This window comes from Pseudomonas nitroreducens (assembly GCF_024170165.1).
Classification (GTDB): domain Bacteria; phylum Pseudomonadota; class Gammaproteobacteria; order Pseudomonadales; family Pseudomonadaceae; genus Pseudomonas; species Pseudomonas nitroreducens_C.
In genome coordinates, this window is record NZ_JALJXP010000012.1 from 114,807 (window position 1) to 171,092 (window position 56,286).

Annotated in this window: 52 protein-coding genes and 1 pseudogene (2 of these 53 running past the window's edge); 22 read left to right on the top strand and 31 right to left on the bottom strand. The window is 64.6% G+C overall.

Annotation, left to right across the window (positions count from 1 at the left end):
* Nucleotides 1-371 carry the 3' portion of a uroporphyrinogen-III C-methyltransferase gene (gene cobA, locus J2T47_RS22335; protein WP_253451713.1) on the top strand. It extends 367 nt beyond the left edge of the window, so the window shows 371 of its 738 coding nt (coding positions 368-738); the start codon falls outside the window, past its left edge; its stop codon occupies nt 369-371.
* A gap of 67 nt (nt 372-438) precedes the next feature.
* Here the strand turns inward: cobA and J2T47_RS22340 are convergent, their stop codons facing one another.
* The 8 genes from J2T47_RS22340 to ppsA all read right to left on the bottom strand — a co-directional run bounded on the left by J2T47_RS22340 (nt 439) and on the right by ppsA (nt 8,498).
* The gene (locus J2T47_RS22340) at nt 439-1,500 is read right to left on the bottom strand and encodes an OmpA family protein (RefSeq protein ID WP_253451715.1); all 1,062 of its coding nucleotides are present in this window, start codon (nt 1,498-1,500) and stop codon (nt 439-441) included.
* A 109-nt stretch (nt 1,501-1,609) separates the two neighbouring features.
* Nucleotides 1,610-2,200 carry an RNA polymerase sigma factor SigX gene (gene sigX / locus J2T47_RS22345; protein WP_045208526.1) on the bottom strand — a complete coding sequence of 197 codons (591 nt, stop codon included), beginning with the start codon at nt 2,198-2,200 and terminating at the stop codon, nt 1,610-1,612.
* 73 nt (nt 2,201-2,273) lie between these two features.
* Nucleotides 2,274-3,098 carry a mechanosensitive ion channel family protein gene (locus J2T47_RS22350; RefSeq protein WP_045208529.1) on the bottom strand — a complete coding sequence of 275 codons (825 nt, stop codon included), beginning with the start codon at nt 3,096-3,098 and terminating at the stop codon, nt 2,274-2,276.
* A gap of 2 nt (nt 3,099-3,100) precedes the next feature.
* Nucleotides 3,101-3,349, bottom strand: a complete 249-nt coding sequence (locus J2T47_RS22355) for a hypothetical protein (RefSeq protein WP_017516812.1) — start codon at nt 3,347-3,349, stop codon at nt 3,101-3,103.
* A gap of 54 nt (nt 3,350-3,403) precedes the next feature.
* A complete protein-coding gene (locus tag J2T47_RS22360) occupies nt 3,404-4,402 on the bottom strand; it encodes a zinc transporter ZntB (protein ID WP_081516451.1) in 999 nt (332 codons plus the stop codon).
* A 101-nt stretch (nt 4,403-4,503) separates the two neighbouring features.
* The gene (gene rraA / locus J2T47_RS22365; protein ID WP_024765711.1) at nt 4,504-4,992 is read right to left on the bottom strand and encodes a ribonuclease E activity regulator RraA; all 489 of its coding nucleotides are present in this window, start codon (nt 4,990-4,992) and stop codon (nt 4,504-4,506) included.
* Between the two features lie 96 nt (nt 4,993-5,088).
* On the bottom strand, nt 5,089-6,063 hold the full coding sequence (locus tag J2T47_RS22370) for an alpha/beta fold hydrolase (protein ID WP_253451717.1): 975 nt from the start codon (nt 6,061-6,063) through the stop codon (nt 5,089-5,091).
* A gap of 65 nt (nt 6,064-6,128) precedes the next feature.
* Nucleotides 6,129-8,498 (bottom strand): phosphoenolpyruvate synthase, encoded by a 2,370-nt coding sequence (ppsA, locus tag J2T47_RS22375; protein ID WP_253451719.1) that lies wholly within the window; start codon nt 8,496-8,498, stop codon nt 6,129-6,131.
* 165 nt (nt 8,499-8,663) lie between these two features.
* Between ppsA and ppsR the strand changes: the two genes are divergently transcribed.
* The 6 genes from ppsR to J2T47_RS22405 all read left to right on the top strand — a co-directional run bounded on the left by ppsR (nt 8,664) and on the right by J2T47_RS22405 (nt 15,525).
* Complete coding sequence (gene ppsR / locus J2T47_RS22380; protein WP_017516884.1) at nt 8,664-9,482, top strand: posphoenolpyruvate synthetase regulatory kinase/phosphorylase PpsR; 819 nt, start codon at nt 8,664-8,666, stop codon at nt 9,480-9,482.
* A 154-nt stretch (nt 9,483-9,636) separates the two neighbouring features.
* Complete coding sequence (locus tag J2T47_RS22385) at nt 9,637-11,268, top strand: DUF3300 domain-containing protein (RefSeq protein WP_253451722.1); 1,632 nt, start codon at nt 9,637-9,639, stop codon at nt 11,266-11,268.
* Nucleotides 11,269-11,278: 10 nt separating this feature from the next.
* The gene (locus J2T47_RS22390) at nt 11,279-12,172 is read left to right on the top strand and encodes a DUF2950 domain-containing protein (RefSeq protein ID WP_253451725.1); all 894 of its coding nucleotides are present in this window, start codon (nt 11,279-11,281) and stop codon (nt 12,170-12,172) included.
* Between the two features lie 283 nt (nt 12,173-12,455).
* Nucleotides 12,456-12,998 (top strand): ATP-dependent zinc protease family protein, encoded by a 543-nt coding sequence (locus J2T47_RS22395; RefSeq protein WP_253451727.1) that lies wholly within the window; start codon nt 12,456-12,458, stop codon nt 12,996-12,998.
* Between the two features lie 4 nt (nt 12,999-13,002).
* Nucleotides 13,003-14,535 carry an inactive transglutaminase family protein gene (locus tag J2T47_RS22400; RefSeq protein WP_253451730.1) on the top strand — a complete coding sequence of 511 codons (1,533 nt, stop codon included), beginning with the start codon at nt 13,003-13,005 and terminating at the stop codon, nt 14,533-14,535.
* Between the two features lie 3 nt (nt 14,536-14,538).
* A complete protein-coding gene (locus J2T47_RS22405; RefSeq protein WP_024765708.1) occupies nt 14,539-15,525 on the top strand; it encodes an alpha-L-glutamate ligase-like protein in 987 nt (328 codons plus the stop codon).
* A gap of 282 nt (nt 15,526-15,807) precedes the next feature.
* On the opposite strand, the gene J2T47_RS22410 is transcribed toward J2T47_RS22405, so the two are convergent.
* The 7 genes from J2T47_RS22410 to J2T47_RS22440 all read right to left on the bottom strand — a co-directional run bounded on the left by J2T47_RS22410 (nt 15,808) and on the right by J2T47_RS22440 (nt 26,645).
* Complete coding sequence (locus tag J2T47_RS22410; protein WP_253451733.1) at nt 15,808-16,992, bottom strand: MalM family protein; 1,185 nt, start codon at nt 16,990-16,992, stop codon at nt 15,808-15,810.
* A gap of 10 nt (nt 16,993-17,002) precedes the next feature.
* On the bottom strand, nt 17,003-18,601 hold the full coding sequence (locus J2T47_RS22415; RefSeq protein WP_253451736.1) for an outer membrane protein transport protein: 1,599 nt from the start codon (nt 18,599-18,601) through the stop codon (nt 17,003-17,005).
* Nucleotides 18,602-18,619: 18 nt separating this feature from the next.
* Nucleotides 18,620-19,624: a transporter gene (locus J2T47_RS22420; protein ID WP_253451739.1), complete on the bottom strand. Its 1,005-nt coding sequence runs from the start codon at nt 19,622-19,624 to the stop codon at nt 18,620-18,622.
* Between the two features lie 48 nt (nt 19,625-19,672).
* Nucleotides 19,673-20,434, bottom strand: a complete 762-nt coding sequence (locus tag J2T47_RS22425; RefSeq protein ID WP_253451742.1) for a C39 family peptidase — start codon at nt 20,432-20,434, stop codon at nt 19,673-19,675.
* A gap of 90 nt (nt 20,435-20,524) precedes the next feature.
* Nucleotides 20,525-20,980 carry a DUF6160 family protein gene (locus J2T47_RS22430; RefSeq protein WP_017516894.1) on the bottom strand — a complete coding sequence of 152 codons (456 nt, stop codon included), beginning with the start codon at nt 20,978-20,980 and terminating at the stop codon, nt 20,525-20,527.
* 231 nt (nt 20,981-21,211) lie between these two features.
* Nucleotides 21,212-23,935 carry a LuxR C-terminal-related transcriptional regulator gene (locus tag J2T47_RS22435; RefSeq protein ID WP_253451745.1) on the bottom strand — a complete coding sequence of 908 codons (2,724 nt, stop codon included), beginning with the start codon at nt 23,933-23,935 and terminating at the stop codon, nt 21,212-21,214.
* 1 nt (nt 23,936) lies between these two features.
* Nucleotides 23,937-26,645, bottom strand: a complete 2,709-nt coding sequence (locus J2T47_RS22440) for a LuxR C-terminal-related transcriptional regulator (RefSeq protein ID WP_253451748.1) — start codon at nt 26,643-26,645, stop codon at nt 23,937-23,939.
* 162 nt (nt 26,646-26,807) lie between these two features.
* Between J2T47_RS22440 and pabB the strand changes: the two genes are divergently transcribed.
* Nucleotides 26,808-28,151, top strand: a complete 1,344-nt coding sequence (gene pabB / locus J2T47_RS22445; protein ID WP_253451751.1) for an aminodeoxychorismate synthase component I — start codon at nt 26,808-26,810, stop codon at nt 28,149-28,151.
* A 160-nt stretch (nt 28,152-28,311) separates the two neighbouring features.
* Here pabB and thrH read toward each other — a convergent pair whose 3' ends face one another.
* On the bottom strand, nt 28,312-28,929 hold the full coding sequence (thrH, locus tag J2T47_RS22450; protein WP_253451754.1) for a bifunctional phosphoserine phosphatase/homoserine phosphotransferase ThrH: 618 nt from the start codon (nt 28,927-28,929) through the stop codon (nt 28,312-28,314).
* A gap of 189 nt (nt 28,930-29,118) precedes the next feature.
* Here thrH and J2T47_RS22455 point away from each other — a divergent pair, with 189 nt between their 5' ends.
* The 3 genes from J2T47_RS22455 (at nt 29,119) to J2T47_RS22465 (ending at nt 31,043) form a co-directional block, all read left to right on the top strand.
* Nucleotides 29,119-29,853: a phosphoadenylyl-sulfate reductase gene (locus J2T47_RS22455; RefSeq protein ID WP_253451757.1), complete on the top strand. Its 735-nt coding sequence runs from the start codon at nt 29,119-29,121 to the stop codon at nt 29,851-29,853.
* A gap of 81 nt (nt 29,854-29,934) precedes the next feature.
* Nucleotides 29,935-30,279 carry a hypothetical protein gene (locus J2T47_RS22460; RefSeq protein WP_253451760.1) on the top strand — a complete coding sequence of 115 codons (345 nt, stop codon included), beginning with the start codon at nt 29,935-29,937 and terminating at the stop codon, nt 30,277-30,279.
* A 134-nt stretch (nt 30,280-30,413) separates the two neighbouring features.
* The gene (locus J2T47_RS22465; RefSeq protein ID WP_253451763.1) at nt 30,414-31,043 is read left to right on the top strand and encodes a phosphatase PAP2 family protein; all 630 of its coding nucleotides are present in this window, start codon (nt 30,414-30,416) and stop codon (nt 31,041-31,043) included.
* Nucleotides 31,044-31,098: 55 nt separating this feature from the next.
* Here the strand turns inward: J2T47_RS22465 and cysB are convergent, their stop codons facing one another.
* From cysB to J2T47_RS22490, 5 genes and pseudogenes are all read right to left on the bottom strand, one after another.
* Nucleotides 31,099-32,073, bottom strand: a complete 975-nt coding sequence (gene cysB, locus J2T47_RS22470; RefSeq protein ID WP_024765699.1) for an HTH-type transcriptional regulator CysB — start codon at nt 32,071-32,073, stop codon at nt 31,099-31,101.
* A gap of 167 nt (nt 32,074-32,240) precedes the next feature.
* Nucleotides 32,241-32,726, bottom strand: a complete 486-nt coding sequence (locus J2T47_RS22475; protein ID WP_253451766.1) for a universal stress protein — start codon at nt 32,724-32,726, stop codon at nt 32,241-32,243.
* Between the two features lie 96 nt (nt 32,727-32,822).
* Nucleotides 32,823-33,733 (bottom strand): annotated as a pseudogene (locus tag J2T47_RS22480) (5'-nucleotidase).
* Nucleotides 33,734-33,750: 17 nt separating this feature from the next.
* Nucleotides 33,751-34,698 (bottom strand): putative 2-dehydropantoate 2-reductase, encoded by a 948-nt coding sequence (locus tag J2T47_RS22485; protein WP_253451769.1) that lies wholly within the window; start codon nt 34,696-34,698, stop codon nt 33,751-33,753.
* A complete protein-coding gene (locus J2T47_RS22490) occupies nt 34,698-35,084 on the bottom strand; it encodes a thioredoxin (protein WP_253451772.1) in 387 nt (128 codons plus the stop codon). The genes J2T47_RS22485 and J2T47_RS22490 overlap by 1 nt, the downstream gene beginning before the upstream one ends.
* Between J2T47_RS22490 and J2T47_RS22495 the strand changes: the two genes are divergently transcribed.
* The gene (locus tag J2T47_RS22495; protein ID WP_253451775.1) at nt 35,083-35,502 is read left to right on the top strand and encodes a PilZ domain-containing protein; all 420 of its coding nucleotides are present in this window, start codon (nt 35,083-35,085) and stop codon (nt 35,500-35,502) included. The genes J2T47_RS22490 and J2T47_RS22495 overlap by 2 nt on opposite strands.
* A 180-nt stretch (nt 35,503-35,682) precedes the next feature.
* On the top strand, nt 35,683-36,759 hold the full coding sequence (locus J2T47_RS22500; RefSeq protein WP_045208585.1) for a 3-deoxy-7-phosphoheptulonate synthase: 1,077 nt from the start codon (nt 35,683-35,685) through the stop codon (nt 36,757-36,759).
* Between the two features lie 206 nt (nt 36,760-36,965).
* Here J2T47_RS22500 and J2T47_RS22505 read toward each other — a convergent pair whose 3' ends face one another.
* On the bottom strand, nt 36,966-37,250 hold the full coding sequence (locus J2T47_RS22505) for a GNAT family N-acetyltransferase (protein WP_024765462.1): 285 nt from the start codon (nt 37,248-37,250) through the stop codon (nt 36,966-36,968).
* Between the two features lie 22 nt (nt 37,251-37,272).
* Nucleotides 37,273-38,547: a hypothetical protein gene (locus J2T47_RS22510; protein ID WP_253451779.1), complete on the bottom strand. Its 1,275-nt coding sequence runs from the start codon at nt 38,545-38,547 to the stop codon at nt 37,273-37,275.
* A 237-nt stretch (nt 38,548-38,784) separates the two neighbouring features.
* Here J2T47_RS22510 and J2T47_RS22515 point away from each other — a divergent pair, with 237 nt between their 5' ends.
* From J2T47_RS22515 to J2T47_RS22530, 4 genes are all read left to right on the top strand, one after another.
* Nucleotides 38,785-39,474 (top strand): crotonase/enoyl-CoA hydratase family protein, encoded by a 690-nt coding sequence (locus tag J2T47_RS22515; protein ID WP_045208591.1) that lies wholly within the window; start codon nt 38,785-38,787, stop codon nt 39,472-39,474.
* Between the two features lie 160 nt (nt 39,475-39,634).
* Entirely contained in the window at nt 39,635-39,826 is a 192-nt protein-coding gene (locus J2T47_RS22520; protein ID WP_253451782.1) for a hypothetical protein, read from the top strand.
* A 384-nt stretch (nt 39,827-40,210) separates the two neighbouring features.
* Nucleotides 40,211-40,432, top strand: a complete 222-nt coding sequence (locus J2T47_RS22525) for a hypothetical protein (RefSeq protein WP_253451785.1) — start codon at nt 40,211-40,213, stop codon at nt 40,430-40,432.
* Nucleotides 40,433-40,524: 92 nt separating this feature from the next.
* Complete coding sequence (locus tag J2T47_RS22530; RefSeq protein WP_253451787.1) at nt 40,525-41,496, top strand: magnesium and cobalt transport protein CorA; 972 nt, start codon at nt 40,525-40,527, stop codon at nt 41,494-41,496.
* Between the two features lie 151 nt (nt 41,497-41,647).
* Here the strand turns inward: J2T47_RS22530 and J2T47_RS22535 are convergent, their stop codons facing one another.
* The 4 genes from J2T47_RS22535 to J2T47_RS22550 form a co-directional block, all read right to left on the bottom strand.
* Nucleotides 41,648-42,385 (bottom strand): amidotransferase, encoded by a 738-nt coding sequence (locus tag J2T47_RS22535; RefSeq protein ID WP_081520599.1) that lies wholly within the window; start codon nt 42,383-42,385, stop codon nt 41,648-41,650.
* Nucleotides 42,386-42,589: 204 nt separating this feature from the next.
* Nucleotides 42,590-43,144, bottom strand: a complete 555-nt coding sequence (locus J2T47_RS22540; RefSeq protein ID WP_253451790.1) for a cysteine hydrolase family protein — start codon at nt 43,142-43,144, stop codon at nt 42,590-42,592.
* A 99-nt stretch (nt 43,145-43,243) separates the two neighbouring features.
* Complete coding sequence (locus J2T47_RS22545; RefSeq protein ID WP_253451793.1) at nt 43,244-45,388, bottom strand: 3-hydroxyacyl-CoA dehydrogenase NAD-binding domain-containing protein; 2,145 nt, start codon at nt 45,386-45,388, stop codon at nt 43,244-43,246.
* Between the two features lie 161 nt (nt 45,389-45,549).
* Nucleotides 45,550-46,755 carry an acetyl-CoA C-acetyltransferase gene (locus tag J2T47_RS22550; RefSeq protein WP_138216379.1) on the bottom strand — a complete coding sequence of 402 codons (1,206 nt, stop codon included), beginning with the start codon at nt 46,753-46,755 and terminating at the stop codon, nt 45,550-45,552.
* Between the two features lie 672 nt (nt 46,756-47,427).
* On the opposite strand from J2T47_RS22550, the gene J2T47_RS22555 reads away from it, so the two are divergent.
* Nucleotides 47,428-48,231, top strand: a complete 804-nt coding sequence (locus J2T47_RS22555; protein ID WP_253451796.1) for a cytochrome c — start codon at nt 47,428-47,430, stop codon at nt 48,229-48,231.
* A gap of 302 nt (nt 48,232-48,533) precedes the next feature.
* Here the strand turns inward: J2T47_RS22555 and J2T47_RS22560 are convergent, their stop codons facing one another.
* From J2T47_RS22560 to J2T47_RS22575, 4 genes are all read right to left on the bottom strand, one after another.
* Nucleotides 48,534-49,268, bottom strand: coding sequence for a proteasome-type protease (locus J2T47_RS22560; protein WP_253451799.1), 735 nt, complete (start codon nt 49,266-49,268; stop codon nt 48,534-48,536).
* 67 nt (nt 49,269-49,335) lie between these two features.
* Nucleotides 49,336-50,145, bottom strand: a complete 810-nt coding sequence (locus tag J2T47_RS22565) for a transglutaminase family protein (protein WP_253451803.1) — start codon at nt 50,143-50,145, stop codon at nt 49,336-49,338.
* Complete coding sequence (locus J2T47_RS22570; protein ID WP_253451808.1) at nt 50,142-51,092, bottom strand: alpha-E domain-containing protein; 951 nt, start codon at nt 51,090-51,092, stop codon at nt 50,142-50,144. The genes J2T47_RS22565 and J2T47_RS22570 overlap by 4 nt, the downstream gene beginning before the upstream one ends.
* 2 nt (nt 51,093-51,094) lie before the next feature.
* Entirely contained in the window at nt 51,095-52,507 is a 1,413-nt protein-coding gene (locus J2T47_RS22575) for a circularly permuted type 2 ATP-grasp protein (protein WP_081520606.1), read from the bottom strand.
* 327 nt (nt 52,508-52,834) lie between these two features.
* On the opposite strand from J2T47_RS22575, the gene ydcS reads away from it, so the two are divergent.
* The 4 genes from ydcS to J2T47_RS22595 form a co-directional block, all read left to right on the top strand.
* On the top strand, nt 52,835-54,001 hold the full coding sequence (gene ydcS / locus J2T47_RS22580) for a putative ABC transporter substrate-binding protein YdcS (RefSeq protein ID WP_253451812.1): 1,167 nt from the start codon (nt 52,835-52,837) through the stop codon (nt 53,999-54,001).
* Between the two features lie 266 nt (nt 54,002-54,267).
* Nucleotides 54,268-55,287: an ABC transporter ATP-binding protein gene (locus J2T47_RS22585; RefSeq protein ID WP_253451815.1), complete on the top strand. Its 1,020-nt coding sequence runs from the start codon at nt 54,268-54,270 to the stop codon at nt 55,285-55,287.
* Nucleotides 55,288-55,334: 47 nt separating this feature from the next.
* Nucleotides 55,335-56,186, top strand: coding sequence for an ABC transporter permease (locus tag J2T47_RS22590; protein ID WP_253452033.1), 852 nt, complete (start codon nt 55,335-55,337; stop codon nt 56,184-56,186).
* Nucleotides 56,176-56,286: the 5' portion of an ABC transporter permease gene (locus J2T47_RS22595; RefSeq protein ID WP_253451817.1), read on the top strand. It continues 711 nt past the right edge of the window; only the first 111 of its 822 coding nucleotides appear in the window; its start codon is at nt 56,176-56,178; its stop codon lies beyond the right edge, outside the window. Before J2T47_RS22590 ends, J2T47_RS22595 begins: the two co-directional genes overlap by 11 nt.

Genomic DNA, 56,286 nt, shown 5'->3' on the forward strand with positions numbered 1-56,286 from the left:
CGACCCAGTGCGGCATCTCCGTTACCCTGCGCGGCGTCAGCCGGGGCGTAACCCTGGTGACCGCGCACACCCAGGATGACAGCCCGCTGAACTGGCGCGGCCTGGCAGAAGGCGGAACAACGCTGGTGGTGTACATGGGCGTGGCAAAACTGGCGGAAATCCGCGACGGCCTGCTCGAAGGCGGCATGGCAGCCGGCACGCCGGTGGCGATGATCGAGAACGCCTCCCTGCCCGCTCAGCGCGAGTTCCGCAGCCACTTGGCCGGCATGCTCGAAGACGCCCAACGCCTTGCCCTGAAGAGTCCGGCGATCCTGGTGATCGGCGAGGTTGCCGCTGCCGCGCAGCAGGCGATCCTGGCCCAGAGCGCCTGACTTTCACTTTCCTGCAGGCAAAGAAAAACCCGGCCTAGGCCGGGTTTTTCTCAGGAGCTCAGACCAATTACTGCTTGGACTGGGCTTCTACTTCGGCTTCTACGCGGCGGTTAACAGCGCGGCCTTCGGCAGTTGCGTTGTCAGCAACCGGACGGGACTCACCGTAACCAACAGCGTTTACGCGGCCGCCTTCAACACCGTACTCGTTGACCAGTACGTCACGAACGGCGTTGGCACGACGCTCGGACAGCTTCTGGTTGTAGGCGTCGGTGCCGACGGAGTCGGTGTGGCCTTCAACGGTGGTGGAGGTGGACGGGTACTGCTTCATGAAGTCAGCCAGGTTCTTGATGTCAGCGTAGCTGTTCTCTTTAACCTTGGACTTGTCGAAGTCGAACTTCACGTCCAGCTGAACGCGAACGACTTCGGCAACAGCCGGGCAGCCATTGGCGTCAACGGTGACGTTGGCCGGGGTGTTCGGGCACTTGTCGACGTTGTCGCAGACGCCGTCGTTGTCGGAGTCGGAGCAGACTTCAGCAACCGGCTCGGGAGCCGGGGCCGGCTTGGCGCCGCCGCCGAAGTTCATGCCGACGCCCAGGCCAGCCATCCACTCGCCCTGGTGACCGTTGTCACGCTTCTCCAGGCCGTACTGGCCGTCGAGGCTGGCTTTGGCGTAGAAGTTTTCGGTGAAGTAGTACTTCAGACCGGTACCGACCATGGCCATGGTCAGGTTCTGACGGCTGCCGTTGTCGGAGTTGATGTTGGTCAGGCTCTGGTGGCCAACGCCGGCGGAAACGTACGGACGCAGGTTGCCAGCACCCGGAGTGCCGAAGTGGTAGATGGCGTCCAGAGTGCTCAGGTTGCCATGGACCTTCTTGTTGCCGGTCTCGTAGGTGCCACGTACGTCGTGGTACTCACCGTAGGACAGAGCCAGCTCGACGTCGTCGGTCAGGAAGTAACCAACGGAGCCGCCGTACAGGTCCGCGTTCTTCATGTTGCGGGTGCTGTCGGTGAAGTAGCGCTTGCCGAATGCTTCGACTTCGACGGCGCCCTGGCCTTGAGCGAAGGCATTGACAGCGGCGGTGGCGATCAGCGAGCCAACTACGACGCCTAAGGTGTTCTTCAGTTTCATCCGTTAAATCCCCATCTTGGTGGTCAATAAGTTGTCCTAACCATAGGCCGTACAACTTGGGTGGCAAGTTTATCAGAACTTGCCAAACAGAGAGACAATATTTCCCGGACTAAGATTCCGTCACATTCGAAAACTTTTCTCTCATTCGATCGAGTGCACGTTTGTAGCGCATCTTCGTGGCGCTAAGCCCCATGTGCATGATGTCGGCAATCTCCTGGAACTCCAGTTCCGCCACAAATCGAAGCACGAGGATTTCCCGATCAATGGGATTGACATGAACTAGCCAGCGGTCTAGCCCACCCCGTTCTTCGACTTTCGGAGCCTTCTCTTCAGAGGCTTCCTCGACTGGATCCAGACTCAGCGCATCAAGCAATCTGCGTTTACGCCGTTCCTTCCGATACTGGGTAATGCACTCGTTGTAAGTGATGCTGTACAGCCAGGTCTTGAACTTCGATTTTCCCTCGAAGTTCTTCAGACCATACAGCACCTTGAGCATGACCTCTTGACACACATCATCGGCGTCCCGGTCGTTGCCCAGATAGCGCGCGCAGACGTTGAAGAGCGTGCGCTGGTAGCGGCGCATCAGCTCTTCATAGGCCCGCGTCACGTGGTAGAGCTCCTCGTGGGAACGCTCCACCAGCTCCTCGTCGGTGAGCTGGCGCGGGTCATAGCGCAAGGACAGTGATTGCGGCTTGTTCAAGTCGGGTCGGGCCAGGTCAAGTCAGCGTCCGGCGCGGCTTTGCAGAAGCCGTACCGGTAATCGGTCATCATCTTCAGCGACTGGTTACACGCTGATCGAGCAGGATGCGGTTGGCGATCGACACCAGCTCACCCTCGTCTGTCAGCAGGATAGTCTTGATGGTACCAATTTCCTCGATGATGCCTTCGACATCAGCCACTTTCACCTGTTGTCCGACCTGATACAGCTCGCGCACGTAAATGCCCGCGATGATCTGCCCTGCCACCTCGCGGCTGCCCAGGCCCAGGGCCAGCGCGGCAGCCAGGCCGATGGTGATCAGCACGATGGCAATGATGTAGTTCAGCAGGTCGGTCTTGACCTCGAGCTGGCCGATGGCGACCGAGATGCTGATGATGATGACCAGCCACTGGGCGACGCGGCCCAGGCCGTTGGCGTACTCCAGTCCGACGCCGTCGGCAGCGCCGCGCACCAGGCTGTTGGCCAGCTGAGCGAGCAGGATACCGACAATCAGCACCAGCGCCGCGCCGAATACCTTGGGCAGGTACAGCGCGAGCATGTCCAGGGTTGCCGAGACGCGCTGCAGGCCGAGGGATTCCGCCGCGGAGACGAGGAATACCAGCAGCACGAACCAGTAGATGATCTTGCCGATCAGGGTCGAGACCGGCACCTGGATGCCGGCACGGGCCAGCAGCTTGGTCAGGCCGGTACCCGCCATCAGGCGGTCGAGGCCGAGCTTGGCCAGCAGCTTGGAGAGCAGCGCATCGAGCAGTTTGGCGACGACGAAGCCCAGCAGCACGATCACCAGCGCAGCCAGCAGGTTCGGGATGAACCCGGCCAGCTTGCCCCACAGGGTGTTCATGGCGGTCAGCAGACTTTGCGTCCAGATGTCGAATTGCATGTTCAGTCGGCCTTGTCAGCGGAAGGGGCGGAATTCTGCGCGTGGCGCGAGACGGGTGCAAGGTGCGCGGCGCCACGGCTCACGCCAATGGACAGGGCCTGGAACCAGTGCCCCATCAGGCTGAACAGATCGCCCGCGCCTACCTGGCGGTTGGCGGTCTTCAGGACGCGATCCAGGCGCGAATCGTCTCCCGGCTGTTCCGGGGGCATTCGCAGCAGATCGCGCAAGGATTCTTCAAATGGGTCGTGCATACGCACCTCGCCTGTGTGAGGTGCTTGACGCCCTCACCACCTCAAAAGTCACACCTAGAGCCAACGCATGCGGCGGAAGATCCACCATTGGAACGCCACTATCCCGAGGATTACCAGGCAGGCCACGGCGAAGCCGTAGGGTGCACTGGAGCCGGGAATGCCGCCGACGTTGATGCCCAGGAGACCGGTCACGAAGCTCATGGGCAGGAAAAAGCCGGTAATGATACCAAGCAGGTACATGGTGCGGTTCATCCGCTCGGTAATTCGACGATGTTCGGCTTCCTGGATCAGGCTGATGCGCTCGCGCACCAGTTCCAGTTCTTCCAGGTTGCGGGTCAGGCGGTTGTAGAGCTCGTTCCAGTAGTCAGCGTCGTCGGCCACTGTCCAGGACGCTTTGAAGCGGACCATCTGCGAGTAGATTTCCCGCTGTGGCGCCAGGTAGCGACGCAACCCCGCGGCACGTCGTCGCAGGGTACGCAGCTGGTGCTGATCGGGAATGCTGCGCTCGTCTTCCTCGATGGCCTCTTCCATCGCGTCGAGCTGGTCGGCGAGGCCGCCGATCAGGGTGTCGACGCGGTCGGTGAGGTAGTGGGCGAGGTACAGCACCACCTCCGAGGCGGTCTTCGGCCCCGTGCCGGCATCCAGGTCGGCGCGCAGGTCGGCCACCGCCTTGAGCGGACGCAGACGCAGGGAAATCACTCGCTGCGACTCGGCGTAGACCCGCAGCGAAACCATGTCCTCCGGCACCGCACCGGGGTTCAGGTTGACCCCGCGCAGGAACAGCAGCAGGCGTTCGCCGCCCAGGTCGACCAGGCGCGGACGGGTCGCCTCTTCCAGCAGCAGGTCGCAGGCGAATTCATTCAGGCCGCTGGACTCGCGCAGCCAGGACTGGGCTTCGGGCACACCGCGATCCCAGTGCACCCAGAGGCTTTCCTCGGGCTTGAGATCCAGCAGCGGCAACTCGCTACGGGTGATCCGCCGACCACCACCGTGGCCGTCCAGCACGAAGCCGTCGATCAGTCCGCGCTCCGTGCCGCTTTCGTACTGCTGCATGCCCTTTTCCTTCGCTCAAGGTCGCTTGCGCGAGGCCCCATGAAAAATGCCGGAAGCTTGCGCTCCCGGCATTGACCCGAACTTTAGCTGGAAGGTTCGAATTATTCCGGCATTTTCAACGCTTTAGGCGAGACGATGATGCCGTTGTTGTCGGCATAGACAAACTCGCCCGGACGGAAAGTGATGCCACCGAAGGTCACGGCCACGTTGAGGTCGCCAATGCCACGCTTGTCGGTCTTCATCGGATGGCTGGCCAGCGCCTGTACGCCCAGGTCGGTCTGCGCAATCACGTCGACGTCACGGATGCAGCCGTACACCACGATGCCTTCCCAGCCGCTCTTGGCGGCCTTCTCGGCCAGCATGTCACCCAGCAGCGCGCGGCGCAGCGAACCACCACCGTCCACCACCAGCACCTTGCCCTTGCCGTCCTTCTCGACCTGCTCCTTGACCAGCGAGTTGTCTTCGAAGCACTTGATGGTGACGATCTCGCCACCGAAGGAGTCCCGTCCACCGAAGTTGCTGAACATCGGCTCGACGACCTGGACCAGCTCCGGGTAGGCATCGCACAGATCGGGGGTGACGTAATGCATGGAGAAGCTCCTCTTGATGAAATCCGGCAGGGTTTCAGGCCTGGATGTGACCGAAAGCCGCAATGGCGTCACAGTCTACTCCCTGCCACGCCAAGCTCAAGCCTGCGCCAGAGCGCCCTGCCGTTCCGGCAGGCCACTGTGTTCCAGCCAGTATTGCAGCAGCGGCCAGACTTCACGCTGGGCCCCCTTGCTGATCAGCATCTCGACGTGGCCGAAATCCTCGGAGAAGCCCTGGCGCCTTCCCAGGTGCAGGAACTGCCGTGTCGCGGAGCCGAACTGCTCCAGCAACTTGCGGCAGGCCCAGGCAGGGTCCTGGCTATCGCCGTCGGAGCCGATGGCCAGCACCGGCAGGGAAACCTGCTGCAAACCGCCCCACCAGTCGTTGTCCTTCTCGCCGAAGCGGCCGAACAGGCTGTACCAGTGCAGGGCTTCCAGGGCCAGCCCCAACGGCTCGTCCTCCGGACCGCGCTTGAGCCGGGAACCCGACAACCCACCCATGCGCTTGAGCAGGAAGCGTCCGCCCCAGGCCACCGGAGGCAGCTTCAGCGGCCAGTAGGTGCGGCTGATCTGGCTGCCGCACAGCGCCGCGCTGGCCGCCTGCTGCTCGCCCAGGTAGCCGCCACCCAGCGCGGCAGCCAGGGTGACACCGCCGAGGGAGTGACCGATCCAGTGCGGTGCCTGACCGCTCTGTTCAACGACGAAGCTGGCAATGGCCGGCAGGTCGAAGCGCGCGTAATCGGCCACGCGATTGCGATCGTAGTCCTCGTTACGCGGCGACAGGCCATGGCCGCGCATCTCGGCGATCCACACATCGAAGCCGGCACGCGCCAGGTGCGCGCCCAGGCCGATACCCTTGGGCGAGAACCAGAAGCGGCGGTTGGAGAAGCTGCCGTGCAACAGGATCACCGGCACGCCACGCCGCCCCTCGGGACGGCCGAGACGCGTGACGGCCAGCTCGACGCTGGAGTCCGGACTGTTGTTCGGCTTGAGGCGGTAGACGTCCTCGGTGAGGTCACCGCGCAATTCCGCGCTGACTAGCGCGACGGGGAAGAGTTGACTGCTGCTTTGCATGGAATCGCTTGCATAAAAAAGGGCGGGTGAAATCACCCGCCCCTCTCAGGATGGAGAAGGAACCGTCAGGACTGGCCTTCGGCGAGGAAGAACCAGGTGTCGAGGACCGAGTCGGGGTTCAGCGACACGCTCTCGATGCCCTGTTCCATCAGCCACTTGGCGAGGTCCGGGTGGTCCGACGGGCCCTGGCCGCAGATGCCGATGTACTTGCCGGCGCGGTTGCACGCCTGGATGGCATTGGACAGCAGCTTCTTCACCGCCGGGTTACGTTCGTCGAACAGGTGCGCGACGATGCCCGAGTCACGATCCAGGCCCAGGGTCAGCTGGGTCAGGTCGTTGGAGCCGATGGAGAAGCCGTCGAAGAACTCGAGGAACTCATCAGCCAGCAGGGCGTTGGACGGCAGCTCGCACATCATGATGACGCGCAGGCCGTTCTCGCCACGCTTGAGACCATTGGTGGCCAGCAGGTCGACGACCTGGGAGGCTTCGCCCAGGGTACGGACGAACGGCACCATCAGCTCGACGTTGGTCAGGCCCATCTCGTTGCGGACCTTCTTCATCGCGCGGCATTCGAGCTCGAAGCAGTCGCGGAAGGATTCGCTGATGTAGCGCGAGGCGCCACGGAAGCCGAGCATCGGGTTCTCTTCTTCCGGCTCGTAGAGCTTGCCGCCGATCAGGTTGGCGTATTCGTTGGACTTGAAGTCCGACAGACGCACGATGACCTTCTTCGGCCAGAAGGCCGCAGCCAGGGTGCTGACGCCCTCGACCAGCTTCTCGACGTAGAAGCCGACCGGATCGTCGTAGCCGGCGATGCGCTTCTCGACGCTTTCCTTGATGTCCGCCGGCAGGCTGGAGAAGTTCAGCAGCGCCTTGGGATGCACGCCGATCATGCGGTTGATGATGAATTCCAGGCGGGCCAGGCCCACACCTTCGTTCGGCAGCTGGGCGAAATCGAAGGCACGATCCGGGTTGCCGACGTTCATCATGATCTTGAACGGCAGGTCGGGCATGGCGTCGACCGAGTTCTGGCGGACGTCGAAGCCCAGCTCACCTTCGTAGATCAGGCCGGTATCGCCTTCGGCGCAGGAGACGGTCACGCGCTGGCCATCCTTCAGCGCCGCGGTGGCATTGCCACAGCCGACGACTGCCGGGATACCCAGTTCACGGGCGATGATCGCGGCGTGGCAGGTACGGCCGCCACGGTTGGTGACGATGGCGCTGGCGCGCTTCATCACGGGTTCCCAGTCCGGATCGGTCATGTCGGAGACCAGGACGTCGCCCGGCTGGACCTTGTCCATCTCGGAAACGTCGTGGATCACCTTCACCGGGCCGGCGCCGATGCGCTGGCCGATGGCGCGACCTTCGACCAGGACCTTGCCTTTTTCCTTGAGCAGGTAGCGTTCCATCACATTGGCGCTGGAACGGCTCTTAACGGTTTCCGGACGGGCCTGCACGATGTACAGCTTGCCGTCGTCACCGTCCTTGGCCCACTCGATGTCCATCGGACGCTCGTAGTGCTTCTCGATGATCAGGGCCTGCTTGGCCAGCTCGGTCACTTCGGCGTCGGACAGGGCAAATCGGGCGCGATCGGCCTTCTCCACGTCGACCACCTTGACCGATTTGCCGGCCTTGGCTTCTTCGCCGTAGATCATCTTGATGGCCTTGCTGCCCAGGTTGCGACGCAGGATGGCCGGGCGGCCGGCTTCCAGGGTCGGCTTGTGGACGTAGAACTCGTCGGGGTTCACCGCGCCCTGCACCACGGTCTCGCCGAGGCCGTAGGCGCCGGTGATGAACACCACGTCACGGAAACCGGATTCGGTGTCCAGGGTGAACATCACGCCGGCGGTGCCGGTTTCCGAGCGGACCATGCGCTGCACGCCGGCGGACAGGGCGACCAGTTTGTGGTCGAAGCCCTGGTGCACACGGTAGGCGATGGCACGGTCGTTGAAGAGGGAGGCGAAGACCTCCTTGGCCGCGCGGATCACGTTGTCCACGCCGCGGATGTTCAGGAAGGTCTCCTGCTGGCCGGCGAAGGAAGCGTCCGGCAGGTCCTCGGCAGTGGCGGAGGAACGCACGGCCACGGCCATGTTGTCGTTGCTGCCGGCCATCTCGGCGAAGGCCTTGCGAATCTCGGCATCCAGACGCTCGGGGAACTCGGCGTCCATCACCCATTGGCGGATCTGCGCGCCGGTCTTGGCCAGGGCGTTGACGTCGTCCACGTCCAGGGCGTCGAGCGCCGCGTGGATGCGATCGTTCAGGCCGCTCTGATCGAGGAAGTCACGGTAGGCCTGGGCGGTAGTGGCGAAGCCACCCGGTACGGAAACGCCGGCACCGGCGAGGTTGCTGATCATTTCGCCCAGGGATGCGTTCTTGCCCCCCACATGTTCGACATCGTGGACGCCGAGCTTATCGAGGGAAACTACGTACTCTACCAAGGTGATCTCTCCACTATGTGTTGGAAAAGCTCATACAAGTCGGAGCGGCCCCACCCTTCTGGCCGGGGCCGGAAAAATGGGTGAGAATGCCCCGGCAAAGGGCCTTGCAAACGTGGGGCCTATCATAACCAGGATTCGATCCTACCTATAAGGCCCGCAGCGCACATGAAACGAACTGCATTCTTCATTTCCGACGGCACCGGCATCACTGCCGAAACCCTCGGCCAGAGCCTCCTGGCGCAGTTCGAGAACATCAACTTCACCAAACTGACGCGACCTTACATCGATACCGAGGAAAAGGCGCGCGTCATGGTACAGCAAATCAATCGGGCTGCGGAGGCGGACGGGGCAAGACCGATCATCTTCGATACCATCGTCAATCGTGAGATCCGTTCGGTCCTTGCGCAATCCAACGGTTTCATGATTGACATCTTCTCGACCTTTTTGTCCCCGCTCGAGCAAGAATTATCCTCAGACTCGTCGTATTCCGTCGGGAAATCCCACAGCATCGGCCATAACCCGCACTACATGGAGCGGATCGATGCGGTGAACTTCGCCCTCGACAACGACGACGGCGCCCGCACCCATTACTACGACAAGGCCGACCTGATCCTGGTCGGCGTCTCGCGCTGCGGCAAGACGCCCACCTGCCTCTATATGGCCCTGCAATACGGCATCCGCGCGGCGAACTACCCGCTGACCGAAGAGGACATGGAGCGCCTGCAGCTGCCCAACGCGCTCAAGCCCTACAAGCACAAGCTGTTCGGCCTGACCATCGACCCCGACCGGCTCACCGCCATCCGTCACGAGCGCAAGCCCAACAGCCGCTACGCCAGCTTCGCCCAGTGCGAGTTCGAGGTTCGCGAGGTGGAAAACCTGTTCCGCCGCGAGAACATCGCCTACATCAACTCGACGCATTTCTCGGTGGAAGAGATCTCCGCCAAGATCCTCGTCGAGAAGGGCGTGGAGCGCCGGCTAAAGTAACCGGCCACCGCGAAAAATCCCCCCAACCGACGGCCGGCATTACCGGCCGTTCGACTTTCTGCAGCCTTTCATTCGGACGCCTATCATTCTCTGAACCCGCGTTTTACCCGTGGCAGTTTTCACGGATCGGGCATTCCCGGCACAGGAGAGCGCCATGCGAGAATGTCAGTACCTGATTCTGGTCGCCTTGTTGGCATTGACGGGTTGCGACTCGGGCGACAAGCCCGTCGCCAAGACCGCCGCTGCCGCCACCCCACCGGCCAGCCCGCCTGCCGCAGCAGCCCCTCCCCCTCCTGCACCGCCCGCGCCGCCTCCGGTCGCGGCTCCCGCGCCAGCCACGCCGGCACCTGCCACTCCCTCGCAGGCGGTTTTCAGCGTCGAGCAACTGGACCAGATGCTCGCGCCGCTGGCGCTGTATCCCGATTCGCTGCTGGCGCAGGTACTGATGGCGACCACCTACCCGGGCAATGTCGCGGATGCCGCGGCCTGGTCGAAGGCCCATCCCAAGGCCGAGGGAGACGACGCGGTGAAACAGGTCGCCGACCAGCCTTGGGACCCGAGCGTCCAGTCGCTGGTCGCCTTTCCGCTGGTGCTCGCCACACTGGGCCAGGACCCGGCCTGGGTGCAGCGCGTCGGCGATGCCTTCCTCGCCCAGCCCGATGCGGTGATGGATTCCATCCAGCGACTGCGCCGCCAGGCCCAGGCCGCCGGCAACCTGCAGTCGAACGAGCAACAGAAGGTGACCATCAAGCCGGCGGCCCAGCCGGCCCCGGCGCAATCCGCCTCCGGCGGTGACACCGTGGTGGTGCAGCAACCGGCGCCAGCACAGACGATCGTCATCGAGCCCACCGACCCGCAGGTGGTCTACGTGCCCAGCTACAACCCCACGCAGGTTTATGGCTCCTGGCCCTACCCCGCCAGCCCGCCGACCTACTACCCGCCGCCACCCGAGTACCCCGTCGCCACGGCGCTGGCCACCGGCCTGGCGTTCGGCGCCGGCGTCGCCATCGTCGGCTCGCTCTGGGGCGACTGTGACTGGGATGACCACGATATCGACGTCGATGTGGAGCATTACAACAACTTCAACAGCAACCGGAACGTGAACCGCAATGTGAATCGCGACTTCACCGGCAACGTCAACGGCAACCGGGCGAAGTGGCAGCACAACCCGGCCTACCGCAATGGCGTGCCCTACCGCGACTCCGCCAGCCGTGCGCAATACAACCGCCGACTGGCCGGTGGTGAACAACGCGATGCCCTGCGCGGATTCGACTCCGCGCGCACCCAGGAGCGCGCCCGAGCCAGGGAAAGCCTGACCCAGCGCGGCATCACCGCGCCTGCGGCGAACAATGCCCAGGCCCGCGAGCGCGCCCAGGCTGCGACCCGCGACCTGCGCGACAACCCGCAAGCCCAGCAGCGTCTGCAGCAAGGCAACCGCGACAACGCCCGTGATCGGGCACAGGCCGCGACCCGCGAGCTGAACCGCACGCCGGAAAACCGCCAGCGCGCGCAGAACCAGGTGCAGAACCGCAGCAACCAGGCACAGCAACGGCCGCGGACGCAGAACAACCAGCAGATCCGCGAACAGGCGCGCCAGCAGCATGCCCGCACCCAGGCCCCACGCAACAATGCCTTCGCCGGTGCCAACAACCCCAGACAGTCCCGCGAAGTTGCCAACCGCGGCCAAGCCAGCCGCGCCGCTGCCAGCCGCCCACAGGCAGCCCGCGCCGGCCACACCGTCCAACGCCCTGCCCGCGCGCCCTCCGGCGGCGGCCGGCGTCGCTAGGAGACGAGCCATGCCCATCGCATCGCGCCTGCTGGCGCTCGCCCTCCTCGCCGCCCTGCCCGCCAGCCTGCTGGCCCAGGACAGCTTCCCCACTCCCGACGCAGCCGCCGACGCCTTCATCGCCGCGCTTGGCACCGAAAAGGCCGACCCCGAGCGCCTGGCCGCCCTGCTGGGCAAGGACTGGCAGAGCTATATACCGACTGCCGGCATCGACCGGGACGAAGTGGACGCCTTCCTCGCCCACTACAAGGACAAGCACCAGATCGAGAAGGACAACCCCCGTCTCGCCCACCTGGTCGTCGGCAACGATCCCTGGACCCTGCCCCTGCCGATCGTCCAGGAGAAGAACGGCTGGGCCTTCAACGCCAAGGCCGGCGGCGAGGAAATCCGCATCCGCCGCATCGGCCGCAACGAGGAATCGACGCTGGAGGCCGTGCAGGCCTATCACGATGCGCAGATGGACTATGCCGAGGTGGACCGCAACGGCGACGGCGTCCTGGAGTACGCACAGAAGTTCGTCAGCAGCGACGGGCACCACGACGGGCTGTACTGGCCGGAGGAAGACGGTGGCGAGGAAAGCCCGCTCGGCCCGCTGTTCGGCGACGACCTGCCAGGCGACGGCTGGCACGGCTACCACTACCGCATCCTCACCGCCCAGGGCCCCTCGGCGCCCGGTGGCGCCTATGACTACCTGATCGGCGGCAGAATGACCCGCGGCTTTGCCCTCGTCGCCTGGCCGGTGAAGTACGGCGACAGTGGGGTGATGAGCTTCATGATCAGCCACGATGGCGAGATCTTCTCCAAGAACCTCGGCCCGGAGAGCGACAAGATCGCCAAGAAGATGAGCCGCTTCGACCCGGACAGCAGCTGGACCGAGGTCACCGCGGAGGAGGAAAAACCCTGAGTGACTGAACCCGTCCGGCCGCCCGGCGGTCGGACGGACTCTGGCAGAGCCCGTCGCCCCCTCCGCTTCCGGCGGGTCCGCACGACCCTGTCATAAGCCTGAAACAAATACCCTGCCAACACGCCAACCGACTGTCGCCAGCGAAAAACCACATGGTAGAATTCGCCGCGCTATTGCCTGGCGTCACCAGGCCACGCCGGCCGGCATGCCGGCCACAGCCATTTGGGGTGACGACCGGGGCGTTTCTATTCAAGGCTTTGCGGCCACTCACTCATCAAGGCCCATGAGACTCAAGCCCACTGCCCTGCTCCTCTTCCTGAGCATCTTCCTGCTTCCCGGCATCAGCGCAGCTGCCGGCAAGACTGTCTATGGCCTGAACGAATACGCCCGGATCAACGACCCGGAGATCGAACTGGCCGCCAAGCTCGACACCGGTGCCAAGACCGCCTCCCTCAGTGCCCGCGACATCAAGCGCTTCAAGCGCGATGGCGAGACCTGGGTGCGTTTCTACCTGGCCACCGATACGGCCGACAGCCAGCCGATCGAGAAACCCCTGGCGCGCATCAGCAAGATCAAGCGCCGCCACGGCGACTACGACCCCGACGAAGGCAAGGCCTACACTGCGCGTCCGGTCATCGAGCTTCAGCTGTGCATGGGCAAGGCCCTGCGCACCATCGAAGTGAACCTTACCGACCGCAGCGCCTTCCAATACCCGCTTCTGATCGGCTCCGACGCGCTCAAGCGCTTTGGCGCCCTGGTCGACCCGAGCCTGAAATACGCTGCCGGCAAGCCCGGCTGCCAACCCGTAGCGAAACCTGCCGAGTAATCCCATGCGCTCTCTTACCCTGCATCTGAAGGTCCTGATCGCCATCCTGCTGACGCTGGGCGTCGCGATCACCGCCTACCAGATCTTCGTCCTCGGCATTCCCATGACCGAGGCCGAGACCGACGACCTGTGGAACATCGACGCCAAGGTCGAGTTCGTCGCCACGCCGAAGACCCCGGTGAAGGTGCAGATGTTCGTACCGCCGCTGACCCAGGATTACGTCAGCCTCAACGAGAGCTTCGTCTCCAACAACTACGGCGTGGGCATCAACCGCTCCGACGGCAATCGCAAGGTGACCTGGTCGTCGCGCCGCGCCACCGGCCAGCAGACCCTCTACTACCGCCTGGTGCTGACCAAGCGCTACGCCGGCGCCAGCGAGAAGGCCAAGGAGAAGGGCCCGATCTTCCGCGACAGCCTGCCTCTGGAAGGCCCGGACAAGATCGCCGCAGAAGCCCTGATCGCGCCCATCCGCCAGCACTCGGCGGACGTCGAGACCTTCGTCAGCGAAGCCATCAAGCGCGCCAACAACCTCAACGATGACAACGTGAAACTGCTGCTGGCCGGCGACACCAGCCTGGACAAGCGTTCCCACGTGGTCGAAACCCTGCTCGCGGTGGCCCACGTGCCACTGGAGCGCGTGCACACCATCCGCCTGGTCGCCAACCAGCCGCAGCAGCCCGAACTCTGGCTGCGCAGCTACAACGGCAAGGAATGGCTGTACTTCAACCCGGAAACCGGCGAGCGCGGCCTGCCCAACGACCGCCTGATCTGGTGGCTGGGTGACGAGAGCCTGCTGTCCATCGAAGGTGGCAAGAAGGCCCAGGTCAGCTTCAGCCTCAACAGCAGCGAGATGAACGCCATCCGCCTGGCCAAGCTGTCGGACGAGAACACCGATGCAGCCTTCCTCGAGTACTCGCTGTACGGCCTGCCGCTGTCCACCCAGCAGACCTTCCAGATCATGATCATGATCCCCTTCGGCGTGCTGGTGATCCTGGTGCTGCGCAACCTGATCGGCCTGCAGACCCTGGGCACCTTCACCCCGGTGCTGATCGCCCTGGCCTTCCGCGAGACCGGCCTGCAGTGGGGCATCGGCCTGTTCACCGTGATCACCGCCCTGGGCCTGTCGCTGCGCTCGTACCTGGAACACCTGAAGTTACAGATGCTGCCACGCCTGTCGGTGGTGCTGACGTTCGTGGTGGTGATGATCGCCGCCATCAGCCTGCTCAGCCACAAGCTCGGCTTCGAGAGCGGCCTGTCGGTTGCCCTGTTCCCGATGGTGATCCTGACCATGAGCATCGAACGCCTGTCGATCACCTGGGAAGAGCGCGGCGCCGCGCACGCCATGAAGGCCGCCATCGGCACCCTGTTCGCCGCCGCCCTGGCACACATCCTGATGCGCGTACCGGAGCTGGTGTACTTCGTGTTCACCTTCCCGGCTGTGCTGCTGATCCTGGTGTCGTTCATGCTGGCGATGGGTCGCTACCGCGGTTACCGCCTGACCGAACTGTTCCGCTTCAAAGCCTTCCTCAAGGACTAAGCCATGTTCGGCCTGATCAAGCGATGGAAAGCCCTGGAAGCCAAAGGCATCATGGGCATCAACCGACGCAACGCGGACTACGTGCTCAAGTACAACCAGCGGCACCTGTACCCGATCGTCGACGACAAGATCATCACCAAGCAGCGCGCCATCGAGGCGGGCATCCACGTACCGGAAATGTACGGGATCATCTCCACCGAGAAGGAGATCGAGCGCCTGCCGGAAATCATCGGCGAGCGCAGCGACTTCGTCATCAAGCCGGCGCAGGGCGCCGGCGGCGATGGCATCCTGGTGATCGCCGACCGCTTCGAGGAGCGTTACAAGACGGTCTCCGGGCGGATCATCAGCCATGAGGAAATCGAGCACCAGTTGTCGAGCATCCTCACCGGCCTGTACTCCCTGGGCGGTCACCGCGACCGCGCGCTGATCGAGTACCGGGTGACCCCGGACCAGATCTTCAAGAGCATCAGCTACGAGGGCGTGCCGGACATCCGCATCATCGTGCTGATGGGCTACCCGGTGATGGCGATGCTGCGCCTGCCGACCCGCCAGTCCAACGGCAAGGCCAACCTACACCAGGGCGCCATCGGCGTGGGTGTGGACCTGGCCACCGGCCTGACCCTGCGCGGCACCTGGCTGAACAACAAGATCAGCAAGCACCCGGACACCACCAATGCCGTGGACGGTGTACAGCTGCCCAACTGGGACGGTTTCATGAAGCTGGCCGCCGGTTGCTACGAGTTGTGCGGCCTGGGCTACATCGGCGTGGACATGGTGCTGGACCAGGACAAGGGCCCGCTGATCCTCGAGCTCAACGCCCGCCCCGGCCTGAACATCCAGATCGCCAACGACTGCGGCCTGACCCTGCGCACCCATGCCGTCGAGGCGCATATCGCCGAGCTGGAAGCCAAGGGCGTGAAGGAGACGGTGGAAGAGCGCGTACGTTTCTCCCAGCAGCTGTTCGGCCACGTGCACCCGAAGGAAGTCTGAGGCATCCCGCCTGATGAAAAAGCCCGGCATTTGCCGGGCTTTTTAATGGGTGACCGCAGGGCTGCAAACCCGTAGGGCGGATAACCTGGAGCAGGTTATCCGCCGGATACTTTATGGCGGATAACGCTGACGCGTTATGCGCCCTACGCAACTTCGGCAATGAGCGTTGGCGTAAAACTGTAGGAGTGAGCTTGCTCGCGAACGGATTCACGGGCAACTCCGCCGCTGCCCGGTTCGCGAGCAAGCTCGCTCCTACAAAAAAGCATCGCCCCCGCGCACCACTCAGCGCACTACGGCCAGCTCGAAGCCACCCTGGTCACCGTGCTCGCGCACCTTCATCCCCGCCTCGTTCACCGCCAGGTCCTCCAGCGGGCGCTTGTAGGGCTTGTTGTCGAGGGTCTGCAGGCTGCGGTCCTCGTCGGTGGTGAGCAGCAGTACATAGCGCTCGCCCTGGTTCGCGCGCACCGGGATTGTCCCTTCGATGAACGCGTAGCGGTACCAGGTCTCCGGATTGAGCTTGTACACCGCATCACTCACCAGACGCGTCGGACGCTTCTGCTCGTCGAGAAACAGCAGCGACGGGTAGACCACCTGGTGGTTGGCGAAGCTGCGCACGCGCAGGCCATAGACGTGCTGGGAGCTGGGCAGCTTCATCGCCACGAAGTAGCTCTTGCCCATGGGGAAGTCGAAGCTCGGCGAAAACCTGTTCAGCTCTTCATAGCGCGGTTCCTCTACCGACAGCTCGGTGAAGTCACCCTCGCCCATCTGATCGCAGCAGCGTCGCTGCAGGTCGACATAGAGATCGTCCAGGGTCTTGCCGCTGCCCTTGAGCAGCGCCTTCATGGCATCGGTCTGCTCACCCATGCCGTCGAGCCCCGGCAGGTTGTTCGGCCGCCCCTTCAGGTCGACCTGCCGGCCTTCGGTGAAGGCGATATTGCTGCCGCCCTGCTCGCCCCGGCGAAACATGGCCCCGCGCTGCTCCGCCGTGATCGGCGAGTTGCGCACCTGGCCCTTGTCGTCGACCCAGGTGAAGTACGGGTTGCCGTTCTCGCTGCGGACGAAGCCGCGATCCTCGTAGGACTCGGCGTCAATGTACTCGGAAGAGTGGTCTCCGTTGGGCAGCACGTAATCGGCCCGGCCAGGCGCTACCTGGCCGGCGGCATAGAAGCTGTTCTGCAGGTTGCCCTGGGCGTCCACCCAGGTGAAGTAGCGGCGCTTGCTCTCCCCCGCCGGCCGTGCGCCCGGCCACTGGGTGGCACTGAGGTCGATCAGCCGCGCGCGGTCGCTCTGGTCGATGCGCTTGTCCGCCTGGCGTTGCTGCTGGGCGTAGTTGGCGTCGACGAAGGTGTTGTGCACCTGGCCGCTGTCGTCGATCCACGACAGGTAGCGGCCGCTGGCAGCCTGCGCCGATGTGCTCACCACGCCGACGGCGGCGACGCAGGAAATCAGGAGGGTCAGCCTGTTCATGTTGTTGCCCTCAGAAGGTGGTGCGGTAAGTCATGGCGAACACGTAGGCCTTTACCGTGGTGCTGACATCGAGGCCGGCATAGGGGTTGTACACCAGGTTGTCGATGCCGGTGCAGTTCAGGTTGCAACTGCTGCCCGCCTTGATGCTCTGCTTGGAGACGAAGTAGTTGAAGCCCAGGTCGATCACCGTGTCCTTGTCCCACTGGTAGCCCAGGCCCAGGCCGTAGAGGTCGGCGTCACCGATGGGCACCAGGGCGTCCGCCTTGTCCTTGGGAATCGCCGAGGGGCGGTACTCGTAGCCGGCGCGCAGTTGCAGGCGGTCGTTGACGTCGTACTGCACGCCCATGGCATAGCTCCAGGTGTCCTGGTAGCCGCGGTCGAGGATGATGCTGTGGTCGGTGGCGCCGTTGGGCGCGAAGTTCTTGGCGATGCGCAGCAGGTCGAGTTCCTTGTCGAACTCGATTTCCAGCTTGTTCCAGTCGCTGTAGTCGGTCCACTTCAGGTCGAAGTTGAACTGCCACCTGTCGAACGGGCGCACCTTGATGCCAGTGGAGAAGCTGTCCGGGTTGACCATGTTCAGCGTTGCCACGCCGTGCTCTTCGTCGGCGTTGCCGTAGGGGAACAGCGGGCTGAGGAAGGCGCCGAACACCGAGCTCTGCATGCCCGACCAGAAGCCCTGCCAGTCCTTGCTGTAGTCGACGCGGTACTTGCCCTTGAGGTGCATGCGCGACTCGCTCTGGTAGGTCGCCCCCCAGGCGAACCAGTCGTAGGGCTCCCAGAGCACACCCAGGTTGAAGCTGGGCGACAGGGTCTGCTGCATGTCCAGCTTGAGGTTGGCCAGCGAGTCGTAGGGGCCGATACGGCCACCGCAGACGTTGAACACCAGCTCGACGATCTCCTGTGCGCCGGGTACGCAGGTGGTGTCGTGCAGGGTCTGCAGCAGACCGGTCAACAGACCCGGGTTGCGGAAGTCGGTATCCAGCGCCATGGCCTGGTGCGAGAAGCCGATCGACAAGCCCGCCGAAAGGGTGTCGTTGACCTCGTAACCCACCGAGGGCGAGAAGTAGGTGATCCGCTGCAGCGAAACGCGACGGCCTTCGTAGCGCGCCGGATCGCTGTCCGAATCGCGCGAATAGCCCAGCGCCTGCGGCGCGTAGACGTTGGTGGCGAAGGTGAATTTGGAGCCCGGCGGGTTGATCGACAGGCCCGCCAGCGGGGCTACCAGCAGCGGCATGTCGGTCATGCCGCCGAGGCCCGGCAGGTACATGGTCGGGGTCAGGGTGCGGCTGTTCTCGCCGGCCACCGGGTCGTCGTCCAGGCCGAAGGCAGCAGAGCCGTAGTCCGGCGGCGCCCTGAAGCCGGCGCGGATATCCATCACCCCGGTAATCAGCTTGAGCTGAGTCTGGCGGCCCTTGAGCTTGGTCAGGGCGGCGGGGTTGTAATGCACTGCGTCGATGCCGGTGGAGTCCGCCGTGACCGCGTTGGCCATGGCCATGGCCTTGGGGTTGCCGATGGTCAGGTCGTTGGCCAATTGGGCGTTGGCGAGCGTCGCCCAGCCAAACCCTACCCCTGCCATCGCCACCGCGAGGGGCGAAATGCGCATAATCATGTGGTGATCGCTCGTCGGTTACTGGGCTTTGAGGCCTTGGATATCCAGGGGAAGGGAAACCCCCAGCAGTACATCCGGCGAGTCTTCGGTCAGACCGAAACCGGCGTTCACGTTGACGATGTAGTCCGGCGATGTTCGCAGGCCGAGCGAGAAGTTCATGATCGCGCTGGTCTGTTCGGGCGCCTCGACCGTGCGGTCGTTGAAGTAGTACTTGTTCTTGAACGAGTAGGCCATCTGGTAGGAGGTGGCCAGGGACACGTCGTAGGACAGTGCGTAAGCCATGCCCATGGCGAAGTTGACCGTATCGCCGGGCACCACCTTCTCCAGTTCTTCGCCGTACTGGTTCTGATGAATGTCGTCGACCTGCATGTTGTAGGTGTACCCCAGCGAGCCGTAGAGCACGACCGGGTCGATCACGTAGGACATGTTGGCGCCGGCGCCCAGGCTGTAGAAGCCGCTACCGGTGGAGACGTCGTCCTGCACGTTGCCCTTGTACGGGCTGTCGCCGGTGGGCAGGCCGAGGGTCGCATAGAGCGTGGTGACCGGAGCGCCGCGGCGCGCAGCCCAGGGCTGCCAGCGCAGGGTCGCGGAAACATCGCCCAGGCTGTAGGCATGGATGTCGCGTTCGGTGTCGTACTTGGCCACGAACGGCAGGCGCATGCTGAAAGTCAGGTTGTCCCAGATGCCGTAGTCGAAAGTGAAGGAGTTGGTGAAGGTGTGTTGCGCCTCGCTCTGGGCCAGCACGCTGTAGACGTTCTCGCCACTGCGTACGGCCTGCAGGCGCGTGTCGCGCATCAGGGTGTAGTCGAAGCCGTAGGTCAGCTGCCGCTCACCTTTCTTGAGCAGGGTGTAGCTCTTCTCGGCGGCCTGGAATACCTGCTCCAGCGCCTTGGCGCTGTCGGCGTCGGTATCCTTCTTGGCCAGCGCATCACGCGCATCGTCGGTTGTCGCCTCTTCGGCGATGGTGCTGGTACTTGCCAGCAAGGCCAGAGCGGCAACGCACGCAAACCCCTTGAAATCCATGTTGCTATCCCCTGGTCTTGTTCTTATTCGTATGGGCCGATCGGGCGATCACTTGCGCCGGATGTACTGCACATCTCCGTTCGTGGCAGCTGTGCCAATCTGGTTCTGGGTGATCTTGCTCATCTCCGGGAACTCGCGGAACGCCAGCAGGCTGACGGTCCGGTCGTCCACCAGGCGCATGTCGGCCTCTTTCAGCTCCAGGGCGTTCCTGGGCTCCTGGCCGCTGGGGTAGATGACGAAGAGCACGTTCTGGTCCCAGATTTCCTCGAAGCGGGCGCGGGTGAAACTGATGTTGCCCAAGGCAGGATCGGCAACGAAGACGTGGTCGTTGTAGACGTCGCGGACCACGACGAAATGCTTGAAGCCGGCATAGTGGATCGGCACCAGCGCCGGGTGTTCGAGCGAGTCCAGGTCGGAGAACTCGGCACGGAAACCGCCACTCTTGTAGCCGAGTGCGGCGGCATAACGCTTCATGTCCAGAAGCGAGAATCCACGGCGCTGGACGATCTTGTCGGCCTCGCCGTACTTGATCAGGCCTTCCATGACCTGACGCTCTTCCAGGTTGCGGCCCAGGTAGTAGTCCAGCAGCGTGGTCAGCGCCGCCGAGCCGCAGCTGTAGTCGTAGGCCTGGCGGATGACGTTGCGGAACTGCACCTGGCTCATCGGCTCGAGCTGGACCGACTCGCGGAAGGGACCGTTGGGCGTGAGCGGCTGCGAGATGTTCACTGTGCCCTGCTGTTGCGGCTTGGTATCCACGGCCTGGGTAAATCCGAACAGGCCCAACAGGCTTCCCAGCAGAATCTCGAACATCCCACCCCTCGCTTCAAATTCTGGAAGTCATTCCTGGAAGACCCTTGCCGGCAGGCGCCGGCAAGGGGTACTGCGCTGCAACCTCGGGGATCAGTGACCCCAGACCTTCACGGTCGAACCCGCCAGGTTCAGGTTGGAAACGGTCAGCGAACCAATGCTGGCGCCGCCGGTGCCTACCTTGACGGCGTCGATGGTGACGTCACCGGTCACGGTGGGCAGGCCGATGGCCAGTTGTTCGGTGGCTACGGCGGTGCCGCCGCCCACCGGAGTGATGTTGGTTTTCACCACGTCGACGGTCATCGGCGCGTTGTCGGCGATGGTCACGCTCGGCAGGTGGATACCCTGCAGGACCAGGGAACCGCCGTTGGTGTCGGCGTCCTTGTAGGTGACAGCGCCAATGGAGGCGTTGAAGGTACCGGAAATGCTGATGCCATCCTGGCCGGTGATACCGGACAGTGCAGCGTCATCCATGGATTTCATGTCGGCATGTGCCAGGAACGGAGCGGCCAGAACTGCGCTTGCAAGAACCAGTTGCTTGATTTTCATTGTTATAACTCTCCAGTGTTCAGGTGGGGTTGCCCCAGGCACTGCAAGGGGCGTCCTACCCCGCTGCAGGTTGACCGGCTGCTGCCGATCTTCCAGACCCACGACTTCTTCCTTAGGCGCCGCGGGTATGGATTCGTGAAGCACGAAGCTTCTCGTCCTGGTCTCCAAGCTACTGACCCGCCGTGAACCTGCCAGCCCATCCAAGGGATGGCGCAAAACCAACCTTCCGACTCAAGCTTCGCTGAGCAGTCCCAGACTCTTCCCCTTGAGTACCGCCTGGGTCCGGCTGCGCACGCCGAGCTTGGCGAACAGGTTGTGCAGATGCCACTTGATGGTGGCCTCCGACAGATGCACCGCCTGGGCGATGTCCCGGTTCGACAAGCCTGCCGCCACGAGCCGCAGAATCTCCCGCTCGCGATGGCTAACATCTTGATTTTCATCGAAACTTTCAGGATCTACAGAGAGCCTGCGGCACTGTTCGCGAAGCATTTCCGCCACCCCCTGCCAGGCTGAGGCACGCTTGGGTTCGGCGGCCTTCCAGGCCTCCCAGAGCGGCAGCAGCCACAGCGCGTCGTCCTGGAACAGGCGTCGATAACCCAGGTTCCAGGCTTCCTCGAGGGTGGGAGCGAACAAGGCGAAGGCTTTTTCGCTGTTACCTTTCTGCCAATACGCCACAGAAAGTAACAGCGAAAGACGCAGCCGCCGGTCGCGCTGATAGGGCGAGGTAAAGCCCGCCAGGCACGATTCCAGACGCTGCTGCGCGCGTTCGGCGTGGCGCTCGGAAAGCGCCAGGCGCGCCTCGGCCATCACCAGCGCCGCGTGGGCATCGGCATAGCGCTCGGCGTTGAGCCCCGAGAGGTGCCGCGCCAGCTGCAGGCACACACGCTCGGCCTCGTTGGGCCGGCGCATCCACAGCAGCAGCTGGACCTTGCAACTCATGGCCAGCGCATGCACCCGTTCGTAGCCCGGCGACTGCAGGCCAACCAGCCATTCGTCGAGCTGAGCCAACCCTTGTTCGGCCTCGCCGGCGAAGAATCGCGCCTTGGCCATCACCAACTGGCCGCGACTGATCAGCTCCACTGGCGTGGCGACGTCGCGCCAGGTGGTCGCCAACGGCAGTTCGGCGAGGATCGCCGCATGGCGATCCTGCTCGTACAGCAGGTCCGCATAAGCCAGCGACAGCGGTCCACCGACCCGGCTACGCCGGCCGAAGACGCGCTCCACGCGGCTGCGCGCGCTCTCGGCGATGGTCCGGCCGCGCTCCAGCTCGCCGCGCTCCTTGCAGATCAGCGCCTCGATCATGCTGACGACGACCTGCAGGTATTCGCTGTCGGCCATGCGCAGGCAATCGCGGGCGACACCGATGGCATTGGCCGCTTCGGCGTAGTCACCCAGCAGCGCATAGGCCGCCGCCTGGATGCACGACAGGCTCGCGCGGAACACCGGCTGGTTGCCCGGCACCAGCGCCAGCCACTGGCGCGCCACTTTCAGGCAGGCCTCCAGCTTGTCCTGGTAGAGCAGCACCAGCGCCTTCAGCACCTGGGCCACGGCGAGCAGCTCGGCCATGCCGAAGTGGCGCACCTTGCCCTGTCCTTGCAGCAGCCGGACGCTGAGTTCTTCGATCAGCGCCTCGGCCTCGGCGAACTTCTGCTCGAAGGCCAGCTGCCAGGCGTAGAAGATCTGGAACACCGGATGCTCGCGAATCACCTCGGCAGGGATGCTGCTGAGCATGCCGAGAATGCCGTAGACGCGGTTGCCGGCGATCAGCTTGGCGCCCTGGCGCTCCAGCAGGTCGGCGGCGAAGGCATAGTCACGGGCGCGCAGGGCGTACTTGATCGCGCGATCGGCCATGTCGCGCCCCTCGCACCAGCGGGCGGCGGCATGCAGCAGCGGCGTCGGGTCGGAGTTGCGCGCCAGGCGGCCCTGGAGGAATTCGGCGAACAGGTGGTGGTAGCGGAACCACTCGCGCTGGTCGTCCAGCGGAATGATGAACAGCTGCTCGTTCTGCAGCCGCATCAGCATGTCCAGGCCATCGCGGCGCCCGGTCAGGGCATTGCACAGCTCGGCGCAGAATTCGTCGAGCACCGAGGTCTGGTCGAGGAACTGCTGCAGCGGCTCGGGCAGGCTGCGCAACACGTCCTCGGCGAGGTAATCGGCGAGGTCGCGTTCGGTGCCGGAAAGCCCCTTGAGCAGCGCCGCGCGGTCCGGGTTGCGCGCCAGCGCCAGCGCCGCGAGATGCAGCGCGGTGATCCAGCCTTCGGTGCGCTTGTGCAGCAGCTTGAGCTCGCTGTCGCTCAGGGCCAGGCCCTTGAGTTCGGTGAGGAAGGTGTCGGTTTCCTCGCGGGTCAGGCGCAGGTCGTCGCCGCTCAGGCAAAAGGCCCAGGGCGCCAGGCCCGGCTCGTCCACCAGGAAGCGCGGGCGGTAGCGGGTACTGGTGACCAGGCGGATGTTGTCCGGCAGGTGCTCGATCAGGTAGCGCGCACCGTGGGCCAGCGCCGGGTGGCGAATCTGGTGAAAGTCGTCGAGCAGCAGGTAGATCGGCCCGTCGAGCCGGCGCAGGTCGGAAAGGAAGGCGTCGATGATGCCTTCCAGCGGCAGGGTCATGTCCGACTGCAGCAGGTTCGAGGTGTTGGTGCCGAAATCCGCCTCGACGCTGCGGATGCTCGCCACCAGGTACTGCACCAGGCGCTGCGGCTCGCTGTCGCCCTCGTCGCAGGACATCCAGGCGACCCGCACCCCGCTCTCCAGCAGGCGCTGGCGGAACAGGCTGAGGATGGTGCTCTTGCCGAAGCCGGCCGGCGCGCTGAGGATCAGCACGCGCTGCTGGCGGTTGGCATACAGGCGGTCGATCAGCGCGCGGCGCGGCAGCAGCGAATCACTGTCGGTGCGCGGCGGGAACAGCTTGGTGCGCAGCAGCGGCATGGGCTGCTGCGGCAAGGTGGTCAGGGTCGTCATGTCAGAGCAGACTCAGCTCGCGGGCACGGCGTATCGCTTGGGTCCGATTGCGCACCTTGAGCTTCTCGTAGATGTTGTGCAGGTGCCATTTGACGGTGCCCAGGGCCAGCGACAGCTGCTGGCCGATCTCCTCGTTGGAGAGTCCCTGGGCCGCCAGGCATACCACCTCGCGCTCGCGGTCGGTCAGACCTTCCTCGAGCACCTCGGGCGACCTGCGTGCTTCCTGCCCCGGCCAGACGGTCAACATTCCGCGAATGAAGACCTGCAATGCCGGTTGTCGCTCGGTGGACTCCAGTTGCTGAAGCAACTGGCGAATCCCCTCGCCTTCCTCGATGAAAATGCTCCGCACCCCTTCCCGCTCGGCGCCGATCAGGCATTGGCCGAGCAGGCTGTGGGAACGCTCCTGGTAACCCAGGCGCTGGTAGCTCAGGGCCGCCAGCAGGTCCAGGCGCAGCCGCTGCAGGCCGTGCCAGCCCGGCTGCAGCATGCCGCGCAGCTGGGTGATTTCGTGCAGCGCCTCGCTGAAGTGCCCGCGTGCCTGGAGCAGGCGAACACGGCTGATGCCCTGCACCCAGAGCACCGGATTGAACGGCATCTGCTTGTAGTGACTGGCGAGCTTCACCCAGTCGATCGCCTTGAGCCGCTGCTCGGCGCGCTTGCAGCGGTCGGTGGCGGTTTCCTGGAGGATCAGGTTGATCTCCTCGCCCACCGCCATGGCGAAAAAGCGCCAGGACTGGTTGCGCGAAGCCAGCGTCTGCATCAGCCCGAGGGTGGCCAGCGCTTCCTTGCCGCGCCCCTGCAGGCGCTGGATACGCGCCAGGCATTGCATGCCCTGGGCGTACAGGTCGATGGGGTTGACCACATCGACCCGACCCAGCGCCCAGCGCAGGCGTTCCTCCAGGCCATCCAGCTCGGTGCGGTAGTAGGCAGTCAGTGCTTCGGCTATGGCCGGCAACGCGAGGGCCTGGGAGCGTTTGTCGAACAGCGGCATGGCCTGCTCGCGCACGCGCTCGATGAGCATCTGCGCCTGCTTGACCTGGCCCTGCTCCAGCGCCAGCACCACTTCGATGGTGCACTGCTGCATGTGCAGGTAGCGGCCGTCGAGGAAGTGATTGCGCTGCTGCGCCAGCCCCATCAGGCGACGCGCCTGTTCAGCCTGGCCACGCACGACCTGGGCGAAGGCGCCGATCAGCAGGATCGCGCCCTCGAGGAACGCCGAGTTCTGCCCCAGCTGGCTCTCCACCTTGCGGGCCAGGGTGATGCACTGTTCGAGGTCATCTTTCTGCAGCGCCAGCACGGCCTTCACTGCCAGCGCCGAGAGGTACTGGTTGCCCATCGGGCCGCTGCCGCGGGAGTCGCCCCAGCGCGCCAGCAACTCGTCGATCATGCGGTTGGCTTCGGGCAGGCTGAGCTCGGTGGCGCGGGTCCAGACGTCGCTGAGCACGAGGATCGGGTAGCGCTCGGCGATCTCGTTCGGCACATGCTTGCGCCAGCGCGAGATCAGGTAGAGCTGACCCCGGTTGATCAGCTCCAGGCCGCAACCGTCGACCAGCGCGGCGAGCATCTCCGGGTCCTCGGCGAGGCAGGCATGCTCGATGGCCAGGGTCGGCATGTGGTGGTTGGTGAACCACAGGCTGGCATTGAAGTGCAGTTGCTTGAAGCGCTCCGGGTCGCGCTCGCGCAGACGGGCACGGAGGAAATCGGCGAACAGCTGGTGGAAGCGGTACCACTGGCGGTCGCGGTCCAGCGGCAGGAGGAACAGCTGCATGCTGTCCAGGTGCTCCAGCAGCGCCTGGCCGTCCTGGCGACCGGTCAGGGTATTGGCCAGGTCGCCATTCAGGCGATTGGCGATCCCCAGGGACAGCAGTGCGCCCTGCACATCGGTCGGCAGGCGCTCGAACACCGCGCGCAGCAGGTAATCGCCCACCGCCGCCTTGTCGCTGCTGAGCAGCTTGAGGTCTTCCGGAGCACCCGGCTGCTGGCGCAGCCACAGGCTGACCAGGTGAACCCCCGCCATCCAACCTTCGGTCTGGTTGTGCAGCGACTGCAGGCAGCTATCTTCGAGTTGCAGGCCATCGCGGGCCAGGTACTCGCGGGTTTCGTCGCGGGACAGGCGCAGCTCGTCCTGGCCGATTTCCAGCAGCAGGCCCTTGGCGCGCCAGGTGGCGAGGTTCAGCGGCGGCTGGGAACGGCTGCCGATGGCCAGGGTGAGGCCGGGCGGCGCGTACTGCACCAGGCGATTGAGGCCGGCGAAGACGTCGGAATGGGTGATCTCATGCAGGTCGTCGAGTACCAGCAGGACCTTGCGCTCGTCGCGGGAGAGGTCCATCAGCAGGCTTTCCATGACCGCGACCACAGGCACGCGCATGGTGTTGTGCACGTACCCCAGCGCATCCTCGCCAGTGCCCGGCACAGCGGTGGCCAGGGCCTGGATGAGTTTCAGGCAGAAACGGCCGGGATCGTCGTCGTCGCTCTCCAGGGAGAGCCAGGCGACCTGGTGGCCTTCGTTCGCACGCTTGCCGGCCAGCGCCGCCAGGGCGGTGGTCTTGCCGAAGCCGGCGGGCGCCGAGAACGACAGGATCGAGGCATAAGGATGTCGGTCCAGGGCATTCTGGACCTCGGGACGAATCAAATAATCAGCAGGCACCCGAGGGGGTGTTAATCTGGAGCGCAGAAGGCTGCCGGCTGCGGGCTCGAGCACTACATCCACGGCCTGTATCCCTATGTCATTATCGTTGTTGGTACGGAGCACTGTCCGCGTGGGATTCGTCACTTCTTATCAGAATGCTTTTCCTACGTAAACTGAAGAAATAGCTCTAGGATCGACACTTCAGCCGACCTGTTCACCTCATTTGCCTGCACGCTGTTACCCATGCCTGACTGTTTTCTGTACCCGCTTCCTTACCGGGAAGACCCGGGCGAACGCTTCGCCCTGATCCATCGGGCACCCGGCGCCGTACTCCTGGACGCCGGTCGACCCATTGCCACACGTGGACGCTATGACCTTCTGAGCGCCTGGCCATTGGCAGAACTGGCACCGACCACCGACGAATCGGCCAAGAGCTTTTTTGCCCGCGCAAGAGCCGCCTTGCAGAGCCTGGGCGAGGCAAAAGTGCCGGACAACCGCAAAGTGCCATTCGTCGGCGGAATGATCGGTTATCTCGGTTATGACTTTGGCCGGCGCGTCGAGCACCTACCCGAACCGAACCTCGACGACCTCGCCCTGCCCGATGCCCGCCTGGGCCTGTACGCCTGGGCGCTGGTCACCGACCACGAGGAGCGCAGCAGCCAGTTGGTGTTCCACCCGTCACTGGCAGTCAGCGAGCGGGAGCGCCTGATCGCGCTGTTCGAGAACGCCCGGGACGATGTAGCGCTACCGCCCTTCCAGCTTTCTGCGCCCTTCCGTCCGGACCTGAGCCGCGAGCAGTACCGCGCGGCGCTGGAGAAGGTGCACGGCTACATCCTGGCCGGCGACTGTTACCAGGTGAACTACACCCAGCGCTTCCGCGCGCCGTGCAGCGGCTCGCCCTGGCTGGCCTATCGCGCGCTGCGCGAGGCCTGCCCCACACCTTTTTCCGGCTACCTGGCATTACCTGAAGGCGCGGTCCTCAGCCTGTCGCCGGAGCGCTTCATCCAGCTCCACGGCAAGCAGGTGGAAACCCGCCCGATCAAGGGCACCCGCCCGCGCGGTGAAACACCCGAAGCCGACCGGCAGAACGCCGCAGCCCTGCTCGCCAGCGAGAAGGACCGCGCCGAGAACCTGATGATCGTCGACCTGTTGCGCAACGACCTGGGCCGCAGTTGCCGCCCCGGTAGCGTGCGTGTGCCCGAGTTGTTCGCGGTGGAGACCTACCCCAACGTCCACCACCTGGTCAGCAGCGTGCGTGGCGAACTGGCAGACGGCAAGGACGCGCTGGACCTGCTCGAAGGCAGCTTCCCCGGCGGCTCCATCACCGGCGCGCCGAAGGTCCGCGCCATGCAGATCATCGACGAACTGGAACCGACCCGGCGCAGCATCTACTGCGGCAGCCTGCTCTACCTCGATGTGCGCGGCGAAATGGACAGCTCCATCGCCATCCGCACCGTGCTGGTGAAAGATGGCCAGGCGAGCTGCTGGGCCGGCGGCGGCATCGTCGCCGACTCCCACTGGGAAGAGGAATACGAGGAATCGCTGACCAAGGTCGGCGTGCTGCTGCGAACCCTGGAAAGCCTGTAGTCCTCCCTGTAGGAGCGAGCTTGCTCGCGAACAGATTCTCCGGCCACATCGATACCGGGCGATTCGTGAGCAAGCTCGCTCCTACAAAAAAGCGCCACAAAGAAAAGGCCAGCCAAAGAAAAAGCCCCGCTGATGCGGGGCTTTTTCGTCACAGCCGGAGTTACAGGCTGAGCGGGCGGTTGGACGCCTTGAGGAATTCCTTCTTCAGGTCCTCATAGGTGTGCACGGCCGGGAACTGCGGGAACTCGCGAATCACGTTGTCCGGCGCGTGGAACAGGATGCCGGCGTGGGCTTCGGAGAGCATGGTGGTGTCGTTGTAGGAGTCGCCAGCGGCGATCACACGGTAGTACAGGCTCTTGAAGGCAATGACCGACTGACGCTTCGGATCCTTCTGGCGCAGTTGGTAATCCACCACGCGATCGGTCTCGTCGGTGATCAGCTTGTGGCACAGCAGGGTCGGGAAACCGAGCTGGCGCATCAGCGGCTGGGAGAACTCGTAGAAGGTGTCGGAGAGGATCACCACCTGGAAGCGCTCGCGCAGCCAGTCGACGAACTCCACCGCGCCGTCCAGCGGCTTCAGGGTGGCGATCACTTCCTGGATGTCGGACAGCTTCAGGCCGTGCTCGTCGAGGATGCGCAGACGCTGCTTCATCAGCACGTCGTAATCCGGGATGTCACGGGTCGTCGCCTTCAGCGCTTCGATACCGGTTTTTTCAGCGAAGGCGATCCAGATTTCCGGAACCAGAACCCCTTCCAGGTCGAGACAGGCGATTTCCACGAACGATTTCCCCGCAGGTTTGACTTGAGAGGCGGCACTCTAGCCGCTCGCTCCAAGCGGCGCAACGCGGCACTTATACCCAAACACCACAGTGGTCCTTCCTCATGGTTATTTAGGGGCATATCCGCCTCTTTGCTACCATCGCGCCCACAGAGCGCCTTGCGCCATTAAAACTAGGAATACCGCCTGATGAGCCTCCCGTTCGATATCGCGGAAATCGCCGCGAGCTATGCCAGCAAAGCCCCACAGGACATCCTGAAGCTTGCCTTCGAGCACTTCGGCGATGAGTTGTGGATTTCCTTCAGCGGTGCCGAGGACGTGGTGCTGGTGGACATGGCCTGGAAGCTCAACAAGAACGTCAAGGTGTTCAGCCTGGACACCGGTCGCCTGCATCCGGAGACCTACCGCTTCATCGAGCAGGTCCGCGAGCACTACGGCATCGCCATCGAAGTGATGACCCCGGACCCGCGCCTGCTGGAGCCGTTCGTCAAGGAAAAGGGTCTGTTCAGCTTCTTCAAGGACGGCCATGGCGAGTGCTGCGGCATCCGCAAGATCGAGCCGCTCAAGCGCAAGCTGTCCAGCGTGAGCGCCTGGGCCACCGGCCAGCGCAAGGACCAGAGCCCCGGCACCCGCAGCCAGGTCGCCGTGGTCGAAGTGGACGGCGCCTTCTCCACCCCGGAGAAACCGCTGGTGAAGTTCAACCCGCTGGCGAACATGAGCAGCGAAGAGGTCTGGGCCTACATCCGCATGCTGGAAATTCCCTACAACAGCCTGCACGAGCGCGGCTTCATCAGCATCGGCTGCGAGCCCTGCACCCGCCCTGTGCTGCCGAACCAGCACGAGCGCGAAGGCCGCTGGTGGTGGGAAGAAGCCACGCAGAAAGAGTGCGGCCTGCACGCCGGCAATTTGATCAGCAAGGCCTGAAGCCTTACCCTCGGCTGACGGAAATTTCCCTGTCAGCCCGCAGCCCAGGATCGGACGCCTGCCTGCGGCGGAGCCGATCCCATGCGCATCACCCTGGTAAAGAAGGTCCTGGCCGATGGCCAGGACTGCCGCAAGTGCCGCGAAGTCCACGAGAGGCTGGAAAAAGGCGGCTATCTGAACCGCATCGACCGCACCCTGGTCGCCGACGAGCGCAACCCTGCCAGCACCGGCTGGCTGGTCGCCGCGCAGTACGGCGTGGACACCGCGCCCTTCTTCGTCGTCCGTCACGATGATGGCCGCGAGGTGGTCTACACGGTATTCATGAGCTTCCTCCATGAAGTCCTGGAAGGCCGTGGAGAACTTCCACTGGATTCCCGCGAAGCCCTGGCCGAACTGGCCCGGCGCGACGAGCTGGACAATCTGTGACGCGCTCATCTCTCTGCGCGCTGCACCGCCCGGGCGTCTCCTTTTAAGGTTTCCTTCACACTCCTGCGGATAGTCTCGCCTGCTTCATCGCCGGGCAGTTGCCCGGCCGTCATCCATCTGCCTGTCCCGCCCCAATGCCAAGTGCCCTTTCAACGGTCCCCAGCACCCAGCTCGAGGCCCTCAATCAGTCCCTGTTCCTCGCCATCAACGCTACCCCGGACACCCCTGCCGGGTTGATCCACCTCGCCCAGCTGGTCGCCACGGTTCCACTCTTCCTGCTGCCGCTGACTCTGCTGTGGCTCTGGTGCCGGGGTGACTCCACGAGACGCGATGCGCTGCTGCGGGCGGCGCTGGTGATGGCAGCCGGCCTGACTCTGGCCCAGGTCATTGGCCTGCTCTGGCCCGCGACCCGCCCCTTCGCCATGGGGCTTGGCCATGCCTGGCTGAACCACGCCGCCAATGCCTCCTTCCCCAGCGACCACATGACCCTGTTCGCCTGCGCCGCGCTCAGCCTGCTGTGCGACGGCGCTCTCGTGGCCGGCGGCCTGCTGGCTCTGACCGGCATCCTCGTCGGTCTGGCGCGGGTCTATCTGGGCATCCACTTCCCGCTGGACCTGCTCGGCGGCTGCGCCGTCGCCGCCATTGCCAACACCCTCGCGTGGGTCGGTTGGGCACGCTGGGGAGCACGCTGCACCCAGGCAGCGGAGAACCTCCACCGTCGCTGGCTGGCCCCACTGATAAGGCGTGGCTGGGTTCGCGCCTGAACAGCAGACATGAAAACGCCCGGCATGGCCGGGCGTTTTTCTGCCAGCGGCGAACTCAGTAAACCGGCAGCTCGATACCGTCGAACAGCTCGTCCAGCTCGGTCTTGTTGTGGCACTGCACCGCCTTGGCCAGCAGATCGCGGGTCAGGTGCGGGGCGAACTTCTCGATGAAGTCGCACATGAAGCCGCGCAGGAAGGTACCGCGGCGGAAACCGATCTTGGTCACGCTGGACTCGAACAGGTGGCTGGCATCGAGCATCACCAGGTCGCTGTCGAGTTTCGGATCGACCGCCATGTGGGCCACGATGCCCACGCCCAGGCCCAGGCGCACGTAGGTCTTGATCACGTCGGCGTCAGCGGCGGTGAACACCACTTTCGGCACCAGGCCGCGCTGGTTGAAAGCTTCGTCGAGCTTGGAGCGGCCGGTGAAGCCGAAGACGTAGGTCACGATGGGCTGCTCGGCGAGCAGCTCCAGGGTCAGCTTCGGCACCTTGGTCAGCGGGTGGCCCTGGGGCACGATCACGCAGCGGTTCCAGCGGTAGCAGGGCATCATGATCAGGTCACCGAACAGCTCCAGCGCCTCGGTGGCGATGGCGAAATCGACGGTGCCGTCGGCGGCCATCTCGGCGATCTGCATCGGCGTGCCCTGGTGCATGTGCAGGGACACGTCCGGGTACTGCTTGATGAAGCCGCTGATCACACCGGGCAGCGCATAACGCGCCTGGGTGTGGGTGGTGGCGATGGACAGCGTGCCCTTCTTTTCGTTGGAGAACTCCTGGGCGATCTGCTTGATGCTCTCGACCTTGCGCAGGATCTCGCCGGCGGTGGTGATGATGCGCTCGCCGGCCGGGGTAACGCGGGTCAGGTGCTTGCCGCTGCGGGCGAAGACTTCGACGCCCAGTTCGTCTTCCAGCAGGCGGATCTGCTTGCTGATGCCGGGCTGGGAGGTATACAGGCTTTGAGCGGTGGCCGAGACGTTCAGATCGTGGTGCGCGACTTCCCAGATATAGCGCAGTTGCTGAAGCTTCATGGACTTTCCTCGAAATGAATGTCGCGACCCGCGATCAGGGGCTTATCGTTTTATAACCATATTAATGGTTTAAGGAATAAAACTAGACGTTTTTTTTCGCCCTGCATGCCATTCGTCTAAAGCCCCACGGAAATTCCGGACTTGTCCGACGTATCGTCACAAAGCCCTCAGCGGTGCTGCAGCATCGGCACCAGATAGACCGGCACCTCGGCCAGTTGCACCAGGCGTCCGGCGGTGCGCCCCAGCGGCGTGTTCAGCCCATCCCCATGGCTGTGGCTGCCGGCCACGATGATGTCGACGCCCAGGCGCTTGGCCTCGTCGAGGATCACCATCGGCGCGTCCCCCTGCACGACGCGCACCGAGCGGATCAGCTCGGCGTCCTGGCGCGCCTCCCCCAGTTCATCGCGGAAGCCTTCCATCACCCGCTGCTCGATGCTGCCCATGACATTGGTCAGGCCATTGGTGCGCATCTCGTTCAGCGTGCCGTCGTCCAGGTAGGTCTGCAGGACGGACTCGGCGAACAGCCCCAGCGGCTCCACCGCATGCACGACATACACCTCGGCTCCGTAGGCACGGGCCAGGGAAAGTGCGTGCTGGAGGACGTAAGGGGCGTAAAGACCGAGGTCAGTGGCGTAAAGAATCGTTCGGATCATGCGGCCTCCTCGACTGCCTGCGCGGCGGGGCCTATCCAGCAGCGTAGCAGGAGAACGCGAATCGCTCCGAGAAGGCCGGATGTCGGGGCCCGGCGGCTATCCGGCGACCTGCTTCTCGTTGCTCACGCCATGGGGAACATGGCCGGTCGCCACCACCTCCCGCGCCTTCTCGCAGTGCATTGGCTGGTCGTCGAAGAACACGTCGGCGGCGAAGGCTTCGAGGAAGGCGGCCTTGTCCAGGCCACCAAGGAACAGCGACTCGTCCAGGCGGATGTCCCACTCGCGCAGGGTGCGGATCACCCGCTCATGGGCCGGGGCCGAGCGCGCGGTGACCAGCGCCGTGCGGATCGGGCAGGACTCCTGCGGGAAGGCCTGCTGCACGCGGTTGAGCGCCTTCAGGAAGGGCTTGAACGGCCCGCCACCCAGCGGCTCGCGGGCGGACTCGCGCTCGTGGGTCTGGAAGGCTTCGAGCCCGCCCTGCTGGTAGACGCGCTCGGAGTCGTCGGAGAACAGCACCGCATCGCCGTCGAAGGCGAAGCGCAACTCGCCACTGGCTTCGCGGCGGGTGCCGCCGGAAAGGATGGTCGCGGCAGCGAAGCCGGCTTCCAGTGCGTTACGCACGTCCTCTATATGGGTGGACAGGAACAGGTGGCAGTTGAACGCCTTGAGGTAGGGATAAGGGCTGCGGCCACCGACGAAGGCGGCGCGGGAGATACCCAGGCCGTAATGCTGGATGGAGTTGAACACGCGCAGGCCGGTGTCGGCGCTGTTGCGCGAGACCAGGACGACTTCCACCGGAGCGCTGTCGGTCCCGCCATTGAGGGCGAGCAGCTTCTGCACCAGGGCAAAGGCATCGCCCGGCGGCAGGACTTCGTCCTCGCGGTCGATCTGGTACTGGCGATAGGCTTCGACACCCTCGCTTTCATAAACCTGATGACTTTCCCGCAGGTCGAACAGTGCCGCGAGGAGATCGCCACCACCAGCTTGTCGCCCAGCCCTTTTGCCATGCTTCCCCCGGTGTCCGTCAGCGCGCCTGGTTGCGCGCGTCGATGAAGCGCAGTGCGCGGTACAGCGCCTCGATCTTCGGCAAGTCACGCCCGGCCTTGCGCGCGGCCTCCAGCGGCGCCGCGTAGATAGCCCCCAGTTCCAGCGGTCGGCGCTGGGCAAAGTCATGGTACATGCTGGGCAGGTAATCCGGCATGGCGTCGGTGGAGCTGAGCATCGCGCCGACTATGCCTGGCGGCAGCGAGTGGCCGCAGGCGGCAGCGCCAGTGATGACTTCCTCCATCAACTCGGCTACCAGGGCACGGCTGTCGGGGTTGTCCATGATCGCTCTAGTGCCACTGTCGAGCAGCACGGAGAGACCGTTGTAGGGGATGTTCCAGACCAGCTTCTGCCAGCGCGCCTGCTCCAGGTTGGGCATGGCGTTGGAATCCAGGCCGGCGCTGCGGAACAACGCGGCGCCCTCCTCCACCACCGCCTGGCGCGCTTCGGCCTCCTGTGCGGAGCCCGAGTGGTAACCGATGTTCACCCCGCCAAAGGCCTGGTGTTCGATCACGCCCGGCTCGGCGCGGTGCACACAGATGAAGCACAGCCCGCCCAGCAGGTGGATGTGCTCGGGCAGCAGCGCACGCAACTCGTCTTCCACGGCGAGGCCATTCTGCAGCAGCAGGACCTTGGCTCCCTGCGCAGCGGTCTGAATGATCAGCGGCGCGAGGTCGGCATTGCTGGTGGTCTTGGCGCCTACCAGCAGCCAGTCACAGGGCGGCATCTTTGCCACGTCGTCGTAGGCATTCACCGGCGACAGGCTCAGCGCGCCGTGCACCTGGCTGTTCAGGCGCAGACCGTTCTGCGCGACGGCGGGATATTCGCTGCGCAGCAGGAAGTGAACGTCATGGCCGGCGCGGGCCAGCATCAGGCCGTAGAAGCCACCGATGGCGCCGGTTCCGATGATGCCGATTCGCAGATTCATCAAGGCAATTCCTCAGCAGGGCGCGACAGGGCAGCGCGCAGGGCTTGGGTCAGGGGTTCAGGGCGAAGCGGAGCGTGAACCGGGCCGAGGAAATGGCCGTCGCGCACCAGGAACAGGGAAGGCAGATGGAAGACTTCATAGCGCTCGACCAGGCCGCCGCTGTGCCCGGCGTCGATCCAGCACAGGCGGTCCACCGGCAGGTCGAACTGCGGCAGCGCTTCTTTTGCCCAGCGACAGGTGGAGCAGCCCGCGCCGGTGAAAATCAGCAGCGATACGCCCGGCAGCTCCAGCAGCCGGCGGTCGGCATCCAGGTCAGTCAGCTCCAGGGCCGGCACTATACTCAGGGTGCCACCACTATAAAGATTGCAGTCGGAGCGTTCCGTCATGCGTCAGTTCCTGCGTCACCCTTGCGATTTTCCGGTCGAACTGGTCATCCGCAAACAGACTTTCCTGCCGCGCCAGCGGTTGCACAATATCAGTCTCGGCGGCGTCGCGTGCAATTCGCCACGAGGCTTTCGCCGCGGCACCTCCATCGAACTGCGCATTCCCCTGCTGGGCGACTCCGCCCGCTACCCCGGCATCATCGCCTGGAGCCGCAAGCAGGCCAGCGACTACCGCGTAGGCATTGCCTTCATCGACGAAGACACCCTGTTCCGGGCGCGCATGGTCGAACAGGTCTGCCAGATCGAGCAGTACCGCCGCCAGCAGGAACAGGCCTGCGGCAGCAGCCTGCCGTTCGAGACCCTGGCACTGGAGTGGATCGCGCAGAACGCCGCTGACTTCCCGATGTTTTGCGCGGTCTGATCGGCGCCCCGCAGAAAGTCGCGCAAATGCCCGTGTTGCGGGCATTTTCCTGCATCGAGCCATTGTCGAGGCTACGCCTGAACGGTTAAGGTTCGGGTTCCCCTTAGCGACACCTCTGCCTGCGCCCCATCGCACGGGGATTTCTGGCGGCCGGCACCCGTGACCTGATTGAGTACCACGATGGCTGATTTACAGATCGACGACCTTAACGTTGCCTCCAACGAGACACTGATCACGCCGGAGCAGCTCAAGCGCGAAATCCCCCTGACCGACGCCGCCCTGCGCACCGTCGCCAATGGCCGCCAGGTCGTGCGCGACATCCTCGACGGCAAGGACCACCGCCTGTTCGTGGTGATCGGCCCCTGCTCGATCCACGACATCAAGGCCGCCCACGAATATGCCGAGCGCCTGAAGGTGCTGGCTGCAGAGGTCTCCGACACCCTGTTCCTGGTGATGCGCGTGTATTTCGAGAAGCCGCGCACCACGGTCGGCTGGAAAGGCCTGATCAACGACCCGTACCTGGACGATTCCTTCAAGATCCAGGACGGCCTGCACATCGGCCGCCAGCTGCTGCGCGACCTCGCCGAGATGGGCCTGCCCACCGCCACCGAGGCGCTCGACCCGATCTCCCCGCAGTACCTGCAGGACCTGATCAGCTGGTCGGCCATCGGCGCGCGCACCACCGAATCCCAGACCCACCGCGAGATGGCTTCCGGCCTGTCCTCGGCGGTCGGTTTCAAGAACGGCACCGACGGCAGCCTGACCGTGGCGATCAACGCCCTGCAGTCGGTATCCAGCCCGCACCGCTTCCTGGGCATCAACCAGGAAGGCGGCGTCTCCATCGTCACCACCAAGGGCAACGCATACGGCCACGTGGTGCTGCGCGGTGGCAACGGCAAGCCGAACTATGACTCGGTCAGCGTCGCCCTGTGCGAACAGGAACTGACCAAGGCGAAGATCCCGCTGAATGTGATGGTCGACTGCAGCCACGCCAACTCCAACAAGGACCCGGCCCTGCAGCCGCTGGTGATGGACAACGTCGCCAATCAGATCGCCGAAGGCAACAACTCCATCGTCGGCCTGATGGTGGAAAGCCACCTGGGCTGGGGTGCTCAGCCGATCCCGAAGGACCTGTGCCAGCTGCAGTACGGCGTGTCGATCACCGACGCCTGCATCGACTGGGACACCACCGAGAAGGCCGTGCGCAGCATGCACGCCAAGCTCAAGGACGTCCTGCCCAAGCGCCAGCGCGGCTGAGGCTTCACGGGCACGAAAAAGCCGGGCAGATGCCCGGCTTTTTTATTGGCTTTTCGTAGGAGCGAGCTTGCTCGCGAACAGGGTTTCCGTCCGCACCAGCGCCAAGCGGTTCGCGAGCAAGCTCGCTCCTGCAAAGATGGCTACCGGACTCATCAGGTACAAAAAAGCCCGGCATTGGCCGGGCTTTTTTATTGTCGCGCTGACGCTCAGAGCGCGGTATCGGTGTGACGCTGGCGGCGTTCCAGGTATCGCTCGACGTAGGAGCACGACGGGATGACGCTGTAGCCCTTGCGCTCGGCGAACTGCAGCGCATGTTCGGTGAGGGCGGCGGCAATGCCGCGACCACGCAGGCTGTCCGGAACGAAGGTACGGTAGATGTCGAGCGTCTGCTTGCCCAGATCCATATAGGCCAGATAGGCGCGATGACCATCAACAGTCGTTACGAACTGGTGGCTGGTTTCATCATGCTGGATGGACAACGACTCACTCACTTGCTCTCTCCTTCGCAGGGCCTCACAACATGACCCGCACCTGATTGATCTTGTTCAGGCGGAGGAACATTTCCGCCGAGCCCGTCCCGATCATGACGGTGATATAGACTCGGCCGTTCTCCACCTTGTGCAGCACACCCTGATAATAGGCACCATCAAACGTGATGAACTGCAGGCGCTTGCCGGTGTACTGGGCAAGGCTTTCAACGCTAACGAACTCATATTGCTGCGTTTTGGCCTGCGACTCAACCGTTTCCGGGGCCGAAACCATTTGATACTGGCTTTCCGGCGTGAGTTTTTCCTTGACCGGATCGACCCAGGCGAACCCCAGCGGTGTGACCGACTGCTGGTTCACTAAGACGACCGGATGCAGCATCTGGATCACATCCTTGGGTTCGAAAAATTGCAGACCGCCCCAGGCCATGCCTTCACTGGGCATCAACTCGATACGCAGCGAGCGCGGATCTTCCAGGTAACGGCCATAGGCCTCGAGCAGCGGCTTGTCGAGCGCGATGCGCTGCTTGCGCAGGGCGTTGTCGAATTTCTCCAGCGACAACGCAGTGTAGGCCTTCTGGTCCACACCCAGCTTGCCACGGCAGAATTCGCTGACCCGGCGCTGGTACTGGTTGTCGTTCATCTCGACGATGACCTGGGATACCCGTGGCGGGTTCACGCGCATGTCGCCCGGACGCTCGGAAACGTTCATCAGCGTCATGCTGGTGTGCATGTCCAGCATGTCACGGGTATCGCTGCGCAGGTCGAAGGTCAGGGTCTGCGCGCCCGGCTGCATGCGGTAGGAGAACTCGATATCCGACTCGAGGGTGCGGTAGCCCATCTGCAGCAACTCGTCGACGCCGATGTTGCGAACGTTGCCGCAGGCCACTTCGCTCATGGCGGTAAAAGCGCTTTTCTCCGCCGGCTGGGCATACAGCGACTGCATGAACGGACCGTGGATCTGCAGTTCGACGCCCTTCAGGTCCACTGCCATCTGCTCCGGCAGCTTGCCCTCATCCAGACGCTCCTTGAAGCTCAGCAGCTCGCGCAGCCCATTGAACTTCAACTGGGCATGGGAGACCTTCAGGCTGTCTCCTGCCATGGGCACCCTGATCACCACGTTCTGCAGTCCGACACGGCCGTCGAAGGACGAGGAGATGCCGCCATAGGTGATTTCCATGAACGGCGAGACGCGGGCAATGGCCTCGTTCACCACGCTGCGCACCGAAAGCCAGAGCGACGCTTTGATGATGAGGGCAATCGCCACGACGGCGAAAAGGGACCACTTGAGAAACTTCGACATGGCGGGCACATCCTGGATTGTGCGAGAGCTGAGCGTAGGGATACTGGCAGCTTAACAGTACGCCTGAGACCTCTCCACGAACGCCGTAGGATTTTGCGTGCACAGCGCACAGAAATCGCCCGAATTTAATGGCATACGGCTGACTCACCAGTCAGTCAAAACGCTTTACGCACCAGGCCTGCGTCAGTATGTTCTGGCCACTTCCAACCCAAGGACTGCAACCCAGGACCCTCTGCCATGAGTGAGCTGATCAGCTACCAATTCGAAGACGGCATCGCCACCCTGACCCTGAACAACGGCAAGGTGAACGCCATCTCCCCGGCGGTCATCGAAGCCTTCAACCAGGCCCTGGACCAGGCGGAGAAGGACCGTGCCATCGTCATCGTCACCGGCCAGCCGGGCATCCTTTCCGGCGGTTACGACCTCAAGGTGATGACCTCCGGCCCGGAGAATGCCGTGAACCTGGTGGCTGCCGGCTCGACCCTGGCCCGCCGCATGCTGTCCCACCCGTTCCCGGTCATCGTCGCCTGCACCGGCCACGCGGTGGCCAAGGGCGCCTTCATCCTGCTCTCGGCGGACTACCGCATCGGCGTCGACGGCCCGTTCCAGATCGGCCTCAACGAAGTGGCCATCGGCATGACCATGCACCACGTCGGCATCGAACTGGCCCGTGACCGCCTGCGTCGCTCCGCCTTCACCCGCTCGGTGGTGAATGCCGAGATGTTCAACCCGCGCGACGCCGTGGACGCCGGCTTCCTCGACAAGGTGGTGCCGGCCGAACAGCTCCAGGCTGCTGCCCTGGAAGCCGCCCAGCACCTGAAGAAGCTGAATATGACCGCGCACCGCAACACCAAGCTGAAAGTGCGCAAGCAGTTGCTGGAAACCCTCGACAAGTCGATCGAACTTGACCGCAACCACCTGGCCTGATCGCCCGATGACAAAAAAGCCCGGCCACGTGCCGGGCTTTTTCATGCCATGACTGTTACCAAAAGAGCAATACTGATTAAGCCTGTTTGCTATTTTTAAAAAATTATTACGCATTAACCTATGTATGAACCCGAAACAAACCAACCCGGAGGTGTTCATCATGAAACTCAACATCATCGCCGCCAGCGTACTGGCCGCCGCTACCGCCTTTGCCGCCCAGGCCAGCTTCGCCGAAGAGTCCCCGCTGATGCAGGACCGCATGGTTCACCTGACCCAGGCCGCCATCGGCCAGCAGCAGTCCGAGCAGTCCGCCAGCCAGGTGAATGTCGAAGCCGCTTCCAAGCAGGGCTGAAACCTTCACATCCCGCCAGCCGCCTGCAGCAGGTGACGTCATGCAGCCCTGCCCGAAGCGAAAAGCCCGGCGTGATGCCGGGCTTTTCAGGGACGATGACGCGACCTCAGCGCTTTTCGAACGCTCCCTACGCGGCTGATTGTCTCCCGTCCAAGCCCGCCGACACCTGTCGCCTCCCTCCCAGACGAGGGTCAAACCGCCATGAAGCCCGCCATAGCCCCGGAATCCCCCGATAGCCCCTTGCCTGGCGTGAACTTGCGCCTGGTACCTTCGGTGCCGGTATCCATCAATTTGCCTGATACCGAAAACCAAGCAGCATCGTTATTCAATCGAAATCACCAAAGCGACACTGGGCCATCACTTCCCCGAGCCCGAGTCGCCAGCATGAACCGCCAAGCCCACCGCTATGCCCGCAACGGCGCTCTCGCCGCCCTGGGCCTGTATACCATCGTGATCCTGGTGGTCACTGCCCTCTCCGCCGGCTTCGACGGCGCGCGCCGGGCACCGGTGGACAACATCGATCGCAGCGGACTCTTCGAACGCTTCAACCAGGCCGTTCCGGTCGCCCTGCAAGGACTTCAGGACGCCCTCACGCCCCACTCCTGATCCGCTTCGCTGGCGCGGCGCGCCAGGCTGACCAACACTGAACCCCCAGCAGAACGACTCCCGACCGATCCAACAGCAGGGTGGGTTTCAGCATGGGCCGCGTCATCGCTTCCGCCGTCTACAGCAAGGGCCGCAAGGTGTCCGACATCCCCCTGGAAGACGGCTACCGCTGGGCATGCCAGCCCGATCACTTCGTCTGGACCGGCCTGCAGGAGCCGACGCCGGAGGAAATGTACAACCTGCAACGGCAGTTCAACCTCCACGAGCTGGCCGTGTCCGACGCCCTGGAAAAGCACAGCCGGCCGAAGCTGGAAACCTTCGGTGACGCGCTGTTCATCGTCATCTACTCGCCGATCCGCGCCGACAGCCGATTGATGTTCGTCGAAACCCACCTGTTCGCCGGCATCGGCTACATCATCAGTGCGCGCCACGGCTTCTCCCAGTCCTACGCCCAGGTCCGACAACGCTGCGAGGCGCGGCCGTTGCTGCTGGCCCATGGCACCGACTTCGTGCTCTACGCCCTGCTGGACTTCGTGATGAGCAACTACGAGCCGGTGGTCGAGGCGATTCGCGGGGAAATCGAGGACGTGGAGCAGCAGGTGCTGCGTCAGTCGCTGACCCAGGAGCAGATCGAGAAGATCTACGGCCTGCGCCGCGAGGTGCTCAGGCTCAAGCATTACGCCGCGCCCATGGTGGAAATCTGCCAGGAACTGCAGCGCCTGGACTTTCCGTTCATCGACAAGCAGATGCGGCCTTACTTCCGCGACGTGGCGATCCATGTGAACCGCCTGCTCGAAGACCTCACCACCCTGCGCGACGTGGCCAGCCAGACCATCGAGGTCGGGCTGGCGCTGGAGTCGTCACGGCAGAGCGTGGTGCAGCGCAAGTTCGCCGCCTGGGCAGCCATCCTTGCCTTCCCCACCGCCGTGGCTGGCATCTACGGGATGAACTTCGAATACATCCCGGAGCTGCACTGGCACTACGGCTACTTCCTGATCATGGGGCTGCTGGCGCTGGGCTGCGTGGGGCTGTACATCAGCTTCAAGCAGGCGGAATGGCTTTAGTCCGGCCTGACGGCCGGGTTGCGGGCATGGCCCGCTCCTACACGTAACGGCCCCCGCAGGAGCGGGCCATACCCGCGATAAGCGCCTGCAAGGCGTCCAGAAACACAAACGCCGCTCGATTGAGCGGCGTTTGCAGTCAACACGGCAGGAGTCAGGCCGCGCTCTTCTTCTCGTCGCGACCCTGCTGGACGAAGCGCATCATCCATTCGCCAACCGCCGTCCCCTGGTGCGGGCGCGAGAGGCTGTCGATGCCGGACTGGAACACCGGCTCGCTGAAGATGTGCTTGCGCAGCTCGAGGATCGCCTGGGAGTAGTCGCTCTGGAACTCCGGGTGGCCCTGGAAGCACAGCACCTGGTCGCCGATGGCGTAGGCGGCGTTCGGGCAGAAGTCGCTGGAGGCGATGCGACGCGCGCCGTGGGGCAGTTCGGTGACCTGGTCCTGGTGGCTGACCAGCAGGGTCAGGCCATCGCCCGGCGCCGGGCTCATCCACTCCGGCTGCTCCTCGATGCGGTAATCGTGGATGCCCACGCCCCAGCCCTGGCTGGCGCGCTCGGTCTTGCCGCCCAGCACCAGCGCCAGCAGCTGGTGGCCGAAGCACACGCCCAGCAGCTTGTCGCCGCGCTGGTAGAGCTTGAGCACGTAGTCCTTGAGGGTCTGGATCCAGGGATCAGTGCCGAAGGAGTCCGCCTTGCTGCCGGTCACCAGGTACGCGTCGAACTTCTCATCTTCGGGCGGGTAATGCCCTTCCACCACGTTGTAGACCGTGAACTCGGCCGGAACGGGTTGCTTGGCGAACAGTTGCTGGAACATCCAGCCATAGCCCTTGTACTGATCGATGAGTTCGGGGCGGAGGATGTCGGTTTCCAGAATGCAGATGTGCAACGACATGCAGGGGTGATTCCTGGGGGGTTGGCGGCTGATAAGAATGGTTTTCCTGACACTGATGAAACGCGCGTGAAAATTACGCCCTATTTTTTCACCACACAAGATGCCAGGGCCGATTCTTGTGTAGGAATTTCAGGGGAAATACCGGAAAAACCGACTTCCTTCAATTGCACGGATGCACAGGAGTGACGGCCGGTTGGCAAGGATTCAGCTGATGGACAGCCTTTGCAGCAGCGAGTTCGTGTCCAGCACCTGCGCGTACTCGCCCTGCAGGTTGGCCAGGGACATGGCGTGAACGTCCTCGGCGCTGCGCTGCACACCGTTGAAATCGCGCTTGGCGAAGGCGAAACAGGCGTCCGCCACGACCTGCGTAGTGAAGCCCAGGTTGCCCGCCGTGCGCGCCGAGGCCTCCACCGAGTTGTTGGTACTGACGCCACAGATCACCACGCCCTCGATGCCCCGTACGCGTAGCCAGCGCTCCAGGCCGCTGTGGATGAAAGCGTCGGGAATGTTCTTCTCCACCACGTGTTCGTGATCCAGCGGCGCCAGCGCCTCCTGGAATTCAGCCCCCGGCTGTCCGGGCCAGAACGGCGAGCCCGGCGTGCGCGAGATGTGGCGGATATGCACCAGTGGCCAACCCTCGCGGCGCCAGGCGGCCAGCAGGTCACCGATGCGCTGCTCGGCCTGCGGGTTGTTGCGCGGCTCGGGGCTGTCACGCATGCCTTTCTGCTGGTCGATGATCAACAAGGCGGGAGGCGTCATCGGGGCGGTCCTGCTGGGGGGAAGGCGCCATCCTACGGCCTGTGCCGGCAAGAAAAAACCGGCCACGGGGGCCGGTTTCTTCATTCAGCGCCGGATGCCTCAGAAGCCCTCGCCCCGCGCCGCCTTCTCCAGCAACAGCGCCGGCGGCAGGAAGCGTTCGCCGTACTGCTCGGCCAGGTACTGGGCACGAGCGACGAAGTCCCTCAGGCCGTACTGGTTGATGAACTGCAGCGCGCCGCCGCTCCAGGCCGCGAAGCCGATACCGAAGATCGAGCCGATGTTGGCGTCGGCGGTGGAGGTCAGCACGCCCTCCTCCACGCAGCGCACCGTCTCGATGGCCTGCACGAAGAGAATGCGGTCGCGCACGTCCTCGGCAGATATCTGCGCGTCAGCCTTCTCGAAGCGCTGCTTCAGCTCAGGCCAAAGGTGCTTCTTGCCATTGGCGGGATAGTCGTAGAAACCGGCGCCGGCCGCTTTGCCCGGGCGCTTGTATTCATTGACCATCAGGTCCACCACGGCGAAGGCCGGGTGCTTGGGCAATTGCTTGCCTTCGGCCTCCAGGTCCTTGCGGGTCTGCTCGCGGATATGGGTCATCAGGCTCATCGACACTTCGTCGCTGATCGCCAGCGGGCCCACCGGCATGCCGGCCTGACGCGCCTGGTTCTCGATCATCGCCGCCGACACGCCCTCGCCGAGCATGGCCAGGCCTTCGTTGGTGAAGGTGCCGAACACGCGGGAGGTGAAGAAACCACGGCTGTCATGGACGACGATCGGGGTCTTCTTGATCTGCAGGACGTAGTCGAAGGCGCGGGCCAGGGTGGCGTCGTCGGTCTTCTCGCCACGGATGATCTCCACCAGCGGCATCTTGTCCACCGGGCTGAAGAAGTGCAGGCCGATGAATTTCTGCGGCTGCGCCACGGCTTCGGCCAGGCCGGTGATCGGCAGGGTCGAGGTGTTGGACGCGATCACCGCGTCCGGCAGCGCGGCAGATTCGGCGGCGGCGTTGACCTTGGCTTTCAGGCCACGGTCCTCGAACACTGCCTCGATGATCAGGTCGCAACCTTCGAAGTCGGCGTCGCTGGCGGTCGGCTTGATCCGCGCGAGGAAGGCGTCGCGCTTCTCGGCGCTCATCTGGCCACGGCTGACCTTCTTGTCCAGCAGGCCGGCGGAGTAGGCCTTGCCCTTCTCTGCCGACTCCAGGGAAACGTCCTTGAGCACCACCTCGATGCCGGCGGCGGCCGAGACGTAGGCGATGCCCGCGCCCATCATGCCGGCGCCGACCACCCCGACCTTCTTCGTCTGCTGCGGCGGGATGCCCTGCGGGCGGGATTTGCCGGCATTGATCTCGTTGAGCTGGAACCAGAAGGTGCCGATCATGTTCTTCGCCACCTGGCCGGTGGTCAGCTCGGTGAAGTAGCGCGCCTCGATCAGCTGCGCGGTGTCGAAGTCCACCTGGGCGCCTTCGACGGCCGCGCACATGATCTTCTCCGGCGCCGGGAAGCAACCTTTGGTCTTGTCACGCAGCACCGACGGGGCGATGGCCAGCATCTGCGCCACGGCGGGGCTGGACGGCGTGCCACCGGGGATCTTGTAGCCGGCGGAGTCCCACGGCTGCTTGGCGGCCGGGTTGGCGGCGATCCATTCGCGGGCCTTGCTCAGCAGCTCTTCGCGGCTGGAGGCCAGTTGATGGACAAGGCCGGCCTTGAGGGCCTGGTCCGGGCGCACTTTCTTGCCTTCGGCCAGGTACGGCAGGGCCTTCTCCAGGCCGAGCAGACGCACCATGCGCACCACGCCGCCACCGCCGGGCAGCAGGCCGAGGGTGACTTCCGGCAGGCCGAGCTGGACGTGGCTTTCGTCCAGGGCGATGCGGTGGTGGCAGGCCAGGCAGATTTCCCAGCCGCCGCCCAGGGCCGCGCCATTGATGGCGGCGACCACCGGCTTGCCGAGGGTTTCCAGGCGGCGCAGCTGGCCCTTGAGCACCAGGATGCCTTCGTAGAAGGCCTGGGCGTCGGCCTTGGTCACCTTGATCAGTTCATTGAGGTCGCCGCCGGCGAAGAAGGTCTTCTTCGCCGAGGTGATCACCACGCCGGCGATCGACTCCTTCTCGGCTTCCAGGCGCGCCACGGTGGCGGCCATGGCCTCGCGGTAGACACCGTTCATGGTGTTGGCGCTCTGGCCGGGCATGTCCATGGTCAGGACGACGATGTTGTCCTGGCCTTTGTCGTAACGGATGGCGTCAGTCATTTTTGTATTTTTCCCATGGTGGGGGATCGCTTCAGGGGCGTCACGAGCGAAGGGCAGGCAAGGCGGAAATTCTTCGGGAAGCGGAGTTGGCTGCAGCCAATGAGCATTCCCGGAGAATTTCCAACGCCGCATGGCCGAGCGCAGTAGCCCATGATCGATCCTTAAACTCGTTCGATGATGGTGGCTATGCCCATGCCGCCGCCCACGCAGAGGGTGGCCAGGCCATAGCGCAGGTTGCGCCGCTCCAGTTCATCCAGCAGGGTGCCGAGGATCATGCAGCCGGTGGCGCCCAGCGGGTGGCCCATGGCGATGGAGCCGCCGTTGACGTTGACCTTGCTCTCCGGCACGCCCATGTCCTTCATGAACTTCATCACCACCGAGGCGAAGGCTTCGTTGACCTCGTAGAGGTCGATGTCTTCGGCCTTCAGCCCGGCCTTGGCCAGCGCCTTGCGGGTGGCCGGCGCGGGGCCGGTGAGCATGATGGTCGGGTCGGTGCTGGTCACCGCGGTGGCGACGATGCGCCCGCGGGCCTTGAGGCCCAGCTCGCGACCCTTGGCCTCGGAGCCGATGAGCATGGCGGTGGCGCCGTCGACGATGCCCGAGCTGTTGCCCGGCGTGTGCACGTGCTCGATGCGCTCGACGAAGCTGTACTTGCGCAGTGCGCTGGCATCGAAGCCCATCTGCCCCATCATCTCGAAGCTGGGCTTGAGCGCGCCGAGGCCTTCAAGGGTGGAGTCGGCGCGGATGAATTCGTCATGGTCGAGCAGGACGATGCCGTTCTGGTCAGTCACCGGCACCAGGGATTTGCCGAACAACCCTTCGGCGCGGGCCTTGGCGGCCTTCTGCTGCGAGCGCAGGGCGAAGGCGTCGACGTCGGCGCGGCTGAAGCCTTCCAGGGTGGCGATCAGGTCGGCACCGATGCCCTGCGGCACGAAGCTGGTGTGCAGGTTGGTTTCCGGGTCCAGCGCCCAGGCGCCGCCGTCGGAGCCCATGGGCACGCGGGACATGGATTCCACGCCGCCGACCACCACCAGGTCCTCGAAGCCCGAGCGCACCTTCATGGCGCCCAGGTTGACCGCCTCCAGGCCCGAGGCGCAGAAGCGGTTGATCTGCACGCCGGCAACCTGCTCGTCCCAGTCGGCGACCAGCGCAGCGGTCTTGGCGATGTCCGAGCCCTGGTCGCCCACCGGGGTCACGCAGCCCAGGACGATGTCGTCGACCTGGGCGGTATCGAGCTGGTTGCGCTGCTGCAGCGCGCGCAGGACACCGGCCATCAGGTTGACCGGCTTGACGCTGTGCAGCGCGCCGTCCTTCTTGCCCTTGCCGCGGGGAGTACGCACCGCGTCGTAAATGAATGCTTCGGTCATGGCGTTCTCTCTTAGAGTTGTCGTCACGCAGGCGTGGCGTGTCGGCCTACCTTAGCGGCGTATCGGCAAGGGGCAATGACCGCAGCGCTCAGCACAATTGACCGCCACGCTCAGCCACCGACCGGCGGCGGGCAGGTCGAAGGCTCTGGAAAGGGGCTGCCGGCGCAGGCGGACGAACGGTAGAAAAGCTGAACAGAGCTGTCACCGCCCGGTCATATAGAGGGAATATGCCTGAAGCTGCAGGATTTGCTGCCAGATGGTCTAAGCCCCCGCGGCACTAGGCTTAGACTCAAACAGGCAGATGCTGCGAAGAGTGCCGTTGCCGGGTTTTGCCGGCTCGGCTCGAGGAACCAGAAGCCAAGGCATGGGCTGCACTATCTACGGGCCGTGAGTGAGCCGTGCCAAGAACAAGAAAGGCGGAAGGACATCATGGAAAAACAAACGAGGAAATGGCGGCAGGCTAGCCTGATCGTCTTCGCAACCACCGTTGTTCTGATCATCCCCAATCTGAGTCGTCTGGTCGGCTAGGGCCAACACCCGGCTACCCCGCCGCTGCGCACCGCGTGCCGCCATCCGCGAGCCCCGGTCAACGCAGCGCGGGAGCCACCCACCTCCTGCAGCGCCCACACCTCTGCTAATGTTCCGCGGCCCTCTCCCGCCACGGATGCGACCATGCGCCCACTGCTGCTCTCGCTGCTCCTGCTCTGCCCGACCACATTCGCCGCAACGCTGACCCTGGAACTGCCCGACGGCAAGCACGATTTCACTTCCGAGCAGCTGCTGGCCAACCCCAAGGCGCAGGACATCGAGATTCCCGCCGACGTCTCCTACAACCGCACCATGCATTACCGCGCGGTGCCGCTGGCGGCGCTGCTGCAGGGCATAAAGCCGGCCGATCACCTGCAGGCCGTGGCGCTGGACGGCTTCGCCGCCGAACTGCCAGCGGCGCCGCTGCTGGCGGAAAAAGGTTCGCGCGCCTGGCTGGCCATCGAGGAGCCGGATAAGCCCTGGCCGCCGCTGGCCGAAGGCAAACCGTCCGCCGGGCCCTTCTACCTGGTGTGGAGCGATCCGAAAGCCGCCGGCATCGGCCCGGAGCAGTGGCCGTTCCAGGTTGCCAGCATCCGGTATCTCAAGCCCTTGGCCGAGCGTTTCCCGGCGTTGCTGCCGGCGAAGAGTGCGCCTGAGTCGGTGCAGAAGGGCTTCGCCCAGTTCCAGAAGAACTGCCTGGCCTGCCACCGCCTGAACGGCGCCGGCGACTCGCAGTTCGGCCCGGACCTGAACCTGCCGCACAACCCCACCGAGTACTTCGCGCCGGGCTATCTCAAGCAGTACATCCGCGATCCGCAGAGCCTGCGGCACTGGCCGGAAGCGCGGATGAAGGGCTTTGCGGCGGATGTGGTCAGCGATACGGAGCTGGAGCAGATCGTCGCCTACCTGAAGCACATGGCAGGGCGGAAGGCGAAGACCGGCGGATAACTTCGTAGGGCGCATAACGCACCAGCGTTATCCGCCGTTGCAGGCTCCGCGCGGCGATGATTCGCGAGCAAGCTCGCTCCTACGAAGAGCGTGCCCCACACACCGGATTCAACCTGTAGGAGCGGGCCGCTTTTTAGACATGCAAGGTGGGCGCGATCGCGCGCATGGCGCGCTCCTACAAATGAGCGTTATAGCTCGGCATTTCCCGGCAGCTGCACATTCCGCCGCGATGCACTTCGCGGACAAGGTCCGCTCCTACGAAAAGCCCGCGGCGGAGTGCTCCTCCGCCCTGAAACGCGCAATCAGTGCCAGTAATCCCCCGGCGGCGCCGGCAGCTCGCCCAGCAGCTGGCGCAGCCCGGCGCCCCACTGGTTGCGAATGCCCTCGAAATACGGGTCGCCCTCCTGGATGCGGTAGCCCGCCGGCACCTCCAGACTGCCCTCGCGGTACACCAGCAGGTCCAGCGGCATGCCCACCGAGAGGTTGCTGCGGATGGTCGAGTCGAAGCTGATCAGCGCGCAGCGCAGGGCCTGTTCCAGCGGCGTGGCGTAGCTCATGGCGCGGTCGATGATCGGCTTGCCGTACTTGCTCTCGCCGATCTGGAAGTACGGCGTATCCCGGCAGGATTCGATGAAGTTGCCCTGCGGGTAGACGTTGAACAGGCGCGGCACTTCGGTGCCGATCTGCCCGCCGACCAGGAAGGAACTGCCCAGGTCGACCCCCTGGTTCTGGCCGATGTTCTCGTCGTGGTCGACTACCTCGCGCAATGTCGAACCGACGAGACGCGCCGCCTCGAAGAGGTTCTCCACCGTGCCGAGGTTCGGCCCGTCGCCGCCCATGCGCTGGCGCAGCGTGCTGATCACCGACTGCGAGGTGGCCAGGTTGCCGGCGCTCTGCACCACGATCAGCCGCTCCCCCGGCGTACCGAAGACGTGCAGCTTGCGGAACACCGCGATGTTGTCGACGCCGGCGTTGGTGCGCGAATCGGAAACGAAGACCAGGCCCTGGGCGAGGTTCATGGCGACGCAATAGGTCATGGCTTTCTCATGGCGGCAGGAACTGGCACCGATCTTAAGCCGGTGCCGTTGCTAGTGCCACGCATCCTCACTGCTGCGCCTGCTGCATCTGCTGCAGATGCCCCGGCGCCACGGTGACGCGGGCGTGCATCTGCTCGCCGCCACCGCCCCGGCGCATGCCGCGCACCGGGCAGGCGTCGAGGTAGTCCAGGCCCACCGCCAGTTTCAGGTGGCGCTCCGGGCGGTCCAGCACATTGGTCACGTCGAAGCTGTACCAGGCGTCGTCGAGCCAGGCTTCCACCCAGGCATGGCTGGCGAGGTGATCCTCGACATCGGTGTAGAGATAGCCGGAGACGTAACGCGCCGGCACGCCGAGATAACGCAGGCAGGCCAGGAACGCGTGGGCGTGATCCTGGCAGACGCCCTGTCCCGCCGCGAAGGCTTCGGCGGCGGTGCTGTCCACCTGGGTCGAGCCGGGTACGTAGGCAATGCGCTCGTTCAAGGCCTGCATCAGTTTGATCATCGCCTTGCGGTCACGGCGCTCGTTGCACTGGGCACGGGCGAACTCCTGCAGCGCGCCGTCGGCCTGGGTCAGCCGGGTGCTGCGCAGGAACGGCAGCGGCGACAGGTGATCATGCTCGCGCTCGTTCTCCACATCGATTTCCACGTGGCCGTGGGCGGCGATGACGATAGCCTCGTGGGGCTCGTCCAGGGTCAGCACATGGAGGATGTTGCCGTAGGCGTCGCGCTGCGGGTGCGCCGGACGCGGCAGGTGCAGCTGCCAGTCGAGCACATGCTGGCGCTCGCTTTCCTGCGGGGTCAGGCGCAGGTACTGGATGCTCGCGCGCACCTGGTCTTCGTAGCGGTAGGTGGTGTCATGGCGGATGGAGAGTTTCATGCGGCCTCCAGGTACGAGCTGTGAATGGCGTTGGCGAGCTGGCGGACCAGCCCGATGTGGTCGGTGATCCAGGGATGCAGGCCGTTGCCCAGCACTTCGTCGATGCCGGTGTAACGCACCCGTGCTTCCAGTTCGGCAGCCAGGCGCTGGGCCGGCCGGCCGTTGGCGCCGGGCAGGCTGGCAAGGATCTGGCGCAGCTCCTCGGCGCAGGCCAGCAGCGAGCGGGGTACGTCCTCGCGCAGCAGCAGGAGCTCGGCGATGTTCCGCGCGTTGAGGGCGTCGCGGTACAGCTCGGTGTAGCCCTCGAACGCCGACAGCGCGCGCAGCAGCGCGGTCCACTGGTAGTAGCCGCGTGCCGTACCTTCGGCCGGGCCGGCGCTGTGCTCGCCCAGCACCTGGTGGCGTGCGTCGAGCAGGCGCAGGGTGTTGTCGGCGCGCTCGATGTAGGTGCCCAGGCGGATGAAATGGAAGGCATCGTTGCGCATGCTGGTGCCGAAGGTGGCGCCGCGGAACAGGTGCGAGCGGTCCTTCACCCATTCGCAGAAGTGGCTGATGCCATAGCGCAGCAGGCCCTGGTGGGCGATGTCGCGCATCTCCAGCCAGGTGGCGTTGATGTTCTCCCACATGTCGGTGGTGATCCGTCCGCGCACCGCGTGAGCGCCGGCGCGGGCGGCGCCGAAGCAGGAATAGATGCTCGCCGGGTTCTGCGCATCGAGGGCGAAGAAGTTCAGCAGGCGCTCGGCGTGCAGCTCACCGTGGCGTGCCAGGTAGGCGTCGAGGTTGCCGGTGATCAGCAGCGGCATGGCCAGTTCTTCCAGGCCATCGCCACGGCCGTCCTGGGGCATCAGCGACAGCGAGTAGGAGACGTCGAGCATGCGCGCGAGGTTCTCGGCGCGCTCCAGGTAACGCGACATCCAGTACAGGTCCGAAGCGGTACGGCTCAGCATGGTCAGTCCTCCACCACCCAGGTGTCCTTGGTACCGCCACCTTGTGACGAGTTGACGACCAGCGAGCCTTCGCGCAGCGCCACGCGGGTCAGCCCGCCGGGCACCAGGCGCACGTTGTCCGGCGCGGAGAGCACGAAGGGCCGCAGGTCGATGTGGCGCGGGGCAATGCCGTTCTCGACGAAGGTCGGGCAGGTCGACAGGCTCAGGGTCGGCTGTGCGATGTAGGCCTCCGGGCGCGCCATCAGGCGGGCGCGGAAGGCTTCGATCTCGGCGCTGCTGGCGGCCGGGCCGACCAGCATGCCGTAGCCGCCGGAGCCCTGGGCCTCCTTCACCACCAGCTCAGGCAGGTGCGCCAGCACGTGGGACAGATCCTGCGGCCGACGGCACTGCCAGGTCGGCACGTTGTGCAGGATCGGTTCCTGGTCGAGGTAGAAGCGGATCATCTCCGGCACGTAGGGGTAGACCGATTTGTCATCGGCGACGCCGGTGCCTATGGCGTTGGCCAGCACCACGTTGCCGGCGCGATAGGCGGCCAGCAGGCCGGGCACGCCGAGCATGGAGTCAGGGTTGAAGGCCAGCGGGTCGAGGAAGTCGTCGTCGACCCGCCGGTAGATCACGTCCACCGGCATCGGGCCCGAGGTGGTGCGCATGTAGACGCGCTCGTCACGGACGAACAGGTCGGCGCCTTCCACCAGCTCCACGCCCATCTCGCGGGCCAGGAAGGCATGCTCGAAATAGGCGCTGTTGAAGCGGCCGGGCGTCAGCACCACCACGCAGGGCTGCTCCACCTCGCTGGCCTGGCGCAGGGTGTCGAGCAGCAGGTTCGGGTAGTGGTCGATGGGCGCGATGCGCTGGGCGCCGAACAGCTCGGGGAACAGGCGCATCATCATCTTGCGGTTCTCCAGCATGTAGGAGACGCCGCTGGGGGTGCGCAGGTTGTCTTCGAGGACGTAGTAGGCGCCGTTGCCGTCGCGCACCAGGTCGATGCCGGCGATGTGCGCGTAGACGTTGCCGGGCACGTCCAGGCCCTGCATGGCCAGCTGGTACTGGTCATTCGCCAGGACCTGCTCGGGCGGGATCAGGCCTTCCTTGAGGATGCGCTGGTCGTGGTAGAGGTCGGCGAGGAACAGATTGAGCGCCTGCACCCGCTGGATGCAGCCGGCCTCGATGATCTTCCACTCGCTGGCGGGGATGCTGCGCGGGATGGTGTCGAAGGGGATCAGGCGCTCGGTGCCCTGGTCGTCGCCATAGAGGGTGAAGGTGATCCCGGCGCGATAGAACAGCAGGTCGGCCTCACGGCGGCGCTGCTGCAGCTGTTCGCCGGGCATGTCCGCCAGCCAGCGGGCGAACTCCGTGTAGTGCGGTCGGCAGGCGCCGGCGGCGTCATGCATTTCGTCATAGAACACCCGAGCCATCTTCCACTCCTTGTTGCCGCTCTCACTCGGCAAAAGGGTCTTCGCAAGGCCCGTGCCAGAGGTCGATTTCCTGCCTATTCAATGACTTGCAAAGGCCGTTCAGGACGTCCGCACTGCCATGGTGCGAAACCGCCACAGGGCACGGGCGACGCGCCCTTTTTAGGGCCGCGGGCCGCGCCGGGGCTCGCTTGTCAGCCTCCGGGGCCAGAACTACGCTGCAAGAGCGTGGCCATTCCCCATGGACACGCAGCGGTCAACGGAGGTGCCATTTTTCTGCGCGCTGGTTCCGCAGTGGCTCCCACAACGAAGAACAACAGGAGTCCGTCCATGTCATCTGTGTCCTTAGTGAAAGTCGCGGCGCTGGCCTTCGCCGGCGCCAGCCTGCTTTCCAGCGCCTCGCTGCAGGCCGCCGAAGAGCTCAAGCAACTCGGCAACCCCGAAGGCGCTCTCGACATCATTGCCTGGCCCGGCTACATCGAGCGCGGCGAGAGCGACAAGAACTACGACTGGGTCAGCCAGTTCGAGAAGGACACCGGCTGCAAGGTCAACGTGAAGACCGCCGCCACCTCCGACGAGATGGTCAGCCTGATGGCCAAGGGCGGCTACGACCTGGTCACCGCCTCCGGCGACGCCTCCCTGCGGCTGGTCTACGGCAAGCGCGTGCAGCCGATCAACATCGCCCTGGTGCCCAACTGGAAGAACGTCGACAAGCGCCTGCAGGACGCACCCTGGCACACCGTGGACGGCAAGCATTACGGCACGCCCTACCAGTGGGGGCCGAACGTGCTGATGTACAACACCAAGGTGTTCCCCAAGGCGCCGGAGAGCTGGAGCGTGGTGTTCACCGAACAGAAGCTGCCTGACGGCAAGAGCAACAAGGGCCGCGTGCAGGCCTACGACGGCCCTATCTACATCGCCGACGCGGCGCTCTATCTGAAGACCGCAGAGCCCAAGCTGGGCATCCAGGACCCCTATGAGCTCAACGAGGAACAGTACGCCGCGGCGCTGAAGCTGCTGCGCGGGCAGCAGAAGCTGATCCACCGCTACTGGCACGACGCGACGGTGCAGATGAGCGACTTCAAGAACGAGGGCGTGGCCGCTTCCGGCTCCTGGCCGTACCAGGTCAATGCCCTGCAGGGCGAGAAGCAGCCGATCGCCTCGACCATCCCCGGCGAAGGCGTCACCGGCTGGGCCGACACCACCATGCTGCACGTCGACGCCAAGCACCCGGTGTGCGCCTACAAGTGGCTGAACTGGTCGCTGGAGCCCAAGGTGCAGGGTGACGTCGCCGCCTGGTTCGGCTCGGTGCCGGCCTCGCCCGATGGTTGCACCGGCAGCCAGTTGCTGGGCGAAAAAGGCTGCGCCGCCAACGGCTACGACCAGTTCGACCGCATCGCTTTCTGGAAGACCCCGCAGGCCAAGTGCGCCCAGGGGCAGTGCGTGCCTTATAGCCGGTGGACGCAGGATTACATTGCGATCATGGGCGGGAGGTGACGCTGTATTACCCGCGTGAAAGCCCCTCTCCCCCGCCCTCTCCCTGAAGGGAGAGGGGGTATCCGAGTCAGGCATGCTGCCGTGCAAATGGCATGCTTGGGCGCAGGTTGATGCCGTGATTACGCTTGATGCCGATCCAGTTCCCTCTCCCTTCAGGGAGAGGGGGTTCGGTATCAGCCACACCACGGCATCCAGCTGACCAAGCGCCCTTCCCCCCATGCGCTACCTTTTCTGATGCAGCCCTCGCCAATCAGGTAGCCAGCAGCATGACCACAGCCGTCCAGTTCACCGACGTGAGCCGTCACTACGGCGAGGTGCGCGCCGTCGATGCGGTGTCCATCGAGATCCGCGATGGTGAGTTCTTCTCCATGCTCGGCCCCTCCGGCTCGGGCAAGACCACCTGCCTGCGGCTGATCGCCGGCTTTGAGCAACCCACCTCCGGCTCCATCCGCATCCATGGCGCGGAAGCGGCGGGCCTGCCGCCCTACGAGCGCGACGTGAACACGGTGTTCCAGGACTACGCGCTGTTCCCGCACATGAGCGTGCTGGACAACGTCGCCTACGGCCTGAAGGTGAAAGGCGTGGCCAAGGCCGAGCGCTACCACCGCGCCGAAGAGGCCTTAGGGATGGTCGCCCTGGCCGGCTATGGCAAGCGCAAGCCGGCGCAGCTTTCCGGCGGCCAGCGCCAGCGCGTCGCCCTGGCCCGGGCGCTGGTGAATCGCCCGCGCGTGCTGCTGCTGGACGAGCCCCTCGGCGCGCTGGACCTGAAGCTGCGCGAGCAGATGCAGGTGGAGCTGAAGAAGCTGCAGCGCCAGCTCGGCATCACCTTCATCTTCGTCACCCATGACCAGAGCGAAGCACTGTCCATGTCCGACCGCGTGGCGGTATTCAACAAGGGGCGCATCGAACAGGTCGACACCCCCGGCAACCTCTACCGCCGCCCCGCCACGCGCTTCGTCGCCGAGTTCGTCGGCACCGCCAACGTGCTGCGCGGCGACCTCGGCCAACGCCTGCTGGGCGAGTCGCGCCCGCACTCGCTGCGCCCCGAGCACGTGCGCTTCGGCCGCGCTGGCGACGGCGAGCTGGAAGTCAGCGGCACGCTGTTCGACGTGCAATACATGGGCGCCAGCAGCCGCTACGAGATCGAACTGGAAAACGGCGTGCGCCTGGTCGCCGCGCTGCCCAACGGCGAGCGCGAGGAGCAACGGCCGAAACCGGGTGACGCGGTGACCGCCTGCTGGGCACGCAGCGCGCTGGTGCCGCTGCTCGAGGAACCGGCGCCGTGAGGGCGATCTCCAGCTTCCTCTACCGACGCAGCACGCTCTACCTGCTGATGCTGCTGATCCCGCCGTTGCTGTGGTTCGGGGTGATCTACATCGGCTCGCTGTTCGCCCTGCTCTGGCAGAGCTTCTACACCTTCGACGACTTCACCATGGCGGTGACGCCGGACCTGACCCTGGCCAACTACCGGGCCCTGTTCAACCCGGCCAACTACGACATAGTCCTGCGCACCTTCAGCATGGCGATTGCCGTGTCGGTGGCCAGCGCCATCCTCGCCTTCCCCATCGCCTACTACATGGCGCGCTACGCCGGGCCCAAGGAGAAGGCGTTCTTCTACATCGCGGTGATGCTGCCGATGTGGGCCAGCTACATCGTCAAGGCCTACGCCTGGACGGTGATCCTGGCCAAGGGCGGCATCCTCTACTGGATCATCGAGCACCTGCACCTGCTCGGCCTGCTGGACCTGCTGCTGCAGGTGCCAGGCGTGGGCGGCAACACGCTATCCACCTCGCACCTGGGGCGCTTCTGGGTGTTCACCTACATCTGGCTGCCGTTCATGATCCTGCCGATCCAGGCCGCCCTGGAGCGCCTGCCACCCTCGCTGCTGCAGGCCTCGGCGGACCTCGGTGCGCACCCGCGGCAGACCTTCTTCCAGGTCATCCTGCCGCTGGCCTTCCCCGGCGTGGTGGCGGGCTCGATCTTCACCTTCAGCCTGACCCTGGGCGACTTCATCATCCCGCAACTGGTGGGCCCCAGCGGGCTGTTCATCGGCACCATGGTCTACGTGCAGCAGGGCGCGGTGGGCAACATGCCGCTGGCGGCGGCCTTCACCCTGGTGCCCATCGTGCTGATCGCCGTTTACCTGTCCATCGCCAAGCGGCTGGGGGCCTTCGATGCGCTCTGACGCCCACTCCACCGACCGCCCCTCCTGGTTCCTGCGCCTGGCAGCCTGGGGCGGGCTGGTGTTCCTGCACTTCCCGATCCTGGTGATCCTGCTCTACGCC

Excerpts from the sequence above, each read along its gene's own strand:
- J2T47_RS22590 (WP_253452033.1), top strand. The coding sequence starts at position 55,335 with ATGCTGCTGATCCCGCCGTTGCTGTGGTTCGGGGTGATCTACATCGGC.
- J2T47_RS22560 (WP_253451799.1), bottom strand. The coding sequence starts at position 49,268 with ATGACCTATTGCGTCGCCATGAACCTCGCCCAGGGCCTGGTCTTCGTT.
- J2T47_RS22540 (WP_253451790.1), bottom strand. The coding sequence starts at position 43,144 with ATGACGCCTCCCGCCTTGTTGATCATCGACCAGCAGAAAGGCATGCGT.
- J2T47_RS22350 (WP_045208529.1), bottom strand. The coding sequence starts at position 3,098 with ATGCAATTCGACATCTGGACGCAAAGTCTGCTGACCGCCATGAACACC.
- J2T47_RS22550 (WP_138216379.1), bottom strand. The coding sequence starts at position 46,755 with ATGACCGAAGCATTCATTTACGACGCGGTGCGTACTCCCCGCGGCAAG.
- J2T47_RS22395 (WP_253451727.1), top strand. The coding sequence starts at position 12,456 with ATGAGACTCAAGCCCACTGCCCTGCTCCTCTTCCTGAGCATCTTCCTG.
- J2T47_RS22360 (WP_081516451.1), bottom strand. The coding sequence starts at position 4,402 with ATGCAGCAGTACGAAAGCGGCACGGAGCGCGGACTGATCGACGGCTTC.
- ydcS (WP_253451812.1), top strand. The coding sequence starts at position 52,835 with ATGTCATCTGTGTCCTTAGTGAAAGTCGCGGCGCTGGCCTTCGCCGGC.
- cysB (WP_024765699.1), bottom strand. The coding sequence starts at position 32,073 with ATGAAGCTTCAGCAACTGCGCTATATCTGGGAAGTCGCGCACCACGAT.
- J2T47_RS22515 (WP_045208591.1), top strand. The coding sequence starts at position 38,785 with ATGAGTGAGCTGATCAGCTACCAATTCGAAGACGGCATCGCCACCCTG.
- J2T47_RS22460 (WP_253451760.1), top strand. The coding sequence starts at position 29,935 with ATGCGCATCACCCTGGTAAAGAAGGTCCTGGCCGATGGCCAGGACTGC.
- rraA (WP_024765711.1), bottom strand. The coding sequence starts at position 4,992 with ATGCATTACGTCACCCCCGATCTGTGCGATGCCTACCCGGAGCTGGTC.
- J2T47_RS22500 (WP_045208585.1), top strand. The coding sequence starts at position 35,683 with ATGGCTGATTTACAGATCGACGACCTTAACGTTGCCTCCAACGAGACA.
- J2T47_RS22355 (WP_017516812.1), bottom strand. The coding sequence starts at position 3,349 with ATGCACGACCCATTTGAAGAATCCTTGCGCGATCTGCTGCGAATGCCC.
- J2T47_RS22340 (WP_253451715.1), bottom strand. The coding sequence starts at position 1,500 with ATGAAACTGAAGAACACCTTAGGCGTCGTAGTTGGCTCGCTGATCGCC.
- J2T47_RS22455 (WP_253451757.1), top strand. The coding sequence starts at position 29,119 with ATGAGCCTCCCGTTCGATATCGCGGAAATCGCCGCGAGCTATGCCAGC.
- J2T47_RS22400 (WP_253451730.1), top strand. The coding sequence starts at position 13,003 with ATGCGCTCTCTTACCCTGCATCTGAAGGTCCTGATCGCCATCCTGCTG.
- J2T47_RS22390 (WP_253451725.1), top strand. The coding sequence starts at position 11,279 with ATGCCCATCGCATCGCGCCTGCTGGCGCTCGCCCTCCTCGCCGCCCTG.
- J2T47_RS22475 (WP_253451766.1), bottom strand. The coding sequence starts at position 32,726 with ATGATCCGAACGATTCTTTACGCCACTGACCTCGGTCTTTACGCCCCT.
- J2T47_RS22370 (WP_253451717.1), bottom strand. The coding sequence starts at position 6,063 with ATGCAAAGCAGCAGTCAACTCTTCCCCGTCGCGCTAGTCAGCGCGGAA.
- J2T47_RS22495 (WP_253451775.1), top strand. The coding sequence starts at position 35,083 with ATGCGTCAGTTCCTGCGTCACCCTTGCGATTTTCCGGTCGAACTGGTC.
- J2T47_RS22410 (WP_253451733.1), bottom strand. The coding sequence starts at position 16,992 with ATGAACAGGCTGACCCTCCTGATTTCCTGCGTCGCCGCCGTCGGCGTG.
- J2T47_RS22565 (WP_253451803.1), bottom strand. The coding sequence starts at position 50,145 with ATGAAACTCTCCATCCGCCATGACACCACCTACCGCTACGAAGACCAG.
- J2T47_RS22585 (WP_253451815.1), top strand. The coding sequence starts at position 54,268 with ATGACCACAGCCGTCCAGTTCACCGACGTGAGCCGTCACTACGGCGAG.
- J2T47_RS22530 (WP_253451787.1), top strand. The coding sequence starts at position 40,525 with ATGGGCCGCGTCATCGCTTCCGCCGTCTACAGCAAGGGCCGCAAGGTG.
- J2T47_RS22520 (WP_253451782.1), top strand. The coding sequence starts at position 39,635 with ATGAAACTCAACATCATCGCCGCCAGCGTACTGGCCGCCGCTACCGCC.
- J2T47_RS22535 (WP_081520599.1), bottom strand. The coding sequence starts at position 42,385 with ATGTCGTTGCACATCTGCATTCTGGAAACCGACATCCTCCGCCCCGAA.
- J2T47_RS22430 (WP_017516894.1), bottom strand. The coding sequence starts at position 20,980 with ATGAAAATCAAGCAACTGGTTCTTGCAAGCGCAGTTCTGGCCGCTCCG.
- J2T47_RS22465 (WP_253451763.1), top strand. The coding sequence starts at position 30,414 with ATGCCAAGTGCCCTTTCAACGGTCCCCAGCACCCAGCTCGAGGCCCTC.
- J2T47_RS22435 (WP_253451745.1), bottom strand. The coding sequence starts at position 23,935 with ATGACGACCCTGACCACCTTGCCGCAGCAGCCCATGCCGCTGCTGCGC.
- J2T47_RS22420 (WP_253451739.1), bottom strand. The coding sequence starts at position 19,624 with ATGGATTTCAAGGGGTTTGCGTGCGTTGCCGCTCTGGCCTTGCTGGCA.
- J2T47_RS22525 (WP_253451785.1), top strand. The coding sequence starts at position 40,211 with ATGAACCGCCAAGCCCACCGCTATGCCCGCAACGGCGCTCTCGCCGCC.
- J2T47_RS22415 (WP_253451736.1), bottom strand. The coding sequence starts at position 18,601 with ATGATTATGCGCATTTCGCCCCTCGCGGTGGCGATGGCAGGGGTAGGG.
- J2T47_RS22490 (WP_253451772.1), bottom strand. The coding sequence starts at position 35,084 with ATGACGGAACGCTCCGACTGCAATCTTTATAGTGGTGGCACCCTGAGT.
- J2T47_RS22385 (WP_253451722.1), top strand. The coding sequence starts at position 9,637 with ATGCGAGAATGTCAGTACCTGATTCTGGTCGCCTTGTTGGCATTGACG.
- J2T47_RS22405 (WP_024765708.1), top strand. The coding sequence starts at position 14,539 with ATGTTCGGCCTGATCAAGCGATGGAAAGCCCTGGAAGCCAAAGGCATC.
- J2T47_RS22555 (WP_253451796.1), top strand. The coding sequence starts at position 47,428 with ATGCGCCCACTGCTGCTCTCGCTGCTCCTGCTCTGCCCGACCACATTC.
- pabB (WP_253451751.1), top strand. The coding sequence starts at position 26,808 with ATGCCTGACTGTTTTCTGTACCCGCTTCCTTACCGGGAAGACCCGGGC.
- ppsR (WP_017516884.1), top strand. The coding sequence starts at position 8,664 with ATGAAACGAACTGCATTCTTCATTTCCGACGGCACCGGCATCACTGCC.
- J2T47_RS22570 (WP_253451808.1), bottom strand. The coding sequence starts at position 51,092 with ATGCTGAGCCGTACCGCTTCGGACCTGTACTGGATGTCGCGTTACCTG.
- J2T47_RS22510 (WP_253451779.1), bottom strand. The coding sequence starts at position 38,547 with ATGTCGAAGTTTCTCAAGTGGTCCCTTTTCGCCGTCGTGGCGATTGCC.
- J2T47_RS22485 (WP_253451769.1), bottom strand. The coding sequence starts at position 34,698 with ATGAATCTGCGAATCGGCATCATCGGAACCGGCGCCATCGGTGGCTTC.
- J2T47_RS22425 (WP_253451742.1), bottom strand. The coding sequence starts at position 20,434 with ATGTTCGAGATTCTGCTGGGAAGCCTGTTGGGCCTGTTCGGATTTACC.
- J2T47_RS22575 (WP_081520606.1), bottom strand. The coding sequence starts at position 52,507 with ATGGCTCGGGTGTTCTATGACGAAATGCATGACGCCGCCGGCGCCTGC.
- J2T47_RS22545 (WP_253451793.1), bottom strand. The coding sequence starts at position 45,388 with ATGACTGACGCCATCCGTTACGACAAAGGCCAGGACAACATCGTCGTC.